Source organism: Ruminococcus sp. 8Y-12 (assembly GCF_058119865.1).
On sequence record NZ_CM176623.1, the window covers coordinates 4,562,672 to 4,620,342 of the forward strand.

A 57,671-nucleotide genomic window follows, 5' to 3' on the forward strand; every position below is an offset into this window, starting at 1 on the left:
CACTTCTGCTTCCCAGGTTTTTGCCACTTCATTATCACATTAAGATTCATCAGGCTTCCCGCTTACTAATCAGCACTTACTGTCTGCTTCAGAAAAGAATACTTGAAAAATACTGCCCCTTCCACTCTCGCTTGACACTTCGATCCGGCCGCCGTGCTTCTCAATAATCATTTTTACAACAGCCAGCCCCAAGCCAGAACCAGGAATGCGCTGGGACCGGGATTTATCCCCCCGATAAAAGGGTTCAAAGATATGACAGAGGTCCTCTTCGCCTATGCCTTTTCCAGTATCGGCTACTTGAATACTGACACCCTCCCCGCTCTTTACCACGGATACGGTAACCGTTCCACCCGAATGGTTATATTTTATAGCATTTTCGATCAGATTATAAAAAGCCCGGTACAAAAGGCTGGCGTTTCCGTATACAGAGGCATCTACCCTGTCCACGGCAGAAATCTCCACCCCTTTGCTCCCAGCTTGTCCCGCCAGCTCCTTCACTGCCTGGCTAAGCAGCGGAGCTATCTCAACCTGCTGGTCTGTTTGGATTTCCTCCAGATTGGCAAGCGCTAATAAGCCTTCCACAGTCTTAATAATGCGTTCCAGGGATTTATCTGTATCCTGCATAAACTCCCGGTAATCTGCCAACTCCGGGTGAGGAGTCATCTCCAGCACCTGCAGGGAGGATTTGATGACCGCAAGGGGTGTTTTCAGCTCATGGGCCGCATTGGAGGCAAAACTCTTCTGAACAAGAAAGGCCTGCTGAAGGCGTTCCAGCATCCCGTTAAACGCCTCGTTCAGAACCTGCACCTCTCCTTTGGCTGCAGTCAGCTCCACCCTCTTATCCAGGTTCTGGTCATCCACAGCCTGAACGGACTGTGTCAGATCTCTCAGCGGCCGCAGCATTCTTCCTGTTGCCAGGTAAGTCCCAGCCAATGCTGCCAATACAATCACAGCCATGGCCAGGATAGATTGGGAGGAAAATTTCTGTGAGGCCTCCTGATAAGTCATGTTGGGATCAAGCCTGGCCGGTATATCCCCCTCCGGAAGCGCAGGGTCATACTCAACCACTCCCTCCTCTATCAGAGAGGCATAATTTCCATAATAGCTGTGAGCCGAAAACAGGGAATTGACAGTCAAAAGCAGACAGGCAAGCACCAATATCGCCCCCACAATTCCTGTGATCTGTATCTGTAACGTGTGTCTTTTCATAGTCACTCCTCCCCGGGACACTGGAGACGGTATCCCTGTCCCCGCTGTGTAATGATATAAGCTTTTGCACCTGCTGCGTCCAGTTTTTTCCTCAGAGAATGCAAATGAAACCGAAATGAATTGGAAAACAGGTCTACTTCACTATCCCAGGCGTGCTCTATCAATTCCTCCGCACTGACCATCCGCTCAGAATGGACAAACAGGTACTCCAGCAATGCATATTCTTTTCGGGTCAGTTCCATCTCCTGCCCACTGCATCTGACCTGCCTTGCGGCGGTGTCCATCTGAAGGCAGCCGCAGCGAAGAACTGGATTTCTGGTGGAAAAGTTCCGGCGGAGCAGACTCCGGATACGCGCCTCCAGCTCTTTAAACTCAAAAGGCTTTGTCAGATAGTCATTGCTGCCCTCATCCAAACCACTGATTTTATCCTCCAGCGAATTTCTGGCGGAGAGTATCAGCACCCTGAAATCCTCATCCTGGCTGCGGATACGCCGCAACACTTCCATTCCATCTAATTTGGGGAGGTTTAGGTCTAGAATCATCAGATCATACTGGTTTAACTCATAAAAATACAATGCCTCCTCCCCATCATAGGCGCAATCCACTGAATATCCCAGTATTTTAAGCCCTTTTGCCACCGATTTAGAGAGCATTTCCTCGTCTTCTACCAATAACAACTTCATTTCCCTGCACCTTCTTCGTTTTTACTGTCAGTGTATCCAATACGAATACGGCTGTCAATAAATTCCTTTTTGATTTTTACCATATCTTAATCCTATCCTTGGGGGCCACATACATTCCATCCGTCTCTTTGATCTCATAGGTGTCATAAAATTCCTGGAAATTGGCAAGCACCAGGTTACAGCGAAGCTTATTGGGGGCATGCATATCCGTCTGTGCCAGTTCTGCCAGGGTATCGTAGTCGGCCACCCTGAGCCATTGGTTGGCATAGCTGCGGAAAAATGCGTCATAATCTGGGTTTTCCATCTTTGATAGTATCTCCAATCCACAGGCAATCCCTCCGATATCCGCAATGTTCTCACTCAAATTATCCTTTCCGTTCGCCTTTACGCCCGGGGCAGCCTCCCGCCCATCGTAAAATTCTACCACCTTTTTGCAGAGTCCCTGGAAATGCGCGTAATCTTCCTCTGCCCACCAATCGTTTAAATTGCCCTGGGCATCATACTGTGCGCCTCCGTCATCAAAGATATGGGTGATCTCATGGGCAATGGTACTTCCGATGGCACCCAGGTTTGTTTCAAAGGAAGCATTTTTGTCATAGAAGGGCGCTTGCAGTATACCGGCGGGGAAGATTATGGTATTGGTAGTCCTGTTGGCCGCTGCATTGACCGTATAGGCTGCCAGCGGGAACCTGTGAGGATCTACCGGTTGTTCCAGTTCCTCCAGCTGTCTCTTCCACTTCACAACTTCTGACGCTGTCACATTCTCAAAATAGCTGCCGCCTTCCTCGGGTCCCCTGATTTCTGCTTTATTTAGCATCCATTCATCCGGATAGCCGATGAGCACGGTAAGGGAATCCAGTTTTTTTAACGCTTCCCTTTTGGTGGCATCCTCCATCCATTCCAGTCTCTGAATGCGCTCTTTAAAAGTATCCATCAGCATGCTTACCATTTTCTCCATGTCCTTCTTGGATTCCTCTGGAAAATAGCGCTCTGTATAAAGCTGTCCAAGCTCGTCTGACAGATAATTCTGTATGGCTATATCCGCTGACGGTATACCTGCTGTCCCAAATTTTTCTGCCAGTCCGTCACTCAGAAATCCACTGTACCCTGTGAGCAGAGCCATTTTTTCGATTGCCTTAAACAGCTCTAAATTTTCCTCCGTAAACCATTTAGCATAAGCTGCGAACTGCTTGTCATCAAACACCAGCATCTTAACATCACTTTTTAAACCAATTGCAGTCATGAGCTGGGACAGTTTCGCCTGGGGCATCATCTCATCCAGCATTTCAAGGGTATAATGCTGCTGTATCTTGATTTTTCCGGAATCATCCTGCTCCTCTATATTCTCAGCCAGATTTTTTTCGATTGCCATAATTCCGTCTGCGTGGCGTTTCGCTTCCTCACTGCTCTCCCCCACTGCGATCAGCTGTTCCACAAGCCCATCCCGGTACTCTTTGTAAGCTGCCGAATCCGGATCTTCGTAATCACTTTTCATAAGTCCCGGTACCTGGGTCATCAGCTGCAAGACTTTCCGGCTGCTGTCCTGGGGATCAGTCACAGGTATTCCAGGAATCAGGCCATTGGCAGCATTCCCCAGTTCTAATACAGCCTGTGCAATCGCCGCGTTTAATTCAGAAAAATCATTCGCCCGTTCCACCGCATCCAGATATTTCTGCAGCGGCTCGATTCCCGCCTGATTCCGTGCCTCCATATTTTCAAAATTTTTGTAAAGGGCCTGTATTTTCTGTTCCGGACTGCCCTTTGGATAAGACTCCGTGCTGTTCACCACCTCAAGAATCAAATTTTTTAGCTGCTCATCTGTGTTGGCGGTAACTGTGCTGGAACCCCCTGCTGTTTCTGAGTCTTTCGGTATCTCAAGGGTACTTAACTGCTGCTGGTTCACTGCAGTATAAAAATCGTCTTTTAAGTTTGTTCCAAATGCACTATAAAAACGTTCTGCAAGAATCTGGGCATCTTTGATAGTTACAAAGTTGTCTGCCTCGTTCTCTAAATCAGAAGATGCCAGGATACCCCCATTGGATAAATTCTTTAGTTCCTCCTTCGCCCATGCAGGCACTTCTGTTAAGTCGAAAGAAGGAGGCGCGATTCTCTTTGCATTTCCTTTCGGTTCCGGCAGCTTTCCGAATGCCCGTCCGGCAATCACAAGCATTTGAAGCCGGTTCGCCCTTTCGGATTCTTTCAATCCCTCCAGCAGTTCTGTACGGTCAACCTGTGAAACATATCCCTCTGACGCACGTATAAAATAATCTGCCAGCTGTCCGGTTGTCACTCCTTCATTTTCGCTTTTCTCTGCATTTTTCTCTGTTTGATTCTGCGCCGGGGCTTTTCCGGAGGTTGTTGTACTGCACCCTGTGATGGTAACTGCAATCAGCATTACTGCCACGATTTTTCTCAATTTTTTATTTAACATGGTCTTTCCTTTCAACTGTTAATATGTGTTTTTGTTTGCTACTGACCATATCATACCATCTGTTTTGTTAGATTATTGTTAGGTTTGTCATGGGTTTCTTTCTGAATTTCATTTACAATGAAAAAGAATCCCGCCCGGAGGGCTTTTTATATCATAGGGAATTCCGAAGGACTTTCCTATGATACAAAAAATCGCCTCCCGCCATTATATCTTTGATATCCTGACGGGAAACGATTCTACCCTTTTATATTTAAATTTTCTTCCTGCCTGCTGCGGCAACCAGACCTATCATCCCAACCGCCACTGCCATGGCGGCCAGCCACCCTTTTATCGATTGTGTATCCCCAGTCTTCACACTTACGACGGTTTTTCCAGTCGATGGCGGGGGGTCTGTTTGATTCGTATTTTTCACTGGCTTTTTGGCCTTGTAGGAATTGTGAAAAACAATTTCTCCTTTTTTCTCTCCCTCTGTCTCATCCCCCTCACGATCCTGCTTTTCAATGGCTATAATCTCCGCGTCCGCTCCTTCACCCGGGCTGCCCAGCCGCACGATGATCTCATATACCGTCTCATCATAGGTGTATCCGGTCTTTTCTTTTTTGATTTTCTGTTTCAGCTCATAGCGATAGACCCCGCCGTGGGAAGAAGGAATACTTATCTTTGTACTCTCATTACCCTTTAGTGAAAATTCATAGCTGTTTCCTTCGCTTCCCTGTGGCATTGGAGATGTCTCATCGGTTGAGGTCAGCAGATACCGGAAGGTATCGCCAGGCTTTTCCTCTGTGCCTTTTGTGGTAAACTCCTGCTTTACAGGTATCACAGCCGTCACCTCAGCCCCTGCTTGTGCCCTCAAAGGCCTGATCATAGCCACAAGAAGAAAAATAGCGAACCAGCCTATCACTTTCCTTCTCTTTTCCATATGTCATCTGCTCCTTTATCACAGATTTTCCTAATTGTCTGCGTATATTTTATCCGTCAGCCTTCCTGCCAACAGCTGTCTCCCGTTGGTGGAATCAGAGGTACAGGTGCTCAGCAGCACAATATGATCCTTTTCTGTGATTCCGATATCCCGGATTCTTACTGCCTTGGACGCCAGATATTTCAGATAGCTCTGGCGCTCATTTCTGTTCTCTATTGCTGCCTCATACAGTTCGTGGTCATAGGCATCTGTCCTTAGAAAAGCAAAGAATTCAATTCCATGATCCTTTCCCCCATAATACAGATTTCCGTACTGATGTTCCTCAAAAAACGCCTCATCCTGAAAATTTTCCAGATCTCCAAACATGGCTCCCTTTTCCATATGATGCCCGTAAAGGATACTGTTGAAATCCGTAAATGCCTGACTGTTTTGATAGTCCAGAAAAATGCTTCCGGCCAGAGAGAATTCCCCATCCGCCCCTGTGTTGACATATTTTTCATTGTTGTCCGTTTGGGTAATGGGATAATCTATATGGGTGCCAAACACCGTAAGCCATCCAAAAACCTCGGGATTTATTTTCCTGAGCTCCTCAAAGGACAGCTCATCTTTACCGGGCTTGTATCTCGTGTATACAGAGGCATCTCCTTCCCGGTAAACCTGTTGGGAATCCCATATGGAATAGCCTCCCAGGGCCATTGCAGCCAAGAGTACTGTCATGACAATCAAGTTTACTCCTTCATCAAGAAGCCTGATTATCCCTCTCCCAATGGCTCTTCTCTTTTTCATCTTGTTTAATGTGACCTTCTGTATCTTCCAGCAACGATCATAAGTATGAATATGCCTGCGGCTGCCAGTATCAGGAGCATAAATGGCAGGTTGTTCATGATAATGCCTGTGATAGGTGTAATGTCGTTGGTATTATGGAAATCTGCCTGGTTATGTTTATAGCGGATCGTATGGCTGCTACCGGTGAGCTCTGTATCGTCGCCGTCCGGTTTGATTTCTTGGTTTCCCGTCAGTGAATTCTTCTGATCTTCTCTGTCGTTATAATAAATATCCAGAATTTTTGATGAATAAGGATCATTCGACTCCAGAGCAAGTGTCTCCACTGCTGTGTAAGTGATTCCTTCCGGAAGCTCCGGATCCATCTCAAAATAGTCGCCATCCGCCAGCTTTATGCCTGTGATGGTTTCCCCAGGTTTAATAGTCAGTGTCTCTGTCTCTGTGCCCCTCACAACCTTAACCGAGTAAGAGTCTTTTCCGCCAAAAGCTGGGTTTTGACCAAGTGTAAGGCTGTAGGAAAATTCCTTATCCTTGTTGGCATATTTGCCCACTGTAGTATTCGTCACCTTCAGGGAGGCTGTTCTGTAAAATGTATTTGTAAACTTCAGGTCATGCGCTTTATAATCTCCGATCTGATCTTTGTCAATAATACCGTCTGCATTATACTTAAACAGCTCAATGCTTGATATATAGATTCCCTTCTCCCGGTTTCCTTCTGTGGTCTCTACATTCATACCCGCCTCTATGTTCGCCACATAGACATACATTTTATACTTTTCATCGGAACATTTGAGGTTTTCAAAGTCTCCCAAAGTATAGGTCTGGTTCTTCTCTACCACATCGTATACATACAAACCTGCATGGGGGAACTGGACTCCCTCCAGCACATTTCCGGTTTCCAGGGTGAGTACCCATTTATCCGGCTGTCCCTGTGTTTCCACCTTTTTGCTTTCCTGGCTCGCTGAGGCCGGAACCGTAACAGATTTCTCCCCAATCGCAGGGATGTCATCCTTGCTGCTTGACTCTACCTGATCTGCCGTAAACTGAAATGCAAAGGTCAGTTCCGGAAAGGTATTCACAGCCCCTTCTCCCGCATAGTTTGTCTCAAAAGATTTGGTGACTTTTACCTGTGCATCTTTAAGCTGATTATCCGGCTCTGCTGCCGCTGCCGTCAGTGTTCCCAGACTCGATACCATTAACGCTGCTGCAGTAGCAGCTGTAATTACTCTTTTCCATCTTCTTTTTATACTGTTCCTTTTCATTAATTATTACTCTCCTTTCTCTGGCAGGTTCTTCTGCCCCCTGTTCTCTTGTTTCTTGTTAAATATTTTTCTGACGCAGCACCGCAATTATGATTCCGGATACATCCTCTATGCTGACCGGACCATAGATTCGGCTGTCCCCTGCATCTTCCCTCTGGTCACACAGCACAAATATTTCATCTTCTTTTACTGTCAGAGGAAAATCCACTCCTTTTTCAAACCGGATGGTCTGTCCACTGATTTCCGACTCCTGCTGAATGTAGCCATTTACTTTCAAGCCGTTCTCCGTAATGTCCACCTCATCACCGGCAATTGCCGCCACTCTTCGGATCTGTTTCTCACCTTCTACATTCACGATTACCACATCCGAAACCTTCAGGCTGCTCTCCAAACGATAGTACAAAACCAAATCCCCGGCCTTCACGGCAGGACTCATGGACAAATCCGGCGCTGCCATCAGACCAAACACAAATGTAAACAGCAGCACCGCTATCAGCGCAATAAGTCCTATTTTGGCTGAAATCCATATCAATTCCGTCAGGATTGAGGTCTGACGGCCCGCCGGCTTTATCTCTTCTTGGGATTTATCCCTGTCATATTTTTTTACGGATACCCCTCCTTTTCAAAAACCTGGCAAAGATAATGGAGGCGATACCCAGAAGTGCGATTGCCATCACTATAAAACCTCCTGCTCCCCCGCCCCATATTCCGGTCTGTGGAATCAGTTCTTTCTTGTTTTCCACTTCCGCGCTCTGCGCTCCCGGTTTTAAACTGGCGCTCAGCTTTTCTCCCTGTATGATTTCTGCATCGCTATCTGAGCAGGAGTAACTTACCGTATAGCCTTCTGCCGAATCCTTGCCCTCAGAGACTGTATATTGGTATCCCAGAGGCAAACGCCTCAGAGTAAAGGACTCCCCATGCTTCAGCAGGATCGCTCCATCCCGCAAAAGACTTTCATCCGCCGTTTCTATGGCGGTTATCTTCCCATTTTGGAAGGAAACTTTGGCATCCTGGATTTCCCTTGAACTAAACAGAGCTTCCCCGGTATATCCATCGATCTCCACACTGATCTCAAAATCTTTCGTTCTATCTCCAAAGGCTCCTGTGACTACCTTGGATACCGTCAGTTCCGGCAGGTACTTATTTACAAACGCTCCTGTCTCGGCGGTGATATCCGCATCCGCTTTTAGAGTGCCGTCCGAATTTGCCGTATCTGCACTGGTGACTGTGAGAAGTTCTTTGCCGTCGGCAGACACAACTGCCTTGAGCCCCTTCGTGTCTGCAGTCACATTCACGGTGATGGTTTTTTCTGATTTATCGTAGCTGATATCAGGATTATACTCAGGCTCTGACTCTTTCGGAATCACTTCCCTGATCTTATATATGTACTCTCCTGGCTGAGTGAATTTCAGCGCAGAAAATGAAAATTCTCCCTGTGCATTGTTCTTTGCCGTCTCCGGCAGCTGCTGGCCGCCTTCCCCGGCAGGACCGCTTTCCTTTGTAATCTGGAAAGAATATTCCCCAGCTTTTAATATTTCATCCTCACTCTTCGCACCCTGTACTTCCTTGCTCCCCGCAAGCTTTACATATACCGGAAGCGCTTCGTCGCTTCCAGTGTAAGCATTCTCATTTATGGTGGTGTCCACGGCTGTATAGGACGTATCCGTTTTGATTGTGTAATTGCCCTCCAGCTTTCCTTTTACAATCAAATCATTCATAAAGGCTTTCGCCTCCTTCAGGCTGGTCATTCCCTCCTTGACGGTGGATTCCTTTCCCTCCGGATCCGTCATAATGATTTTTATATTTGATTTCTCCTGGTATTTAGCGGATGCTGCAACGGTCAGTTCATTTTGCAGATGCCGTATACTGCGGTCATCCTGCCCATAGCCGTCCAGCTTGCTGTTGCTGGTATACATGACATCCTCTGTTTTTTCCAACGGTTTCCCCTGTGCCACCTGAAATGCTCCGCTATTGCGGTCATCACCAGCATCTATTGTGCCAAACTCCATATTACCCCAATCCGGCACCAATTTAGCATTGTCCGCTGTGGGGGTGATGGAATCATATCCTCCGTCTATAGCCGCATGGATTTCAGCAGGAGCAACCGTTATCTTATAGATCTTGGGGTTCAGCCCGAATCCCTCCGGAGCCTTAATTTCCTTCAGATAATAGGTTCCGGACGCGAGTCCGGAAGCCTGAAAGCTTCCACTCTCATTTGTTGTATACTCCAGCTCTTTGCCATCCCCGCCCTTCACAGGTTTTGTGGCCTCGGGGTCTGAGTATAGTTTATACACAGCGCCCTGCACTCTTACCTTGTCCCCCGCATCTTTGTGATATTTTGAAAACTGGAATCCTCCTGTGGTACTGACCCTTGCTTCACTTTTGATGCGGCTTATGTAGTTTATATTCAGAGTGTAGTAGTTGAGAAAACTGTAATGATTTGTAGCCAGGGAGGGACCTGATCCTGTTTTGAAATGCACAGAATAGTTATAACCGATTTGGACCGTCCCATCCTTGTTCCCACTGCAGGGGAGTGTCAAAGCCAGAGGAGCCTCCTCTTCCAGAATCGACTTTATCTTCTCTGCACTAATCCCCATAATTTCCAGAATCTTTTGCTCATTCCCCCCAGCACCTCTGCCGGTGACAGAAACGCCGCTGTATTTGACGGGGTTGCCAGCCTGGGGCTGATACAGCTCAAAATGCAGCTGCGGATTATGGGTGTTCCCATACAGATACAGGAGGGGAACCTCCCAATACGTTGTCGGCACACTATACAGCTGATAATGGGTATTTACTGTATTTTGCAGCCAAAGTGGAAATGTATGTAAGGGATTATATTGCAGATTTATACCGGAGCGTCGATCCTGAATTCCGTTCTCTCCGGTTGCATTCTTCCCCAAAATCTCAATACTCTCAATGGAGTTCCGGGACAGGTTAATAAACCCTGCAAAAGTCATACGTTCCACTCCGGAAGTGGACTTGATCCCCTTCTGGGAAGCGTTTATTCCACCGCAGTAATTCACAAGCACATCTTCTATGCTCTGGCATTCCTCCAGCCTTTTGGGTGTCCTTCGACTGTTGTCCAGAAGAATATAGGCTCCGTTCTCGGCCAGTGTGTTATACCCTGTTTTCAAAGCGTCCGGCTCCAAAACGGATGTCCATATCGTGTCCGCAACCACACTCCCCAGAACCGGGTCGTCAAAAAACTTTTTTATCTCTTCCTTAAAAGCCGATTCTGTATAATCGGTTCCCCCGATAGCAACCGCCTTCTCTCCATTTTTCACCCCTGCGCTGGTTTCCCCATTACCCTCATTCTTTGCAGCTGCACCGGTCCCCTCTTCCTTCTCCGTCTTTTTGTCTTTTTCGGATGCATCTTTTTTGGGTGGAGTCTCCTGTTCTGTATCATGGGAGCCTTTTTCCGTATTTTGAGTCCCTTCCCCTGTCTGCGATTCGTTTTGGGTTTCCTTACCACTTTGGGCTTCTTCCGTACTCTGTGATGCCGCGGCATCCTGCGTTTCCTCTTGGCTTCTGGCTTTTCCTGCAGACTGCGTCTCCTCCACGCCCTGTGATGCTTCGCCCCTCATGGTCTTGCTTTCGGACCGGTTTATCCCTGAGGCAGCATAAACTTGCGGCATGACTTCGCCCGAGGATGCAACCAGCAACAGGGCTGCTAACATAAATGCAACCAGCCGTTTCATCCGCTCTTTCATGTTATCACTCCCCTTTCTTTGTGCTGATCGGCTTGTCCTTCACAGTATGTAAAACTTAGGAGGCATATAGATGCCAATCTTTTCCCCTCATATCCGAACAGATGTAACCTATTGTCCTATATTATCATTTCATCCGTGATTAAACCGTGAATTTTCTGCTTGTTTATCTGTAAAAATTACATAAAAAAAGCCCGCAGCACTTTTTTAAATGCTTCGGACTCTATTGAGCTGATTCTATTTTCCCTGTAAAATCTTTAACCAGTTCTGGATGACTTTTTTCTTCCACATCCACATTAGGTACAAGATGACCACCGCCGCTGCACAGACAGACACAATAAGCGGATGTATCTTTGAAACTTCCAGAAATTGACTGACATCATCTGAAGGCGGCACATTTCCAAAAAGATAAAGAATAGGTACGAATCCCCACGAGGACAGGCTTCCCGCTGAGACAATGGTAATATAGAATACAATGATATGATAAAGTTTCTTTCCGCTGTCGTTCCTGTAAAAGAGCAGAAAACAGATAGAAACCATAAATGGCAGCAACGCACCCGCTATATGCAGCAACGAGTGGGTGAATATCGTATAGTTACCCCCTTCCGAGGAGGTATACGCCCCCACAATGCTGAACGCAGTCACCCGAGCCCCGCACAGAATGCTCACCAAAGCATGGCCGGCCTCATGCAAAAGGATGTAAACGGGCACTGCCACAAGCGCCACAGCCACGGAAAGCGCTATATATTTTATTTTCTGATCTGTTGTATTCATTGCAATCTCCTACTTTTAAACAAAAATTTACAATTAGACCTTTCATAATCTTATATCCTAAAGTATACTATAGCTGACAGACTTTGTAAAGAATAAGCATTCAGGAGGACCAGCTATGTATACTGCATCACCAACCCGCTACCAATCCATGAAATACTTCCGCTGCGGCGACAGCGGCCTTCGTCTCCCTGCGGTTTCGTTGGGTTTCTGGCACAATTTTGGAGACACCGCCTCTTATGAAAATATGAAGCAGCTCTGTTTCACAGCCTTTGACAACGGAATCACCCATTTTGACCTGGCAAATAACTACGGTCCCGCCCCGGGCAGCGCCGAAAAGAATCTGGGGCTTATCCTCAGAGAACATCTGCACGTCTACCGGGACGAACTGGTGATCAGCACAAAGGCGGGATATGATATGTGGGAGGGTCCCTACGGAAACTGGGGAAGCCGGAAGTATCTGCTGGCAAGCCTGGATCAGAGCCTGCAGCGGATGGGGCTTGAATATGTGGATATTTTCTACCACCACCGCATGGACCCGGAGACGCCTCTTTGGGAGACCATGGGGGCCTTATCCCAGGCTGTCGCCAGCGGAAAGGCGCTCTACGCGGGCCTCTCCAACTATGACGGGGAAACCTTAAATAAGGCTGCATCCATCCTGCAGGATCTGCACTGCCCATTCATTATCAATCAAAACCGTTACTCCATTTTTGACCGGACCATAGAGCAAAATGGTTTAAAGGATGCATCCGCGGCGCTCAGAAAGGGTATTATCGCCTTCAGTCCACTGGCCCAGGGGATGCTCACGGACCGCTACTTACACGGGATTCCACAGGACAGCCGTGTAAAAACAGACGGGCGGTTTTTAAAGGAGGCTGCCCTGACCGGGGAGCGCTTATCCCAGATTGCAAAGCTGAATGAACTTGCTGCCCGGCGGGGGCAGACCTTGGCTGAGATGGCCCTCAGTTGGGTTCTCAGGGATGGAATTGTGACAAGCGTGCTGATCGGCGCTTCCAAACCATCGCAGATTCTTGACAATATCGGCGCCATAGAGAACACCCGTTTTACGTCGGAAGAACTGAATTTGATCGATACTATATCACTGGCGCTGTGAGCTGTGAAACTGCCTGGACAGCAAAAAGCTTCCAAACATCCCCCCATTGATCACCAGGGAGATCAGAACATCCTGGATATGGATTATGTTATTCTGTACAACATCCGCTGAGTAGATGCCTGTGATTACAGGAATCAGATTATTATTCATAAAATGCAGAAATACCGGCACCCATATATTTTCAGTCTTCATATAAGCATATGCAAAGAAGATCCCAAGTGAAACGCAGGTAATCAACTGTGCCAGGATACTGAGTCCCCAGGTGTCGGGGCTATAATAAAAAAGGTTCAATGGGAGCTGCCAGTATCGCTGCGATCGCTCCCGCTGCTGGGTAGAACGTCTGCCCAGTGGCAAAAACGCTGACCTCCCCACCTACTCTGTAGACAGCGTACAGGAGAATACCCATTCCATAAGTTAGCGCAAAGGTAGTAATGAAAAACATTCCCAGTTTCCCGAATTTCTTTGTTTCACTCATTTCTTCTCCCCCTTTTGTCAAGGCAATTCTTCTATTCCAGTCATCTCCACCAGCCGCACATACCGGGCAAGTGCATAACATCCATCGTGTGTCTTTCTCAGTGCATGTTCCGACATCCGGGAAATCTCACAGATATTGGTCAGCCCTGCCCTGGCAAAAATGTGGGCCAGTTCCCTGCCAAAGGGATAGACACCCGCGGTCTGCAGGTGAAGCCGGTTCTCCCACAGATTCTCAACAATCTTTTCCTGTGGCAGTGGTTTTATCCACACATTTCCAAAGAGTCCGGACAGCTCCAGCTTCCCGTCCTTTTTGCAGCACACGCTGCTCCTTGTGTTCTGGCAGACCTCTTCCCGTCCGTCTCTGTTTTCCAGTTTTCTCGTCAACGCTTCTAAGGTCAGCTTGCCCTGCAGATAATCCGGCAATGGATACTCTGCCTCCATCTCCTCCAAAATCCCGGCAAATCTCCTGGCAAAGGCGGATACCTCTGTCTCATCCTCTGTGTCTAAATAAATTCCCTGACAGGAATTGCACAGAAGCTGATTGGTGGACAGTATATGGCGTGCAAGGGCCTGCAGGGGTTCGTCCGGAATATTCAGCTTTTGAATATAAGCAAAGCTGAGTTTGTGCCCCCACTCAATGATCTCAGTATTTACGGGTGCATATCTGCGTACCTGGCTTACCGCCTCGTCAGACCCCCAGAGTATGATGGCATTTGCCAGATCCATCAGTTTTCTCATTCCTTCTAAGTCCTGGGAGGGCAGGTCGAAAATGTAAATATAGTCCCTTAAAACAGGCTGATATTCCATCAGCTTTTCCAGAAGGAACCTGGATAAGCCATGATCTTCTGAGGGAAGCTTTAGAAGATTGATATTCCCGGTCAAAAGCCCTTCCAGGACGCTGTAGGCCGGAAGTGCATCCATGTTTCCCGCAGAAATATGAAACAGCACTCCCTTTGGGCAGACCAGCACATCCTTTTCCCCGTACAGGGGAGCAAGCTCCCGCTCCAGCCGCTTTTTCAGTTCCCAGGTTCCGAATTTTCCCAGGTAACCCCAGATGGTTTCCTGGTCCATATTTTTTAAAAGAGGGGCCAGCTCCCCAGCCAGCCCTCCTGTCAGAAATTCCGCAGCGATCTGTTCACAGGCAGCGAACACCATCTCAGGGGTAATGGGATTTTCAGACAGCGTTTTCGCAATTTTATTCTTGTCCGGTATCATAGTGGCCTCCATTCTGCATGTACTCCTGGGCGCCGCTTGAGCAGGTTTTTACATCCTGTACCCCCACCCGCCCCAGTATTTCCAGATAATCGCTCTTTAACCCGCATCCGCACTCTTCTGCCGGATGGATACACCCCAAATCATCGGTGAGAATACTCATGATAGGGATATTGAAATGAAGTGGAGTGATCAGGTTGATCAACCCTGTCTTCCCCCTTTCCAGGGGTTGTAAAGTCCTCACATCGCGAATCAGCACCTTTGCGTAATCCGGGATGTGGAAATGGTGATTTGGACAGGTACAGTAAAGGACCGGATGCTCCGCTGCCCCGAAAAATTCATGTACCTGATCTTTTTGTATTCCAAGAGTCCTTTCCGCCATAAGACAGAGACGCTCCTTGGAAATCTCCCGGGCCTGAAACTGTTTCCATCCTCCTCCCAGCAGGATCTTGGAGCCTCTGGGAAGCCTGCAGGAAATCCCTCTCTTCTGCATGATATCAAGCATGAAATACAGGTAGGACGGAAATCCAATGATCCGGACAGGACATCTCTGGTTTTGAAGCTTCTCCATTCTCTGAATCAGGGCGTCCAGGTCCAGGTGATAGCTCCCCTTGCGGTAACGCAGGGCATAGGTGTGGGATATGGGGAAGGCAAACAGCGAGGACAAATACGCCGTTTTTGATATTACCATCTTGTTGGCCCGCACCGGCTGATACCCCAGCATGATGTAATGGGTGGGCCTGGCTGAAACCAGCTTGTGCCGCAGTCCCATGTTGATGGACATGATCCCGCAGAGGAAGATTTCTGTAAAGGAATACCGGACCCTGCTGACTTTTCCACTTGTACCGGATGAGGTCACCTCAATCACCCTGGGATAGGGGACAGAGACAGTATCGCCATTTCGTTTCAGATAAGCGGTTGGAATGGCCGGTATCCTCTCCAGATCTTTGACGGAATGGATCTGTTCGGGGGAGAAGCCGTAAAGACGGCAGATTTCCCGGTACTCTCCGGAGTGTTCCACAAAATCGCTGCAGGTCTCTCTCATGGCCTTCCAAAAATACCCCTCATTTCTGTCTCCGCCCTGATATGGGGATTTGATGCAGAATAATTTTCTCAGATAGGTGTTATGTCCCATAGGAACCCTCCTGTTCTGTTGCATATTATTGTGTTTATCTGTAACGACACAATAGGTCTGTACATTAACTGCACAGACCTAAAAAATGTGTGAATTTTTGCACGTAAATCAGAAAATACTGAACAGTTACGTACATTTTGTCATACTATCCATCTTATTACTATTAAAAAACGCAGAAAACTAAATACAACAGAAAAAAATTAGTTAATGAATATATTCGTACACTTCTGCCGATATCTCCCGAATCCTCTCCCTGGCATCGCTGTTATTTCCCTTCAGATGGTCGGCCAGCACACAGAGAATATAGTCGTTTTTCTCACCAAACACAATAGCCACATCATTTTCTATACACCCCAGCCCATAACCTTCCGGCATCTCTCCTGTTTTATTTGCCCACCCTGCCTGCTTTGGCAGACCAGCCGGTATCTTTTCTGTCTTTGTCTGATCTCTCAGCATATTCAGCATTTTTTCAGAGGCGGATGGACTGACACAAGTCCCCTGGTACATGGAGGCCAGCAGATTCCCACAATCTAAAGCTGAGGTATAGTTCTCATCTTCCGGTGCCTCCTCCATAAATTTTCTTCCCAGATGGGTCTGGCTATATCCATTTCTTAGGCAGTATTCATTGATTTTTTCCGCCCCTGCTTCAAAGGAACCCTGCCCCAGCCTCTCTACGAGTATATTTGCCGCATCATTGTCGCTGACCGTAATCATTTGGTAAAGCAGCTCTTTTAGCTCCCCCTCGTACTGTTCTTCTATTTGGATGGCATAGTCAGCCTCCGGTTCGCAAACCAGTTCATAGATAGCGGACATAATAAATAGTTTAATCACACTGGCCGACTGCATTTTTCGGTCAGCGCTGATACTGCATACAGCGCCGGAGCTCAGCTCCTGAATATAGACAGACCACTCCTCTCCGTTGGCTGTGGGCAGTTCCAGATAGCGGCTGCTTATCCTATCTTGTAATTCTGACAGAGACACCTGTATCTGATCTTCCGGGATTTGAGATGGGGTATCCTCCTCTGCATAGGTATCAGGCGTTTTTTCAAAGCTGTTTATCTGTGTCTCAAACACATCTTCTGTCTGAATTTGTTCTGATTGTCTATCCTTGTCTCTTTCACTCTCATCCGGTAAGCCCTCTGTCTTTGGGGGTTGGAGTTTTCCCGTTTTCTGCAAAGTCTCCCACCTGGACTGCAGGGTTTCCTGGCGCTGCTGCAAATTCTGGAGCTTCGTCTCCGCACGCTCTGTCCAAAAGAGTATCAGGATGAACCCTGCCATCAGCACACAGCCAAGCAGCAGAAGAAGGATCGCTTCTGAGCTCAGAATCCTGGTTTTTCTGCTTTCCCGAACACTCTCTAATCTCTCACTCATCTTGACTGCCCTTCAAAATACCGGTCAATTCCATTCGCAATTCCCTCAACCATCCGGGGCTGAAAAGACGGGTCCGTCATTGCCAGATCGTCATCCTCGTTTGTCATATAGCCCATTTCCAGAATCATCACAGGTATCTTGCTCCAATTAATGCCGGTCATATCATCGTGTTCCTGATTCCCTTCATTGCCAAACCCCGTTGCCTCACAGTATGCATCCAGAATACACGTGGCGAGACGGCAGGATTCCCCATAGAGATGTCCCACGTTAGGATTATCCGGTGTGGATGTCATCGTCAGTGCTCCGCCGACACTGGAATCATCAGCCCCGTTGGCATGAATCCGGACGTAGATCTCTCCTCCTTCTTCATATGCTTTAATGGCCCGTTTTGCATTGCTGATAGCCGTTTCATTGTCTGTTCTGGTCATAATGACCCGATATCCTCGGTTCTCCAATTCTGCCTGAAGGGCCAGAGAGATATCCAGATTCAACTGATATTCCGGCACCCCGGAAAATATTCCCTGGGTGCCTGTCGCTGACTTTGTCTTCATGACAGAAGAGCCCGGAGCATTTGCTTCCTCTTCACTCATATCTACTTCCCTGCCCTGGTGCCCCGGGTCAATGGCCACCACATGTGTTTCTGTTCCTGCATTCTGACGCTTTGTATTCCATTCTGTTTCTCCCGTCTCCTCCGGTTCTGTGGATCTGCCTTCCTTTTTCCGTCTTTGATCCAGAGTGTTCTCAATTATGCCTGGTTTTCGGGATTCTTCTATCTCCTCTGTTTCCGGATTCCCTTGCTCTTTTACAGCGGATTCCTGTGACCGCGTCTGGTCTTCCTGGTCCTTTATCTCCTTCTCCAGACGATTTAACTCACTTTCCAGGGATGCGATATTTTGTACCAGTTTATCATTTGTGTCTTTGATTGTGAAAAAGACTCCGGCGCAGGCCACAAGGGCAGCCGCTATGCATAATATCCCTATAACAATAAACACTTTATTTTTGTCAGTTGGTTCTCTCATTCCATTCATTACTCCTATCGGAACTGTTTTACTTTCGAGTAGCTTCCGTACATCTTCTTTCCGGATACACTCCGGTATGCCCGGATTTTACAGTAACCCTTTTTCCCCTTTTTTATGGAGAAGGTTTTGACCGATGCTTTGGCCCCTTTGACACTGACTCTTTTTTTCGTCCCCCGGAATTTTTTGCTGGTGCTGTAAAGTATCTCATATCCGCTTGCCCCTTTGACTGGTTTCCACTTTATCCTGACTTTTGAAAGCCCTTTCTTTTTCAGTTTAATGCCAGTCGGTACCTTGGGTACAGGTGTGACGCCTGCTGTCTTGGAATAACCACTGTAATAAACTTTTCCTCCTGATTTCTTATAGGCACGTAAGCGGAAATAAAATTTTTTCCCCGGTGTAAGCTTCTCTGCCTTACAGGACGTTTTATCCCCTGTAAGTGTGTTAAGCAGAGCATAATCCTTTGTTTTAGACCTGCTGTACTCCAACTGATAACCGTCTGCACCGCTGACCCGGTTCCATTTTAATGAAACTTCATTATATCCCGCACTGACTGCTTTCAGCGCCGGTACCGCGAGGCTGGGGACAGGAGACGGGGCCGGCCTGGAAGGTTCGGACGGCTTACCTGGCTTCACTGGTTTGTCCGGCTGTGCCGGGGCCTTCTCAAATTCCGCATAAATTGTGTGGGGATAGCGGATATCTGTAAAGGAATACCTTCCCACTGCTCCAATGCTCTCCCCATCTACCAGCACGTCTTTAATCTGATATCCTTTATCAGGGGTCACAATATACTCCTGAAAGCTGCCATTCAGATAAGCTGCGGTTCCCTCCTGCGAGATACTCCCCCCATTTCCCGCCTTAGCCGTAATCTCCGCATAGTAATGCTGTTCACCGTCTACCTGAAGTGTGGATCGCTCTCCGCTCAACGCGATATCTCCCTGATTCAGACACAGGCTTACCTCCTCGCCCTGGCTCACGCCGTCCATTTCCAGAGAGCGGTTATCCTGATCTGAGGAGGAAGTCAGATTAATGATGTATCTCTCCCCCTGGTCCGCCTCCACACTGATATCTGCCAGCTCTGCATCGTCGTCCAGTTCAAAAGTAATTTCATCCGATGTCGTGCGGACCTCAGCCCCCAGATTCACATTGGCCACGTCCGCCTGAAATTCACTTACCGATTCATCTGTGTTCTTAACGGTGTATCTGGCCTTGGGAAGATATATGAGGCAATCCTCCTGGTCTAAGGAATCCTCCTCAAACGTCATTCCCACCGGCTCAACCAGTAAAATATCCTGGCTTTCTGTGATCAGTTCCCCATCCTCAAGGCTTGCCACCTTCTCCCCTTCTTCATCATAAATCTCTGCATTTTTCGTGTTCAGGTAGAGCATATTTATGTTTTCCAGTACGCCCCGGTTAGTCCACACACGGTAGTAAGTGTCATAGGTTACATAAGAGATTCTGTCGACTGGATATAGGTCATTGATTAAATATCCAGGGTCTGTGTACGATCCCGCCTGATTTTTGCGGACGGTTATATATCTGGTTTTTCCGGGACGGTTGCAGTCATACACATAGATGCGTCCTGTAACGCTGTCTATCTCCTCAAAATTATAGCCGAGAACCGCATGGCCCTTATCTTGGAAATATACACCTATGCTAACCGGCTTCTGTGTGATTCCCACCTTGCTGACCTCCCTGCATAGACTGTCCAGATTATTTAGAGAAGCGCTATCTTCCCTGGAGATCGCACCGGTATACTGAGAAATCTGCATGAGTTCAATCATTGACGTGACATCCATATTTAATGCAGGGCTTCTGTCCTTTACCTTTAGCTGCGACACCTTACGGGCGTTTCGAAACAGATCCGGTGAAAGGCCGTTGTTCGAAGTTGCCAGCATGGATGAAGTGGTACTCATCCCAAAGCAGCTTCCTCCCCATTTCCCATTTCTTTCGTAATATCGGGAAGCCAGGGAAGAGGTGCCGAACATCTGCTGATATCTGGCTAGGGGTATTCTGTAATAATCAGGATATTGAAATGCCCTCTGACTGTTTGAAAAAGAATAAGTCAGGGTATCCAGCTCATATACATCCTGCTGCTTCTGTATCCAGGAGGCGTAGAGGGTCTGATCCGCCAGCAGATCCACCCTGGAAGCGGAAGTGATTCTGTTGCCCCCTGATTTTGCGTCATACCAGCCTGCAAAATCATATCCCTCTCTCACCGGCTCGGGAAGCGACCCATAAGTATCTCCGTTCCTGACCTGTTTAGATGTGATCCCGGCTCTGCCTCCATTGGGATCAAATTTCACCTGATACGACAGCCCTTCCCAGCGGGCGTACAGCGTCTGCCCGGAAGCCGCCCCAACCAAGTGGCTTGAAAGCACTCTGGTCCCCCCTGTCCTTGAAGTATACCACCCGGCAAATCGGTAGCCCTCCCTCACGGCTGAGGGCAGTGTGCCATAGGGCTTTCCGTATACAACCTTCTTGCTCCCGGTCTCAGCCTTTCCCCCATTGGCGTCAAAAATGACTTCATAGATTTCTTTTGCTTCGGTCCAATGGGCATACAACCGTTCTGGCGCGTCTTCAATAGCCGGGGCAATGGTCTCCGCCGTGATCTCATTTCCCCCTTCCCTCTGGGTCCACCAGCCGTCAAAGATATAATAGTCCCTGACCGGAGTCGGCAAAGTGCCAAATGGCTCCCCCTCAAACCAGGATATGCCTTCCTCACTAGTCCACCCGCCGTTTGCACTCAGCCACGTCACATAGCTGTTTCTGTGAATCCAGTGCGCATACAGGACGTCTGTCTTTGCTGCCTCTCCTTCCTTCACCTGCTCTCCGTCTGTCTCCTGAGTAAACCAGCCCTTAAAGGTATAGCCGGTTCTGGACGGTACGGGCAAAAGCCCCAGGCCGCTTTCCTCCTGTACAAACAGATAATCCTTCTCCAACCCGCCGGGCAAAAGTCCGCCGGCTGCATCCAGGACAATCCGATTTCCCTGAGTATTCCACCTGCCATATACTGTGGTCGTCTCCAGGAAGATTGTTCTTTCCGTAATCCTGACTCCGCCGTCAGGCTGCGTATACCAGCCTGCAAAGCTCTCTGCGTTCTTAGTTGGCTCAGGCAGTCTGCCTATGCTGCTCCCCACTGTGAGTACCCGCTCTGCCTCCGGCATCGCGCTCTCACCGGCCTCAAAGTAAAGTGTTCCCTCCTGCGTATCCAGAAGCCGGAAAAGATGAGAACTTTTAGCGTATTCATGGGCCGGGCTGTCCTTATAACAGTTGATTAGGATCTGATCCCGGACCGCGCGGTCCTCAAAGACTTCTGCAGCTCCCGGAATCGTCAGCTCCTCCAGCAGGATACTGTCATCATTGAAGCAGTTGAGCCCGATTTTCTTTACCTGCTCCGGAACAACAAAGCTGGTCTCTCCGGATGCGTAGAATAAGTCTATGCACGTTCCACGCTCACTGTATATGGCAAAATCATCCGCCGAGTATTTGGGATTTCCGGAAGAAACCTCCACCTTGTTGAGGGAAGTGCATCCGTAAAACAGGGTTTTGGGGAAATTGTCTACTGTATCAGAAAGAACCACTCTCCTCAGCGACTCATCCCCCTTCAGCAGCCCTACTCTGGTCACTCCGGAGGGAATCTCTATCTCTTCCAGATATCTGCAGTCGGAAAATGCATCTCCGATTTCCCGCAAAGTGTCCGGAAGGCTGACATTCCGTATTCTGGTACCTGAAAAACCCACTTTGGGGTATGTATCCTGATTTGCGTCAAGCCCCCAGCCGTTGTCCAGGCTTGTGATTCCCTCCTCTGCGATCAGGCTTTTCGCCAGGCTGCCTGCATCCCCTAACGCAGGGGTAGATGTAACTCTTCCGGTTCCGGAAAGGCGCAGGACGCCCTCCCCGGAATCCAGCAGCCATTCTACGCCCGGACCGCAGGTTCCCTGGAATACTTCTCCCTGCGTCCACTTTGCAAAGAGCTGACAGTCTTCCTGCTTTACCATACTTCCCTGTGTAATGAGCGTTCCGTCTTCCTCATACCAGCCCGCAAACGTCCAGCCCTCCTTTTCAGGTTCCGGCAGTTCTCCATAAGGACCTCCCGGCCAGACTGTGATATCGGCCTGGGATACACTGCCCTCCCGGGCATCCAGGGAAACCGTGATGCCTCCCTCTTCCTCCAGAAGGCTGAATGGGATTCCCTTTTCCTCAGCGTACCGGTGCGCAGCACTTCCCTCAAAGCATTTGATCTTCGGTTTTTTCCTGCTTGAAAATGCAGTGTCCGATATCTGAAACACGCTTCTCGGTATGGTTACGCTTGTCAGATTCGTATGCGTAAATGCGTCATACTCGATTTCCAATACCCCGGATTCCAGCACCACCTCAAGCCCTGTCTCCGAAGAGGCTTTTCCGGAAAAACAATTAGAAGGGATCGTGGTCACACTCCCCGGTATAACCACTTTGCTTAAGCCGGAGGAATAAAAAGCCTCTCTTTCCAATGCCCTCACTTCAGGCCCAAGCCGGAATTCCCCTGTTCCTGACGGGAATGCGCAGATCAGTGTGCTTCCAGCCAGGTCTGTCTGATACAGTCCCTTTTTATCTGAGAACAGGCTCTCATTGTCTTCATGTACGGAAACTTGCTTTAGATTTAGACATTCATAGAATGTTCCGCTGCCTATCTTTTTAAGAGTAGAGGGCAGGAAAATGTTCTCAAGTCCGGTGCACCCGTAAAAGGTCTGCCCTATGTCTTCAATGCCTTCCGGAATCTCCATATTCTTCAGTGATGTGCAATTTCTAAATTCATTCCCTTTCATTTTCCTTAAACTGCCCGGCAGGCTCACCGTAGCCAGGGAACTGCAGTCTGAAAATGCACTGTACCCCAGAATTTCGACCCCTTCCGGAAGGGTAACGGCTTCCAGTGCCTCGCACTGGCTGAATGCAAAGTCCCCGATTTCAAAAACCGTATCGGAAATACGCACACTTTTCAGGTGATCCATGGCGTAAAACGCACATTTGCCAATGGCGGTAATTCCGGACTCAATCACAATCTCTGTCACTGTGCCGGAGAAGTCCTTCCATATGGACCCGTTTACCACATCCGAATCACTGATCTTTCCCTTGCCGCTGATGATCAGGACCTGGCCGCTGCCCGCATCCTCAATATTCCAAAACACATCCTCCCCGCAGGTTCCGGAGAATGCAGACCCCTTTGCATCCCTTTCTTCTTGCGTACTTTCTTTCGCCTGTACCGGCCCCAGATGTACCATACCACTCATACACAGGGCAAGCACTAACATCCATATGATTGCGTTTTTATCCCGCTTTTTTCTTGTCATAACCGTCCTCACTCCGCATTTGCTAAACAGCAGATACCTTTTTCTTCTTTATATTGCTCCATTTTCCATACACCCTTTTTCCGGAGTACGGATCTTTCTTGTAAGCACGCATCCTTATATAATAAGTTTTCCCGATCTTCATACGCATAAGTACAAAATCGTTGGCCCAGCTTGTTTTTGCTTTTGCTGTTTTCGCGTTTCTCATATTCCGTTTTGAACAGTAAGCAACCTGATAACCGTCTGCAAAACGCTGATTTTTTATTTTGGATATGACATTCAATACCCTGTGTCCTGATACTGTGACTTTTTTAATGCTTGGAACAGGAAGTTTCCTCCAATGGGCGTAATATGTTGCGTTTGAGACACACCGGGTCGATGCTGTGACTTCTGAACCTCCTTTCGGTGAGGTATACCAGCCGTCAAAGACATAATATGAACGCGTTGCTGCTGGCAGTGTGCCGATGGCGTTATTATGGGTGATTGTTTTGGCTGCGGTTGATACTTTGCCGCCATTTGCGTTAAAAGCCACTCTGTGTTGTACGCTGCTGCTTCCTCCGGGATTTGTCCCGGTTCCGCTTCCGCCAGGGTTTTCTCCGCCACTGCCAGGATCTGCAGGCTTTACAGGTTCGGAAGGCTTTACGGGATCTGGCGCTTTAACAACCTCTATGATCCAATATCGGTCAGCTACTTCAGGGGTATAATATCCCTCCATCCATGTCCCCAGATAATAATAGCCGGGATGATATATTTGATATATTATCTGGCAATGGATTGTGACTGTTCCAGGTTCCAAACCAGTAACATAACAATACCTTCCATTTCCCGTATAACTTATATACTTACTGGCTTCTGCTTTTGCATACCATAGCCTTGAGGTAGTATTCGAATAACTGCTTGAGTCATACAATTGAATCTGGCTTCCCACCTTCACCGTATAGTTTGCGGCATTAACCTGTTTTCCAAAAGAAAGCGCCAACAAAAATGTCAGTTGCAATGCAAATAAAAATAAATACTTTTTCCAGCTTCTCTTTTTTCTCATTATTTTCCCTCCATATCATACTGTTTCAGCATATGCGCTTTATATTTAACAATTTTATTGATCCAGCTTATAACCGCCGCTCTCCATGGAAAACTCCTTTTCCCTGAGCAATTCAGAATTCTTCTTCTCGTATTTGTTCAGCAGGCTGCCGCAATTGTTGTCAAACTCATCCGGATCAATGGTACCGAGATACCAGTCCTTGCTGTTGAAATACGTTTGAAGCTCCCTGGACTTGAATTTCCTCCCATGCCGGGCAAAGATTTCGTTTTTCGCATAATTGATTTCCTTGATGGAAAGCCCTTTTATATCACTTTTGTCCAAATATTCCGAATCACTGTTTGGCAGAATATAATCCTGGGAAAGCAAATCCTTTTCCGTCTCTTCCTCTTTTTTCTTCATCTCCTCCTTTTCATCTGTGACCAAGGTTCCCTCTGACCAAGTCTGTTTGGAACTTTCCCCATCTTTATCGTAGTAGATTCCGTCCCCGTCCTTTTCCCCGTTTTTCCAATATCCCTCGTAGCGCTCTCCTGTTACATAGTACATGGTTCCATCGCCGTCCAAATCTCCATTCCAACTTCCCTCAAAGCGGTTCCCATTTGAAAACTCAATTTTTGTCACCTCTGTAACCAAACCGTTTACAGAAATCCCAACTACTTTCGTTCCATCACTTCCCGTATATACTCCCTTTCCGTGTGGAAACCCATTAGAGAATTCACCTTCATAGGTACGCCCGTCTTTATATTTGCAAATCCCCTCACCCTGTATAGTTCCATTTTGACGAATGCCAGTATACTCATTCCCTTCCTCATCCGTCCAGCTTTCTACTTCCGGCTTTTTTTCGCCCTCCGTTTGCTGTATATATTCTGTCTCCGTCTGTTGCCTGTATTCTGTTTCTACAAAAGTCTCCAGGCCTCCTTTTGAATCTGCACCATCATGCAGCAAGCTGCCCCCATCCGCGAGAACATTCTCCGGCTCAATGCTCTCACTTTTGGATTTTCCGCCATTATAAGCTGCCACCCCAATGAACAGAACAAACACTGCGGCCGCTCCTGCCACTATCTTTTTATTTTTCAGAAGTTTCTGCAACAACGTTTGCTCACAAGGTGGAACGGGGCCGGGAATCGGCGTGGGTCCCGGGGCCGGTCCGGGAGGTGCCACATACATCTCCTTCTTGAGTTCTGTTACTGTCTGCTGGCGGTCTTTTTGATAGACCTCCAGGCCCTTCATCAAAGTGTCTTCTCTGGCCTTTCCCATATTTATGCCATATTCAGACGGCCGCTTGAGCTTTTCCCCGGCAACCCTGTCCAAAGATTCCGCAGGCACTTCCCCGGTTACCGCCCTGTAAATGGTGGCACACAATCCATAGATATCCGTCCATGGCCCCTGCTTTCCGTGGCTGCGGTACTGCTCCTCCGGCGCATACCCCGGCTTCAGCACCACGGAGAGGGAACGCTCCCCCTCTGCCAAAAAGTCTCTGGCGGCTCCAAAATCCAAAAGCTTTACCTTACCCCTATCGTCAATCATGATATTGTCCGGACTGATATCCCGGTGGATGAGTCCTTCTCTATGTACCACTTCAAGAGATTCCATAACCGGTTTCATCATAGCCAAAACCGTCTCCACGTCCATCCGGCCCCCGGACTCCGTCAAAACCTCTTTCAGAGTCTTTCCTTCAATAAACTCCATAACAATGTAGGCTGTCCTGTTCTCCTGAAAATAATCTTTCACAGAGACAATCCCCGGCAGTCCCCAGAACTTCCCCAAACGTTTGGCCTCGTCCACAAACTTATCCCGGCCCCGTTGGAAAAATTCCGGATTCTGTCCTGACAAGAGTGTTACGCTTCTGGACGCATCCCTGACCACAAACCCGTTGGGATAGTACTCCTTGATCGCAAGCTTGACCTCCAGATTTAGATCCCACCCCAGGTAGGTGATGCCGAATCCTCCCTCGCCCAGCACCTTACCTGCCAGGTATTTTCCGTTTAATATAGTTCTAAGGGGTAGGTGGTGGGGGGCCGGCTCATATTTATTTTCGTCAAATCCACAGTGCGGACACGGGCCGTTCCCCTTCTTCTCCTGCATGCAGCCCATACATAAGTTAATGTTCATCTTCTCCGTTCTCCTTCTTTCATGGGTATCTACCAGGTTATTTCACAGGTGGCTGATAAGATATGTGACCAAAGTCCCCAATGGCCAAGTCTCATTGAAGCTTTCTCCGTCTTCATCATAGTAGATTCTGTGCCTTTCCCCGTTTTTCCAATATCCCTCGTAGCGCTCTCCGCTGCGTAGTACATGATTCCATCGCCGCTCAAATCTTCATTTCAACTTTCCTCTAAGCAATTCTCATTAAAAAATCAATTTTCGTGACCTCTGTAACTCACTCTTTGATTTCCCGTTGTTATGAGCTTCCGCAACAATGAGCAGGACAATCACTACGGTCACTCCTGCCAATATCTTTTGTTTTTCAGAAGTTTATGCAACAAAGTTTGTTCGCAAGGTGAGGCCGGTTCCGGACTGGGCGGTGTATCCATATACATCTCCTTCATGAGTTCTGTTACTGTCTGTTGGCGGTTTTTTTGATAGACCTCCAGGCCCTTCATCAAAGTGTCTTCTCTGGCCTTTCCCATATTTATGCCATATTCAGACGGCCGCTTGAGCTTTTCCCCGGCAACCCTGTCCAAAGATTCCGCAGGCACTTCCCCGGTTACCGCCCTGTAAATGGTGGCACACAGTCCATAGATGTCCGTCCATGGCCCCTGCTTTCCGTGGCTGCGGTACTGCTCCTCCGGCGCATAAGGTTTGACCGCCACGGAATAGGGATGCTCCACATCCTTCCACAAGTCTCTGGCGGCTCCAAAATCCAAGAGCTTTGCCTTACCCTTATCGTCAACCATGATATTGTCCGGATTGATATCCCGGTGGATGAGTCCTTCTCTATGTACCACTTCAAGAGATTCCATAACCGGTTTCATCATAGCCAAAACCGTCTCCACGTCCATCCGGCCCCCGGACTCCGTCAAAACCTCTTTCAGAGTCTTTCTTTCAATAAACTCCATGACAATGTAGGCTGTCCTGTTCTCCTGAAAATAATCTTTCACAGAGACAATCCCCGGCAGTCCCCAGAACTTCCCCAAACGTTTGGCCTCGTCCACAAACTTATCCCGGCCCCGTTGGAAAAATTCCGGATTCTGTCCTGACAAGAGCGTTACGCTTCTGGACGCATTCCTGACCACAAACCCATTGGGATAGTACTCCTTGATCGCAAGCTTTACCTCCAGTTTTAGATCCCATCCCAGGTAGGTAATACCGAATCCTCCCTCGCCCAGCACCTTACCTGCCAGGTATTTTCCGTTTAATATAGTTCTGAGGGGTAGGTGGTGTGGGGCCGGCTCATATTTATTTTCGTCAAATCCACAGTGCGGACATGGACCATTCCCCTTTTTCTCCCGCATGCAGCCCATACATAAGTTAATGTTCATCTTCTCCGTTCTCCTTCTTTCATGGATATCTACCAGTATATACTGCAAGTAGCTGATAAGGTATCCAGGGGTGATTTATCGGTGATTTCATTATCAGCCAAAGTCAAATATGTTAAATTTTCCAGGTTAGATAATGCGCTTATATCATTTATTTTGTTTTCACTCAATTTCAGCTCTTTTAAATTTTCCAAGTTTGATAACACGCTTATATCATTTATTCCGTTTTCACTCAAATCTAATATTGTTAAATTTTCTAGGTTGGATAGCGCACTTACATCATTTATTTCGTTTTCACTCAATTCCAGCTCTATTAAGTTTTCCAAGTTTGATAGCACGCTTATATCATTTATTCCATTTTCACTCAAATACAGCTCAGTTAAATTTTCTAGGTTGGATAGCGCATTTATATCATTTATTCCGCTTTTTCTCAAATACAGCTCATTTAAATTTTCTAGGCTGGATAGCGCACTTATATCATCTATTTCGTTTAGATCCAAATTCAGCTTTTTTAAATTTTTTAAATTGGATAGCACACTTATATCATTTATTTCGTTTGCACCCAAATCTAATATTGTTAAATTTTTCAGATTGGAGAGCGCACTTATATCATTTATTTTATTCAGACTTAAATATAGTTCTGTTAAATTTTCTAGATTAGATAGGACGCTTATATCATCTATTTTTCCTACCAGCTCGCATTTCAGCGTTGTTAAATTTTCTAATTTGGATAGTGCACTTATATCAATTATTTTGCTTGTACCCCCACCCTGCAAACTTAAATATGTTAAATTTTCTAATTTGGATAGTGCACTTATATCATTTATTGTATGTGCATACAAAGACAGCTTTGTTAAATTTTCTAGATTGGATAACACACTCCAATTGCTAGGGAAGCTATCTATTTCTATACTCAGTTCCGTTAGATTTGTTAAGTTTGCAAGAATTTCAATATTATTAATACTATTACCAATCAACATAAGACTACTCAAATGTGGTAAATTTGCCAATACACTTATATCATTAATTTCATTATAAGATAAATCCAATTTAGTTAAATTAGGTATGTTTGACAGAAAGCTTATATCGCTAATCTTATTACCTCCCAAACCTAAAGCATCTATACTTGGTATATTTGACAATACTTTTATAAGTTCGCTTATATCAACAATTTCATTGCGCCCCAAATCCAGAGTAGCTAAATTTGATAGACTGGTTAGCGCACTTATGGTATCAATTTCGTTCCAGCACAAATTCAAATCTGTTAAACCTGTTAAACTTGCCAATGCACTTACATCGCTAATAGCATTGTTGCTTAAATTTAGATTTGTTACATTTGTCAAACTTGCCAACGCACTTACATCGCTAATATAATTATTGCTCAAATCCACTATTTTCGCATTCCTTAATTGGGGGAGCCATGGTGTAATATCAGTAATTCCACGATCACTTAATGAAATTACTGTTTCACCATCTTCATTCCTAGTTACCAATGGTTCCTCAATGTGATTCCCCTTATTTCCAAGACCTATTAACAGACAGAGCACTACTACCGCAACACCTGCCCCAATCCACCATTTTCGGTTCCCTCTTTTCTTTTTTTGAGCTGCCTTCTCTACCCCGGGCATATCTTCCACACCACAGGTTTTCCAATAAAAGGATCCTTCTCCCCGCTCTGGTTCTAACTTTTCTATCTCTTCCTTCTCTTCTTCCCCTATCTCCCCCCCATTCCTGTAAAACCCTTCCATCAACTCCTCTGTCGTCTGCACCCTGTCTCTCTGATACAGCGCCAGCCCTTTCATCAGTATATCCTCCCGCCTGCTGCCTATCTGTATGCCAAGTTCATAAGGCTTTTTCAGCTCCTCCCCCGCTGTCCGGTCCAGGGATTCGATCGGCACCTCCCCGGTGACTGCCCGATAGATCGTTGCACAAAGTCCATACACATCTGTCCACGGCCCCTGTTTTCCATGGCTGCGGTACTGTTCCTCCGGCGCATAGCCTGGTTTCAGCACTACGGAGAGGGAGCGCTCCCCCTCTGCTATATAATCCCTGGCTGCCCCGAAGTCCAGAAGCTTTACATTCCCCTCAGGAGTAACCATGATATTATCCGGGCTGATATCCCGGTGGATCAGTCCCGCCGCATGTACCTCCTGCAGGGATCTCATCATAGGCTCCATCATGGCAAATACTGTATCAGGCTCCATCCTCCCCGTATCCGCTTCCTTTAAAAGTTGTTTGAGCGTTTTTCCCTCCACGAACTCCATGACAATGTAGGCTGTCCTGTTCTCCTGAAAATAGTCTTTCACAGAGACGATCCCCGGCAGGCCCCAAAACTTTGCCAGGCGCTTGGCCTCGTCCACAAACTTATCCAGCCCTTTCCGGAAGAATTCCGTCCTCTGCCCGGACAGCAGCGTTACACTTCTCGCCTTATCTCTGCCCACAAAGCCGTTGGGAAAATACTCCTTGACCGCCAGCTTCATTTCCAGGTTTAGGTCCCACCCCAGATAGGTGATGCCGAATCCCCCCTCCCCCAGTACCTTGCCGATCAGATATTTCCCATTCAGCACGGTTCCGGGGGGAAGCTGATGGAGCGAAGCTTCGTAGACACTCTCGTCAAAGCCACAGTACTTACATGCTCCTTTTTCTGTTTTTTCACGCATGCAGCCCATGCAAAGATTGATGTTCATACCTTCTCCTCCCTCGTCCTCTCAACTTTTTCTACCAATGTACACGAAACTCCGATGAACCGATGTGTATGATGTCATCGCAATTCAAAATATAGGGTTTCGTGATTGGCACTCCGTTTACCTGGGTTCCATTGGTGGATCCCAGATCATAAATAAACAACTTCCCGTCAAAGCAGGTCAACGCGCAGTGGACTCCGGACATATGTCTGTCCTCAGGATATGCATAGTCCGCCTTTTCAGGAGATCTCCCCAATTTTGTCTCCCCTTTTACCATGATCTCATAGGTGGTATCCTCCCCCATGCTTACCTTTGTCAAAAAAACCAAAATTCCTGGCTCCCCCTGACCTGCTGCCTCACTCTCCTCCTGTCCGCCATCCCGTTTTCCTGCTGCGTCTGCGGCATCTGCCTCACTTTCGGTCTCCTCTTCCTGCTCCTCCTCTGTGAGTTCATTTTCTTCTTCCCGTCCAGCGTCCTCCCCAGTGTCAGAGAATGTCGCCTTCTCTTCCTTCTCCTGCACTTCCTCCGGGGGACAGACTGTGTGAGCCTTCTGTGACTCTCTCTGCGGATTTTCCGTAACCCTGTCCCCGGTATCCACTTCCAGATCGGATATTTTTGCGTCCGCCTCTCCCTGTGCAAAGTTTTCTCTCTTCCGCCTCTTGCTTTCTCGCATTCCCATTACAATTACCAAAATGACCGCCACAAGTGCACTTCCCGCTGCGACGGGCACCCAGAGGGGGAATAGCATAGCCCCTGCCTCTTCCTGTGATTCTGTCTGAACCTCTGTCTGTGTCTCACTCTGCTTAATTGTTTGGGGCGATGTCTCTGTTTCCGCCTCTTTGACGGCAAGTCTGTCTTCTGCTATCTGTCTGCCTGCCTCCGCCTGCCCGGTTTCCACATGCAGAGCCACTTTCAGATAGGCCTGACCGCTGCCCGGCTGATAGCCCGATGCGTCTGCCGTGATAATCAGGCTCTCCTGTATGCGCTTCATCATTCTTTTTACACTCTTCTTAGGGGTGATATCCTCGGCTCCAAGAGCAGTATGGATTCCTCCGGGCGATAGCCTTGCGAAGCTTCCCAACAGCTTTGCAAACTCCATTTTCGGATTAGAGGCCCCCTCCTCCAGAATGGCTGTGGTAAACACAGGTATCTCTCCTTCCCTGATCTGGACATCCACCTCCTCTTTGGTAATTCCCGTGGCCTGCTCATCCTCACCGTCTGACACTACAAGGAGTATTTTTTTACCGTCATAGGCTTCCCCGGTCTCCAACAGCTTCAAAGATTCCGATATTCCATAGTAGAGATTGGTATCCTCGGAAAGGCCCTGGATTTCTTCCACAGCAGCCAGAATATTTTCCTTTCCGGAGAGAAACCCACTGGAATGAAGCGTATTTCCGAGAGTCATCACGCAAACCCTGTCATTCTCCTGAAGTTCATTGCTCACCAGCTTTAAATATTCCTTCATCTGTGTGAGTTTCTGTTTCCCTATAGATCCAGAGACATCCGCCAAAAAGATATAGGAAGCTGCCTCTTTGCTGTCCTTAAACTTACGAATGTCTGTGACAGGAAGCTCCTGCGTTCCCAGCGTAACTGTATATTGTTCCCCATCTGCCTGCTGCTCTTTATCCCGTTTCAGATTGTCATTGACATAGATATGGAGCTTCTGCTCCTCCACACAGACACTTTCCAGATTTATATCCAATGCCTCCCGGGCAGAGGCTTGGATACCTCCTGCTAAAAGCCACAGACAAAAGAAAAGACTGCAGAGCCTCCATTCAATCCCTCTTTTCATATCACAGTTCTCCCTTCTGCATAAAACATAGCCGCAGCTGTGTAATTGTCGTGCTTTTCTCCGACTCTTTTTCGGAGTCTCTCACACATATACTGTATCCAGACGCCCGGAGAATCTGTCTTTTCCAGATCAATCTCCATCTCCCCCTCCAGCACGTATTCCCAAAAACCATCGCTGCACAGTAAAAATGCATGAAAATCTTTTCCCAGATCAGGAATCTCGGTAATGTCCGGCTTGACCTGATCCGTTATGCCAAAGGCTTTCAGCACACGGTTGCGGTCCTCATGAAAACGGATCTGATCCCTGGTGATTTCCCCTGACAAAACCGCCATCTGGGATACGCTGTGGTCACTGGTACAGAAATCCAGCTGGCCATTGACAAAATGGTACAGTCTGGAGTCTCCCAGATGCGCCCAGACCGCCCGGCTGCCCTCCACAAACAGACTGACACAGGTGGTCTTCATTTTGCAGTTCTCCGTCTGTCTTTTCATGACCTCTCGGTTGGCATCCGCAAACACGTTTTCCACCCAGTCCCTATCTGGAGAGGAGCACCTTGTAAACTCCCTCATGAGAATCTGAACCGCCTCTCTGGAAGCGATCTCACCTCCCCCATGGCCGCCAAGACCGTCTGCAACCACCAGACACTGTCTCTCTTTGCAGGCGGATACTTCCACACTGTCTTCATTGTGATCCCTTCCCCCCTGATTTGTGTAACTGGCTACTCTGAACATGTTGTTTCCTCCCAATATTAAGCTTCTGCAACTGTGTAGTAAGTGCACAGACCTATAAATAGTTAAAAACTTGGTATCGTTAATTACACGTACTTCTGTACTTCGAATAACTGATTTTCTCCAATTGTAAACTGATCCCCGTCTCTCAGTGGCATCAGCTCTCCCCGCAGCATCCGTCTTCCGTTGAGCCATGTTCCATAAGTAGAGCCCAGATCCTCCAGAAAAACACTGCTTCCCGTCTCATCTCCCGCAGTCACGATACGGCAGTGCATACTGCTCACTCCTCTGGCATACGATGGAAACACCAACTGGCATTCATAGGGATTCCGTCCGAGCGTAATCTCTCCCTCCGGACAGATCACACCACCTGAAAAATACCCATGTCTGCATATAATCCTGACTGTGGGAATGCAAAAGCTGCCTCTTCTGTTTTCCTGCCGTTCACTGTATCCCAGCAGCGCCTTGCGAAAGGACTCCACAGACGAATACCGGTCTTTTGCCTTTACCGCTAAGGCTTTCATAATGGCATATGCGCTGTGTTCCGGTATGCCTTTCTCCAGAATCCTTATGTCCTTTAATTGGTCATCCGCCATCCGTTCCGGCGCCTCCGGCACCATGATGCCCGTGAGGCTGTAATACATGGTCCCTGCCAAGGCATAGATATCTGTCCATGGACCCTGTTTCCCTTTTGAACGGTACTGTTCCTCAGGTGCAAATCCCTTTTTCAGAATGACAGACAGACTCTTGCTCTGTCCTGCCACCGCCATCCTGGCGGCGCCAAAATCAATCAGCTTGACTCCCTGCTCCCCATTGCCTATGTAAATATTGTCCGGACTGATATCCCGGTGAATCACATGATCACGGTGAATGTACTCCAATGCGTCCATTATAGGAAGCGTTACTTTCATTACCATCTCAAAGTCTGTCTTACCGCCGCTGCGCCTCAAAAACTGCTTAAAATCTTCTCCCTGAAGATACTCCATCACAAAGTAAGCGGTCTGATTTTCCTGGAACATTTTCATAACATGCACGATATGGGGATGCTCCCGATAACGGTATATGGTTCTGGCCTCATTGACAAACTGCTTCAGGCCATACTGGAAGGCCTCCTTTTGGCCCTTTGCGCAGATTTTCAGGCTTCCCGGATTTCTTCCTGCCAATCCGTGAGGCATAAATTCCTTAACTGCCACTTTACTGCCGCTTTTGAGATCCATTCCAATATAGGTAATACCAAATCCTCCGCATCCCAGCACAGCACCGATCAGATAGGAACCGTCCAGGATTGTCCCTGGCGGCAGCGCAAAGGCAGGTTTTTGTGCAAAACCCGCTGGTTTTTTACAGCAGCAGCAGACGCCTCTGACCATGGATGCGTTCATACAGTTTAAACATAAACAGTCAAAATCCGGAAACATATGCATCACCTACATATATTCCAATATAATGGCTGTATAGTTGTCCTGATTTGCCAGATTCTTGCTTCGGATCATGCGGTCCAGTATCTCACCGCTCATCTCGGCCGGAGCATGCATGGCCTCCGCAATCTCCCCATCTGATAGTGTGCCAAAAACCCCATCGCTCATCAAAAGAACCCTATCTCCCTCCAAAAGCTTCAGGGGTCTGATATTGCGGTCTATCTTTTTCAATTTTCCTATTCCAATAAAACTGGTCAATGCCTTTCTCTGCGGATCGGAAGCTGCCGCCGAAAATGAAATTTCCCCTCGGCCTGCCTGCTCGTCAAGTTCCACACCGTAGACATGTTCTCTGTTCACCTGCATCAGAGCTCCGTTCCGGTAGAGATAGATATGACTGTCTCCCACTGCAATCCAGTACAGCTCATCCTTCTGTACAAGAACAGCAACGACTGTGGAGCCGCTCTTTCCCTTTCCGGAAGTTCCCAGTACCTGATTTACCTCGTCATTGGCACTGTTTAACATCTGCAGAAGTTCCTGCTGCAAAGGCCCCTGCATAGTCTGACTGTCGAACCGGCTCATCATGGACAGGGTAACCATCGCGCTGATCTCTCCGCCGTTTGCCAAGCCTCCCATGCCGTCCGCAACAATTGCAAACACTCCTTTTTGGTCTATCTGGCTGCATTCGGAAATTCCAAAAGAGTCCTGCTGGCTGCTGCGTTTTCCTATGTCATGTACCTTTCCAACATAAATTCCATGCGGACGTTTCTCATCTCTCTCCGTCCTCGGTATTTCCTGAAGTCCATGAGTGTGGAAAGGCTCCATATCCTGCTCCTGCCATTCTATGGAATCCCTTTCATTTTTTTGCGCCTGTTCTTTTCTCACTTTCCACTCACGCCTTTTCCTTTTTCTTTTTTGATTCACGAGCAGATAAAATGCTGCACCCAGAAGGACGATTCCCATACCGGCAGCGACCCATAGAAATACATAGGGAGAGCTGTCCGCCCTCCCTTCTCCCCTATCTGTAACCCCAGTCTCCGTCTGCAGTTCACTCTCCAGCTTTGTTTCAGGCAGCCCCTTCTCCGTCTCTCGTTGGCCTGTCATCTCAGGCTGAGAATTTCTCTTTGTTTCGGATACCGGCTCTGTCTCAGCTTCAGACAGAACCTGGGTATCTCTATTCTCTTTTAAGCCCTGTTCGATATCACCAGAACTACTCGTCATCTTTCCACTCAAACCTTTCTCCGCACAGGGGTATAAAAATCAACTCCATTTTTCCGATTTCGATCACATCATAGGGCTGCAAAACGGCTGTCTCGAACATTGCCTTCCCATTCAGACGCACGATACTCCTGCCGTCTCCCCTCGAAAAATAAAAAATGCGCTCTCTTGTGTCATAGCTGATCACCGCATGGTTGATCCTGGAGATGGTGTCATCTCCCCGCAGGCAGATATCCATGGTCTCCCCCCTGCCGATAAAATTATTATCCGAGTGGATGCGATAGTCCCTTCCCTTTTCCACTCCGCTGATGCAGACCAGCCATCCCACAACGGGATCAATGCCCATTTCCTTTTGCACAAGCGCTATGGTCTGGCCGCTGTCCCTTACTCCTTCACTGCATCCGCTGCCGGTAAGAGGAGCTGTAAATCCGCTTCGAACAGGCGCCGTCTGACCTGCTCCAAACGGAGCGGTACGCCCTCCCTCCAGAGGAGCTGTCTGACCTCCTCCCATCGAAGCCGTCTGACCTGCGGCGGCTGCCGTGCCCAAGGGGATGGTATGGCTGGTTCCGCCGCTGTGAAGCGGCATTGTACCTCCATTGACATTTCCAGCCTTGGCTTCCCTGCATACGGGACATTCCTCATAAATAGATCCATCGTAGTAATGTCCTTCCTGACATTTCTTTAATTCCATCTTTTTCCTCCCATTATTTGATATGTATAGTAAACTCGTTTTCACTGCTGCCCAGATAGAACTTCACATGATCTCTCAGTTTATATGGAACATTTGGCTCCAGTTTCTGTCCATTGCCAAAATAAGTCCCATAGGTGGAATTCCTGTCAATCAATACCGGAAAGCCTTCCTTCCATTTAACTTCACAATGATTAAGGCTAATCCCCTTTGTTCCCTGAGGAAAACAAACCCCGGATGTTTCCGGATTTCTTCCAAATACAAGACTCCCCCCGTAACTGAGCGAATACTCTTTGCCCGCATGGATTCCGCTGCTCCCCTTCACAGTCAGCGCTGCCCCACCCGAAGGAGCTTTTACCTCCAATTCTTTTACGCGGGGTGTATTGGCAGGAAGCGCCCTTTTGTACTTGGTATCTACCACAACCATCTGTCGGATACATTTACGCATGATAAATAAAAGCAAAGTCCATCCTAAAATAATGAGAAGGATGATCTTCAGATACAGTCCCTCTATCCGGGCCAAAAACAGCACCCAGTCATCCGGAAGAATACCTATCAGATAGCCAGCTCTGAAATTCCATGTTGTGTGCAGCAGATATGCCCCTGTCCAGGCAATGATCACCAGCTTGTCTCCCAGGTGCTTAACACCCAACTCCCCTTTCCCTTTTGCCAGTGCCAGGGCTCCGCCGTACATGGCGGCCCATATCTCATGACCCCCTATTGTTGTCACGCCCCTCAGGATAAGATTATCTGTAAGGCTGCCAGAGACAATGCTCCAGATATCCAGGGAGGTATTGGAATTCAGAGCCTGCATCTGCTCGACCAGCTCTCCGGCCTTAGACAAGCCCTCCTGATATGCATTCCAGGCATATCCCGATGACTCTATGACGGAAAATCCAACTCCCACCGCAGCTCCCACCAAAAGACCCTGTACTCCGTAGGTAATCTTATATCTCTTTATCAAAATATACACAATTACAAGTTTTGCCGTCTCCTCCGCAAAGGGGCCTACCACAAAGGCAACTTTCTGTGCCACCATTTCAGAGAGAAAGAGCCTCTGGACCACTCCCGTCACCGCCATGCTTAATATTCCACCCAGAAGAGCCATAAACAGAGCCTGGTATATAGAAATATTGCCTGGTATATTCATCTCCCAGAAAAAAAGCATCACAGCCAGTGGAACCACCACCGCCGGAAGAACAAACATAAACACAGTAGCTCCGTCAAACGCAAAATTGTTCCAGAGCGCAAACAACAAAACAGACAGAAGCAGTCCCACTGCCCCCACCCTCACAAACAGCCATGGCTTTTGCCAACTCTCCATCATATGGCCCGGTTCCGGAATATTTTCTCCGATGCCTCTGGTCAGGAGACTGGCTCTCTCTTCTCTCGTATGAGGCTGAAACGCATCGGAAAAAATATCTTTCCACTTAAAATTTTTTTCTATTTCTGCAGCCTTTTCGAAAAACATGGTATTCATCTTCTCACCCTCCCCTAAAGTACCCTAAAAAGATTCATTGAATCCGCCAGGTAAAAGCTGTCCCCACAATTAAGGACTTGAGGTTTATTGGCTGTCAGTTTTCTTCCGTCTTTTAGATAGGTGCCATAGGTGGAACCTAAATCTTTCAGGATAACTTTTTCGCCCTCCAGCGCCACCTGGCAATGAAGACTGCTGATTCCTCTGGTGCTGCCGGGATAGACAACGGAACATCTGTCAGGATCTCTTCCGAATGTAATCCTCCCATTTATTGGAATCTCTTTTCCATCAAAGTATCCGCCAATGCCTCTCAGTTTGATAACCTCATCCTCTCCAAATCCCAGCACATTAGCAAATTCTATCTCTCCTCTGCCTCTTCTTTTGATCTCTTCGTTTTGGTAGGATATCAATGCCGCGACAAACACAACGCCTATGACAGGAATAAGCACATAAAAAAAACTGCTGCCTGAAGCATTCCCGCTGCTCATATCCACCTGTGTACTTTCCGTCCCGCCATCGGAAGGCTCACCGTTTCCCCCTGAGGAATCAGATTTTTCATTTCCTGCAATGTTTATCAAGTAATCCATCGGTAAAAAAAGTCCTTTCTGGTTCTCTTTTTTTACCAGAACACCAACCAGACTCCCCTCCTCAGTAAATACAGGACTCCCGGCAAATATGGCATCGAAATCTTCTTTCATCTTCACATATGTAAATTCATCTAACTCTCCGTAAGCATCGACTTCACTTTTTTGCATGACAATCATATCCTCCAGGGAAGATTCCTGGTTGCCATTTGGTACAAAACCTGCATAGTAGACTGTCTGCCCTGTTTCCAGCTGCTGAAAGCTGACGGCTTTTTCCCCGGGATACCCCTGTACATCGGGAATTTCCGCTGAAAATATAGAAACCCCCGCATTGGCATCATCCCCCAAAAAATTCACTGTTCCGTCCACTTGCGTTCCTAAGATCCCCACTGCGGTTGAAGATTTCCAGGTATCACTACTCTTGGCAATGATCAAGAGCTTCCCTTCACTGCTAATCATAATGCCGCTTGAGCTTTCCATTATCTGTCCCTGTTCGTCAATCCCCATTACCAGCACAATGCTGTCTGTCAATGAAGCAGCGGCATGTGCCGTATTTCCTCCAGCTACCAGCATCCATATACCCACTGCTGCCAGTAACCATCTCTTCCATATACTCCGCATACTGTCCTCCCAACTTCTTTCTCTTTGTCTGTTTAGTGCTGCTTAAACATAACGTCTCTCATAAACTTTCTTAAATTTTAGCACATTTAACCAGAATAAGCAACTTTTAAACGTCATATATATAACTTTTTTACGTTACGTTGTCATTTTTTCTTCAGACCATAAATCCTGGCTGTCACCTATATGAAAATGAAAGGCCTTCTCAAGATCATGTAATACTATTTTATCTGCCCGGATATAAAATTCTTCAACTTTTTTCTGTCTGTTGTAACTATTAAGCAAGTCTGCGCATTTACTGCGCAGACCGTGAGTAAATGATTCAGGAGTACAAAAAGCCCGTACAAGACATATTGTCTGTACGAGCTCATTGCTTAACTTGGCCCTACCTTTTTGATACGTGCCGCAGATTCGTTTAAATCTCTGTATGTAATACTTACCGAAAAGCACTGTATCTAAGCATGGTTTCGACAACTGCTGTTTTAGATACTGGTAATTTTTTTACAGTCCGCTCCATAAATCCCGAAAATTTTCGGTATAGTCTCACGAACAGATGGACAGCAAATGGGCAGACTTTTAAAAAATATAAAAATCTGCCCATTAAAATTTAATTTAAAGCAATTTTGTCAATTCCAATCAATCTCATCATTGGATACGGTGCCTTGTTCGGCAATACTCTTATTTGCCCGTTGATTTGCTTGGACTTCGTCGGGCATCGGCTTATCCTCCGGTACGAATCTTACCAGTACACGAAAAATCGTCTCCATATCTTCCTCATCTATTAAATCAATCAAGCCTTTTAGCATCTCTTTGCTCATAATTATTGTATCCACTTCAACGGAAAATAGTATCCTTAAATCCCCAACTCTCAAGCGATAGTCATGTACGAATCCCTGAAGCTTTTTCACATCTCCAGCTGGTAGTTTATCAATCGCCTGTTTGATTCTGGTTTTGGAAGGCTTATCCATTTTACTGATATGTTTTGCTGCATCCCTTTCAAATATGATTTTCAACATATCACCTCCATTTTGTCAGAAATTTCTTTAATTACATTATATCGTATTGCCGACTGAAATTCAATAAATAGGGGTTGTCTATTTCCTGACAACCCCTTCGTGCTGCGGGAGATGGGACTTAAACCCACACGAGCGCATTGCTCGCAAGCTCCTTAGACTGCTGCTTTTATTTGACCTTTACTTTTATCACTTTCTTGACGCCATTGCAGCTCACCGTGATTTTCGTCTGCCCTCTCCTTCTGCCCGTCACTACGCCTTTTGACGAAACTTTCGCAACTCTTAGGTTTGCACAGTGGTAAATTAATTTTCCTTTTGGGGATGCCTTTATACGAATTTTGTATTTCCGGCCCTTTTTAATTTCTATCCTAGACTGACTGACTGTTAGTTTCTGAGTCTTGACCTCCACTGTACATTTCGCCGTAACTCCATTTGCTTTAGCAGTGATGACGGCTTTCCCAACCTTTTTAGCCGTTACCTTTCCGTCCGCGCGAACAACGGCAACTTTCTTTTTACTGGTGCTGTAGCGCACTTTTTTTTCATATCCCGTGATCACCGGTTGCAATTTGATGCTATTCGTGCCATTCCTGTAGAGAACAATCTTCTTTTTTACAAAACGGATTTCTGGCTTCTTTACTGTAACCGTACAAACATCGCTTATCCCATTTGCCTTAGCCGCTATTCTTGCAACACCTGCCCTTTTCGCTGTGACTACCCCATCTTGAACCTCCGCTACAGAAGGGTTATCGGAACTCCACTGTATCTTCTTTTCTACACCTCTTATCTCCGCTGTCAGTGTCTCAGATGTTCCGCCACCCTTTGTGTACAAAATCATCCTGTCCTTCGAGAGTTTAATCATAGGTTCCTTTATCTGGAGTTGAGTACCAGTCTCTTCAGTCTCTTCAGTCTCTTCGGTCTCTTCAGCTTCTCCCTGTCTCTGAATGACAGTAATATTGCAGAAAGCCCTGACCCCATTCGCCTCAGCAGTAATCCGTGTCATACCAGGACCTCTTCCAATTACTACTCCTTCATTTACCGACGCCACCGATGAATCTTCACTTGACCAGACAACTTCCTGATCCTCTCCAGTGACGTAAGCCTTTAACACAGCAGCATTACCCGTGCCTTCTGTATACAGAGTCAACTCGGGAACATTCAGGGAAATAGCGGGAATCACCACCTTGTATTCATAGCTTGAAGGCTTGCTGTCCTGATATCCCTCTTTTACTGAATAGGCAATGATATGCGTATCTCTGTCCAAAATCACAGGGCCGGTATACAAAAGTCGTGATGCACTCCCGGCTACGCAGGGGCAGGATCCATCCAAGGTATAATATATTCTGGCTCCGGCTGTTGTGCAGAATAGCTCCACTGCCCTCCCCTTGTTCACGGTCCTGCCCGTCTCTATACTCGCTTTCACGCCATCACAGGCGGGCACTTCTCCTACAATTACTTCGACCTGTGCGGACAAATCTGCATGCTCCAGGGATGCGGCCAGGGATGTTACCCCGGGAAGTTCCCCCGTGATCTGAAATACCGCTTCTCCATTTTCATCCGCAGTGACCGTATTCTGCTTTACCTGTACCAGAGCCCCGGAGGCTGTCTCCAGCTTAATCGCCTTGCCGGCCCCTGCTTCCTGCGGCAGGACAGCTATGCGCACTTCAGCTGTTCCATGATGTTCTACCCGGACAGTCTCAGGCCCCTTCAGCTTGAAAGGGAGTACCTGCACCTGCCTTTCCTCCTGAAACGCTGCCTCCATCTTCTTCCCTGCATAATTGCTGACATCCTGTATTAAAATGGCGACCCGATCTCGGAGGGGTTCCTCAGTCTCAAAGAAGAAACTGCTGGCATATTCAGATCCGTCCTCTCCCTTTTCCAGATTATGCGGCCTCACCGTTCCTTGAATTGTCCTCCCATTTATCTGAACACGCAGTGTATCCTGCCCCAAGCTCTCCGGCTGCATATACTGGCTGAAGGTTATTTTAAGTCCCTCCTGGTATGCTTCTGCCTCCAAAACTTCGGGTGCCTTTTGCGAAACCATCCCCACATTGACATCTGTTCTTGGAGGGGGCACGGAAAGCCAATCGCTGTAGGCAGTCTTATACCCTTTCTTCTCATATTTTACCCTCCACCAGCCATTTGGAACAAACCACATATATTCCCCATCTTGGTTGGTTAACTGGGGGTTCTCCTGATTGTATTCCTCCGCATCCCATAAGATCCCCTCCTCATCGGATTCCTCTTCTTTGTAATAGACAGTGGTCTTTACCCCCTCCAGGCGGTTTGTGGAAACTGCTTCATAGACATATCCCGACGGGTCTATTCCATAATTAACCGGACTCCACGGAGTTTCCTGATCTTCCTGGTTTCCTCCCCCGCCTCCTCCACCTGGGTTTCCACTACAATCCTCCTCAGTTATGTAACCGTCATTAACGAGATACCCATATCCAACATTCAGCCATCCTACAGCCGCTGACCCAAGTCTGTTAAGTGCGTCACCCATACCGCTTTTAAGAGTGTCCGCCACATTATAATCATCTAGTAGAATATCAACCTTTGTTCTGGGACCCGACTTAGCCGTCATTACTACACTCACAGACCCGGCTGCCACAGCAGCCCCGCCAAGTACTTTTAAATGGCGCATCTTTTCAAGCGCATCACTATAAGACAATCCATCATTGGTACCTCTCAGTTCCTCTTCCGCCAGCTTCATCTTGGCTATTATCTGATCCGCCGTCAGATTCTTACAGTCATTTCGTATGGGGGGTACATTCTTCTGAGCTCTGGTAACTTTTCCTTTTAAATGTGTTTCGCCATGTCCTTTTTCTCTCATAGAAGGTTTATCCCCACCGGCTGTCTCCTCTGCGGATGCTGCCATTACAAGATATCTTCCATCCAGCAAAGGGCATGTGAAAAAAATACTGTTCAGCGCTGTGGATTCTTTAGGCATAAAAAGGATAGCGCCATCTTGCTCGTGTATAGCCTCATATCCCCTTTGCAGTAGTTTCTCTTCCGAATACGCCTCCGCTTCCGCCTCATTCAGCAGCTGATACAGGATATGGCTTGCTATTCCCTTTTTCTCCATCCATATCTCGAATACATCCTCAGTATTACGCAGTATCGTATAATCATAACTGTCAAAGTCCATATTGTCGGCACAGATACTCTCAAAATAATTTTTGGGGCTGCCAGCCACCGCTCTGACTTCCTTAGGTAGATGATTCACATCATACAGACGGGTGCCAACCCAGTTTCCTGTCAAAGTGTCATAGGATAAAGGAACCTTCGTCACACTCCCTGAACTGTCTTTCGTATAAATGGATACACTTTCTTCGCCGTTCACCTCCCCCTCCAGCTCTGTCACAAAGGTGAACGGAGTGTTTCCTGGGATATACGTATAGTATGGTACTTTTTGCGAAGAACTTTTAAAGTCGAACTGAAGTATATCCCTCCGATAAAAAGCTGTCACCTTCTTTACATTCACGATTCCAGAACTGTACAAGACACTTTTTCTTTCCGAATAAACTTCCTTTCTGTCAACCTTCACTCCTGCATACAGAGTATACTTTGCCGGCAGCTCCACATCGCAGGAAAAATTACCACAATAATTGGATGTCGTAACCCCCCTTACTGTTCCGTTCTCATATATTGCAACCTCAGAAAGGGGAACCGTGATTCCAGACACAGCAACCTTTCCATCTACCGTATAGGAAGGGGCTGAAAACTCCATAGGTAAAACATTCAGCGTCTCCGTCCCAAGAGGCTGTTTAATTTGTGTTTCCCGGTTTAAAAAAGACAGATAAGCTGTGATCTCCTTTTCCCCTGACTCCTGAGCCAACACACAGAGCCTTATAGTCCCCCCATTTTCCCGAACAGGAACTGTTACTGTGTGGCCCAAAGATGTATAGGGAATCTGTTCTCCATTCCATGTCACACTATTTCCCGCCACAGAGATTCCCTCAGGAAGTTCTAAAGACACAATCTGCTCGGAAACAGAATAAGCCGGAGCAATTTGAAAAGCAAGTTTTACGTATACCATTGTTCCTACCGTAATCTTTCGGCTATTGCAGGTAAGATAGGTCTCATCTTCTAAAGTATACTGTAAACGCTCATTTCTTAGTGATGAAATTTCCAATATCCCGGCATCAATCACTCTGCCGTCCTCTATTTCACAACTCCTCTCCAGATAGTCCTTCCCTTTTTCAAATCCTAACTCCTTTAGCTTCCCAATCTCGGAAACGGTATAGAATAGTGGACTTCTCTTCATAAAAACAAACCGATATTCTCCAGGCTGCAAACATTTACTGTAGTACTCACGACTGGCAGTCTCAGAAGCAGCCAGCTTTCCGGATTTGTCAAAAATAGATATTTGGCATTCCTCATCCCCCTCTAATTTTGCGTAGAGAGATCCACGCCGAATCAGGCTGAATATTGCTTTTCCGCCTCTCTCCCCTAAAGTAAATTCTGTTGCTGCATCTGCAAATTCTCCCAGGGAATCTACGACTGTCAGTTTAAGATGGTCCCCGAGTTCTGTGCCATTGTCCAGAAACCACAGATTACTATTTTGCGGAACACAGTCTGTAATCTCATGGTCATCTGTCACATTCACAAGTGTATACTTAAATCGCGCTATATCGCCCGAATATACTACGGATTCCTCTGCTCCTCCTTCCCCAGGGACAACCCGGTTCATTTCTACCGTGATTTTCCTATCCGGAAGCCTGTTCAGCAATATCTCCAACTCCTTCTGACCTCTTTTTTGCATAAGTTCCAGAATGCCAGATGTCCCATACTGCCTATATCCCTCTTGGAAAAATTCCGCCTTTACATTGCATTCTCTGACCTGTATCTGAAAATGCCCAGCTGTATCTGTCTGAATGACAGAGGTCTCCTCATATCTGTCATTCAGCCTCTGTGTAAAGGTACACTGTACTCCACTGAGAGCTTCTCCCCCGCTATCCCTAACTGTCCCCTGGATCTCTGTTAGTTCCATTTCCGTAAGCTGTATTGTTATTTTCTTCGTTACCTTGTCAAATTGTGCTATTTCCCTCTTTGGCTCCCAATAAATTTTTCCAAGAGTCTCACCCAGAACTATTTCAAATTGGTATTCCTGGTCTGGATCATACTGGTAAAGGGTTGTTCCTTCCGCAAATGGAGTTTGGCTGTCCCCCTCATACCATTTCACAGTAAAATCATCCCCCACCTCATTCCAAAATGAATCCCGGATTTGTATGTGAGCCTGGGATGTCTCTTGGCTCTCTACTTGAAATGGGATATCATGACTGGCCGCATACTCGCAGCAAAACTGATTTTTACACAAAATATTTAAACCTGGACAACCCAAAAATGCATCCCCTGCAATAACTTTCATGGATTCAGGTAACGCTACCAGATAAAGCTTTTCATTATACCAAAATGCTCCCTCTTCAATTTTTTGAATTCCTTCCCCCAGGATAAAACTAACTGCTTCCGAATTGGCAAAGGCTTCTTTTTTAATAATTCCCTCACTGTATCGGATTTCTATCTCTGCGGGATCAGCTGCAAAGCAAAGACTTCCCAGCTGTTCGATCGTATCATATAAAACAACCTTTTTTAGAGAGGTGCATCCTTGAAAAGCCTGATTTCCAACGTGTCTCAGAGTGTCTGGCATCTCCACACTCTCCAGGGAATCACAGTTTCCAAACGTATATGCTCCTATACTTTCCAGCCCTTCCTGCAGCTTGAGTTCCCTGAGATGTGAACAGCCCGCAAATGCCCAATCCCCAATTTTATTAAGTTTAGGCGGCAGCTTTAATGCTTTCAGATTCGTACAATTATAAAATGCTTTCTTGCCAATCTCCGTAATGGTGTCTGGCAGATCAATCTCTTCTAGGGATGAAAAATTTGAAAACATATTTTCCGGTACTGCCGTCATTGCTCCTGCAACAGTTATCCTTTTTAGATTTCCGGGAAATGCCGACATCATGCTTTTTCCAGCTTCATGTCCATAAACGGTTACGTTTTCAAGCCCTGTACAGTTATAAAAAGCATTCTGTTCCAGACATACCACTGGATACTGTATTTCAAGATTTTTCAAATTTTTGCAGTCTCCAAATGCAAAGCCATTAATCTTTACAATTGTAGAGGGAATTACCAGCGATTCCAATGCGGTACAGTTGCTGAACATATACATAGGCAGCTCCGTAATCTTACTGTTAAATTGGATTTTCTTAACATTACTGCAGTACGCAAATGCCCCTGTGCCTATATGGGTTAAAGTATCCGGTAATATAATTTTCTCTAGTCCTTCACATTCGTTGAACGCATACTCTCCAATATACTCAAGATTATCTGGAAATTCCGGAATTAGCAATGCCTTACAGCCCGCAAATGCCCAATCCCCAATTTTTTCAAGTTTAGGCGGAAGCTTTAATGTTTTCAGGTTCGTACAATTATTGAACGCTTTTTTCCCAATCTCCGTTATGGTGTCTGGCATATCAACCTCCTCTAGGGATGAAAAATTTGAAAACATATTTTCCGGTACTGTCGTCATTGCTCCTGCAACAGTTATCCTTTTTAGATTTCCGGGAAATGCCGACATCATGCTTTTTCCAGCTTCATGTCCATAAACGGTTACGTTTTCAAGCCCTGTACAGTTATAAAAAGCATTCTGTTCCAGACATACCACTGGATACTGTATTTCAAGATTTTTCAAATTTTTGCAGTCTCCAAATGCAAAGCCATTAATCTTTACAATTGTAGAGGGAATTACCAGCGATTCCAATGCGGTACAGTTGCTGAACATATACATAGGCAGCTCCGTAATCTTACTGTTAAATTGGATTTTCTTAACATTGCTGCAGTAAGCAAATGCTCCTACTCCTATATTTACCAAATTCGGCGGCAGTACAATTTCCGTTACCCCTGCACATCCGTTGAATGCATTGACTCCGATAGTTGTCACACTCTCCGGAAAAGATATAGATTTTATTCCTGAGCACATTTCGAAGGCAGACTCTCCAATCTCCGTTACCACATTGGGGATAATAACTGAGGTTAGCTCCTTCTCATTCGACAAAGCTTTTCTTCCAATTGAAACCACTGTACAAACATTTTTTCATAGGTCACTATCTCTGGAATTATCAAATCTGTACCTCTATATTCGGCTCCCAGTCCTTTGAACATTACTGTCCCCTCACCAACCGTCTCAAATTCCAGATTATCCACAGTAAAACTCTGCCCCGGCTTATCCAGCTTCTGATTCTCTTCTACCTGCTCAGGTATCTGCACTTCACCGGCAATACTTTTTAGTGGAAGCCCCTGGCTGAGAAGAATAATACTAATTGCCAATACCAAAAAATTAATTTTCTTCATCTCTTTCCTCCCTCATCCTCTAATAGACTATAAATATGTTCCCTCTTACGTCTGTAAATCCCCCTTTTCTTTTATCATATCAGAAAAAGGGGATTTAAGCTATTTCATATCCAATCGTATATCTTTTTACTTCATTCTAAGGATCTATACCTCAATATTTATTTCTCAATATTCGTATGCTCTCCTTTTTCCTTCAAAGATCCATCTTTTTTCATTTCTTTAAAAACTCCCTTTGCTTCTTTAAACACGTCCTTTGCATTAACATTGCCGGCAGCATTTGAAAAATAGGAGTTCATCTCTTCATCACCCATTTTGCGCGGATCCTTTCCATCTGCGAAAATTCCGGTCAGCGCTTTCAGGAAAATGACTCCTGCCGCATAGGTTACACCAAAATTTACAACCCCCGCTGCTAAAATGCTTGCTCCCGGAATAAATCCTACTGCTAGCTCAAGTGCCAAAATGCCTGCAAGCTGAGTGACAATATTGGTAAGAACTGCTGAGGCAATAGCTTTCCATGTACCTTTTCCCATGTGAAGATTCAAATATTTAGCGATTCTAAAATACATCGTCCAAATAGCCCCCACCGCAACTCCGGTTGCCAGAATTGCACCAACTCCCGGAAGAACTCCTGCTGCCATAGCAGATATACCAGCAGCAGCCGAATGGTTTACTACAATATCCGCAACTTCTTTTGATTCGAAATTTTTTGCATAATCACCACTAACATAATACCGACTAAGAGCATACACTGCTCCTTTCAACATACCTGTATTCATTTTCATTCCTCCTAACTTTATCACTTAGACCCAAAATCGAACTGCAAGTAACCTAATGAAAATACTTTTATTCTTCATTTCGTTTTCCCACTGAACTCTCTTATTGAGAATTTGCAGATGAGGATTCCTGTAAAGAGATGGTGATATCGTCCAGTTCCACGGAAAGTCCCTTTTGCTGAACTGTTTCTGTAAGGACACGGATGATATCCTCTTTATAGTAATTAATACATACTACTGCAAGCTCGTCTCTGGTTTCCTGCGGCAAAGCCCTCAAGGCTCCTTTCACTGCCACAACAGAAATCGACTTAGTTTTTGACAAAATACCAGTCAGAAATGTATTGTCGGATTTCTTTGATAAATGTTCCAACAACACTGGCAACAAAGTTTCCAAAGCAGCTTCATAATCAACTTTTTTTACAGAAATATTAATATTAATCATATACTTCAAGAACCTCCTTCTTATTCCCGTATAATATCTTCATTCCAAATCCTTCTTCTGATAAGTCATAGCTCTCCTCTCTATCAATCCTCTAACAGACTATAAATATGTTCCCATCCAATCCCTGAATTTTTCGAAGTTCTCATTATGAGGATGTTTTTCAGACAACCGTCTGAAAATTTGGTAAGCCTCTTCCGCATACTCCTTTTTCTTTCTTTCAGAGTCTTCTGTCTCTGCTGCCATAAGATAAGAATACCCCAGTCTGGCATTCGCCACATCTAGTAAATGTGAATTTTTTTCAGTATTTTCGATGCTTTTTACCAGTGCTTGTCTTATACTTACTGCTTTTTCATAACACCTAACAGCTTTTCCTACCTGTCCTGCTTTTTTATAATTTTCAGCGGCATTATGGTAATGTTCAATTCCTTCATCGATTACTTCGAAGTTCAAATTTTGTTTTAATGCAATGTAAATCTTAGAATCTGCAATCTTCTCACAACATTCAGCTGCTTTTGTATGGTTTGATTCTTTCTGAAACTGCTTTAACTCACTTTCTGAATTTTCCAACTTTGGTTTTATCTCATGTTCAATATAAAGATTTTCAGCATAATACAAACGTTCTATTATTTCCTCATTGTCCGGCAAATGCCTATGAATCTGCTCATAGATCTCCTTCATCTTCATAATATGCCATGTCTTCTCAGATCCGTTCTCATAAAGCTCAAGCAGTAAATCATAGGAATCTGCTAATTCCATATGATCCTCTAAAAGCTGTGTTCTGTCTGAAATTTTTTTGCATAAACTGTTGTGCTTCAATAGATATTCTTTCCCACGATCCCAGTCTACCTGAATATAGGCTGCACCTGCAAGCTCATATGCGAGACTAAGTTCTCTTTCTGCCCTGTCCTTATTATCTGAATTTATTATTACTTCCCTTAAGGCAATGCACCTTTCCAGACTCTGTGCTGCGGCAATGTAGTTTTCTTCTATCATATGGGCCCTTCCCACCCTTTCATAAAACATTGCCAAATACCATTTGTTTTCTTTAGAGTCCTTCTTTTCCCTTTGACTTTCCATCACTCTGATTCCTTGCACATATTGTTTTATCGCTTTATCACACTTACTCGCATTGAAAAATTCATTCCCCTTTCTCAAAAACTCTTCCGCCTTGTCCTTTTCTAATTTGTCATCCCTGAGGCCATCAAACAGTCCCATATCTACCTTTCTCCTTTCCTTATCTATTCTGTTCTTCGCCTGCCAGACTCTTTCAAACCACCTTTCCTTTCCACGCAGGTTAAAATCCGTTTACTCTTCACTCAATATCATCAAGTGCGTCAGCCAATGCATCCTCTCTGGAAGCCTGCGGGGCCTGCGGCATGCTGCGCATAGCCGTTGTCCCCCGGGTAATCGATGCAAACACCGATGACGCGCCAGCCTGCGATGCTGTGAATTTCTTTGACATCTTGCGGTCGATACCTAGATCGTCGCTTGTTTTCCCCACATCTATATTTGCGCCAATAAAAGAGAATACCCATGCGTACTTTTCCCTCTGCTCCCTGATCATCTGCCTGACAGACTCCCAGTTATACTCCTTACTGGCATTCTCATAACCGTCTGTGATGATGGTTACAGATACAAGCCCCGGTCTTTCTTCTTCCGGCATCGCCGCAAGGTTCTGCCCGACGCTCACCAGTGTCCTGCCAATGGCATCGAGCATGGCAGTCATTCCCCTTGGCTTATACTCCTTATCTGTGATGTCCGGCACGTTTCTGATGTCCGCCCGGTCATGCAGAAGAATATACCTGTCGTCAAACAACACCGTAGTGACATTTGCTTTCAACTCCGGATTTTCCTCTCCAAGTTTCTTCTGCTGGTTCAGCAGTGAATTGTATCCGCCGATAGTGTCCTGCACGAGATCGCTCATCGACCCGCTCATGTCGAGAATATAAACCAGTTCCGTAAGATTGTTGTTCATTGTGCTTCCATCCTTTCTACTGTTTTTTTATTTGGAAAATCCCCATAACGATGTCTGCCGCTTTTGTTTATCCGGCATGCTAAAGCTATTCGCAAACAATATTGTGTTGGTATGAATCCCCTTCACAATTACAGAAATTCTATTTTCACTTATATCAAGCAAGATTACGTTTCCTTGTTGAGTTTCTTTTTTTTCATCTTTTACTGTCGTCGGGCAAATACTGCCATCATTGATGTACAAATTGGAACGATCTTCGTCAAACTCAACAGTGGGAGAGAGATGAGTGTGCCCCGATAAAAAAATCACGTTTCTGTTTTCATCAACTATTCCTTGAAGTCGCTTGTCCTGCTCTGTGACGATGTATGATGTCATGTCCGCAGCTCGCTGGGGATTGTGTGCAATCAGGGGTGGATGACATATCACAATGTGGTATTTGGACAAATTTTTATTTAGTTTTTCCTGCAAAAAGGCTAGTTGCCGTCCTTTGGCGGAAAAGAAAAATTGCTTTTTATTATATAAGGGATTAAGCCCTATGAGATCAACATATCCGTTGATGCGTTTATAAAAAGCGCCGCACTCATCAACAATGGAAGGATACTCGTTGTTGATTTTCTTTTCAAACAGCCTGTAGTTTATATCGTCTCTTGCAGGATTGTCGTGGTTACCAGAAACGCAATATACAGGCACTCCTTGTAAATGCCCATCCATCAATTGGAGCAAAATATTGTATTGCTTCTCATCTGCACGGTCTGCAATATCGCCGACAATCAAGATCAACTGAACATCATGCAATTTTGAAAGTGCTCGTTCTATCTTTGCAGTTTTGTTAAACAAATGCAAATCACTCATAACGCCGATTTTTATATTTATCATGATGATTATACTTTTTTCTCCCGTTCCTACACTTGACTTTCCATCACTCTGATACCTTGTCATCTCTGAAGCCATCAAACAGTCCCATATCTACCTTATTCCTTTCCTTATCTGATTCTGTTCTTCGCCTGTTAGACTCTTTAGAACCACCTTTCCTGAACTAGAAAAAGCAAGCATCGCTCCAATCGGCACTCCAATAAGAAGAATATTATATTCCAAATAACCCCGTCCATAACCGGTAAATGGAGGCCCCCAATATGAAAACACCAGTCCTGCGCAGTTCAGAACAGGGAGCCATACATTTAGCAGCATAAGGAACCATGCGCTCAGGAAAAGACCTTTATTCCATACCCCTGTTATCGCCAATAGTAAGTAAAAACTTGATAGGGACCATATTATAGCTGCAAGAATATATAAGCAAAGCACCCATCTTCCAAACTGATAACTCAGCACATTCAGCATGGTATCCGAATAGAAAAACTGATACACATGCTCTGAACGTACTCTTTCATCAAGTGCTGACTTATAAGGCTCCTTGGATGCTTCCTCCTCGTTTTTTGCCGGTATTTTTACAACGGCATTGTCGTATTGATAATAAGGTTCACCCTTTCCAACCCATTTCGCCAGCGACCAAAGCCTCCGTTCATCCTCCAATTTATCAACATATGAAATCCACCAGCCCGTTCCATATATGTCACTGTAATCTCCTGTCGCTTTGAGTATCGAACCGGAAAAAATAACTATGAATATAATAAATAGACAGCCAAATATCCTTGATAGTACCTTTGCTATTTTGTTGTCTTTTTGAAGCAGGCATATTGAAAAGAATGTAATAGCAGCCGCTGCGCACGCTGCAAATATGGTAACGACTTCCTTTAAAAGTCCCTGCCCAAATTCTAGAGTATCACAAAGCAATTGCCCCACAACCGCTAACAGAATCAGTAATGCTGTCGAGAATATGAAAACCCCTTTTTTTCTATTCATCTCCGTGTTTCCTCCATTTGAAGTTCACTTCTGATCTTTATAAGAATCTTTCCAAGGTGATTTTCTCCCTCACCCGTATTAGCGTCAACTCCCCTGAATGAATCATGGTCTCCGAGTATAAATCCCCTTCTGAAATCTGACTTTATTCCTCGGAAAATGGATATGTGGCATCGTCTCCCTTTAGTTCTATACCATGGGCTGCTGCAAGCGTATCATTTACAGCACGAATATTGGCACGCATTATAAAAAAATAATCTGACATTTCCCGCCACTTTTCTTTTCCTACCTTCATAACTGGCAGCAGAAGCTCGTCCGTCTCTCTGATGTTTTTCACAATAGCCTCCTCACTCAGAATTCCTTCCATAGTAGAAAGGTTCATAAAACGATCCAGTCCTTTACACATAAGTGCTTCCCTGCTCTCTAAAAGTTCATTGAAATACCTCCTCTTAGCAATTTGCTTTTCTTCGTCATCATATTTGTGGAAAGTCATGTACTTCACTCCTTTCCGGATCGTATCATTAAAAGGAAGTTCTTCCACTTGGGTTGCCGTATCCTCACATACATCGTGCAAAAGGACTGTTGCGGCAATGTCATCGTCCTTTATCCCAAGTGCGATTATATAACTTGCCATCCAAAGCGGATGTACTATGTATAATTGTCCATTAGACCGACGCTGCTGACCATGCTTCTCTCTCATAAATCCAAGGGCACGAAGACTTGATTTCATTTCTGCCCCTTTGAAATATCCGCTAAGATGTGTATACAATTTGCTTTCATTATATCTGTGCATAGTCTTTCCTCCTCCCTAAAAAGTTATTTTATATGATAGTTATAACCTTGCCGTATTGGGTCATTTGTGATAACAGCAAAACTGCCTTTGGCATCGCTGTAACTGTGCAAGAATTTGTCCATTGGAACAAATGTCCTTCCGGATTCCGGAGTTTGGCCTGAACTGTCACAAAGGTAAAAACCAACTAAGTTACCGGAATCAGGATCTCTTACCGTACCAGTCAGACATACTGCATGGGTTGCGGCTATCTCGCCTTTATCATTAAATACTTTCCACTCCCGATCCTGGAGTACGCCTGAATTAAGGCCCAGCAGCACTCCATGTCCTCCTTCAATTGCCGAAGCCAGTCGTTCAGGTGTCGCTGTTTCATTGGCAAGCTCACAATGGGAAGGAAAACCAAAATGCTCCAGCAAGGCAATTTGCTGTCCAATTGTAGTCCCTCCCCCATGAAACTTCTCGTCATTTTTAACACACAAGTCATTTTCCATTGCGTACTCTACAACTTCCGGTTCCGTCACCTCCTTTCCGCCTATGATACATAGGTTGGCTATTGAGGTGGGGCCGCAGGTGCCAAAGCTTCCGTAAGGATTATCATATCCCTGTTGATGGTCAAGAATATCCCCTAAAGAAATAGGATCCCCGCATATAATTGCTTTTTCCATACCAGGCACAGCTGTTGTCAGTTCCATAGGAAGAATTTGTTTGATATTCTCAATCTCACTTTCATCCCAGATCTGGGACTCGTCTATTTCTTCCTCTCTCATCAATTCCATACGTTCCTGAACAAAATTTGCATCTCTTTCTTCTGCGTTATCAGTTGGTTTGCCGGATACCTCCAATGTTTTCCATTCCATATAGAATGTACCTCCTCCCTATCATGGGAAAATACTTTTGTCGATCCATTCAAAAAAATCCTTTTCTGTATCAACGCAAAAAGCCATCAACTCTGCTGGGATCGTATCATAAAGGCATTGCCTGTATTCCGCTAATGTTTTCCGTTCCTCATCAGAAATATCTTCTGAAAGAGCAAACTCGCGGACACTTTCATATAAAGAAAGTAATTTATTCAAAAGTTCCGCCTGCTCAGCGGCTGATTTTGCAATGGGTACCTTTGGACTCATCTTCCCATCCAGCGGAAATTTATCAGCATTTGCAAACTCACAATAGTGTGCATTTCGATACTCCAAAATTATACCTGTCCCATAATCCGTCACCAGCCGGATATATGGCCTTGTAATATCACCCTTCCCAGACAGATTATAAGCGAAATACACTTCGCATTTGTGGCCATTTTCCTCTTTCACAAAGGCAGGTGTCAGTGAATACCCATTCCCAGTTATTTCTGTCATCTGCCTTTTAACTTTTTTCAAAAGATCCTTGTACAATACTGTCATATCCCACCCTCCTAAGCCCGCAAATCAGATCGAATCGAACTTGTAGAAAATATTACATTAGCTCCAGGTACGCTTTCATAACACGACTGCAATCTCTCGAGAGACAGGACATCGCAGGCCTTGCCGTACCCACTGTCACAGATTGTCAGACCAAGCAGCTCACCTGTCTCCGAATCACGAACCGTACCGGTAAGCGTCACCTCATGATTAGAGAAACCGTCTCCCACATACGCTGGATCGTCCCAAAGATAACCTGCATTGACCCCCATAATTCCCACATAGCCTGCTTCCAGCCGGTTTGCAATATCTTCAATTCTCCCGCCCTGCTCAAATGGCTCGAACAATTGAGTGTCAATGCCAAAGTCCCGGATGATTCTTTGCATATTTTCTCTTTCCACACCGCCTCTTTCTGCCGATGGCACGAACCATCCATGATTGCATTCATCATTGTCAATGGCATATTTTGTTATCATATTTTCATCCGCTGCAGAAATTCCGCAAAGATTCAAGAAATTAGCTGTAGAAACAAGCCCGCAATTACCTTTTGCAAAGTAAGGATTATCCCCCTGCAAATGGTCAAGGCTTTCTCCCGTACTGATAGGATCTCCAAACACCACCACATCCTTTCCTTCGAACCCGGACATATCGTTTCTTATTTCAGCACCTGAAATCTTGATTTCATTGTTCCGATCCATATCAAAATATTCTGTTTCATGCATATTGATTTCATCGCCCGCATCCTGGAATTCCTTAAAAACATCAGGTATCCTATTCTCCACACCTGTCACCTCCTTCATTTCTTTTCTATACTATACATCCAACACGGCGTTGTCGTGCATAGACTCCATATTCATGGCTTAAAACTGCATAATTATCATAAATCTGTTTCTATCTCCGCTAATCTGTTTTTATTTGCTGTCTGTATCCTATATACCTTGCACACATTTTCCCAATTTCATATCTAGGAAGAAACCAGCTGATACCGCATTGTACAACGGCGGCAATTTCATCCGTAGTCAACTCGGCAGCTCTTTGAAGCTGTTCCTCCACTGAGAAGCACCAGGCATTCCTATCCTCCCGATTTCCCGTTTCCTTTATAATCTGCTTCAGCGGAATCAGTTCAGTGAGTAATTTTCTGCACTCAGCCATGTCACCGCGAAAACTTTTATATTTTTCATATTCTTTGATCACTCTGATTGCTTCATCTGCTTTTTCTCCAAAAAACGAGAAGTCCTGTCTATGAAGCTCCTGAATGGTTTCCGGAGAAACACTGCTTTTCTTGTTCTCCCCCATCATTTCACTTAATACGACAGCAACTGCCTGTCCAGCAAGTTTTCTGTACATAATCTGGTCGGGGACTGATCTGTATACAAAGGGGTCTGCTTTGTCCTCGGAGAAATAATTTATCTTGCAGAGTGCAGCGCTTGTCCATCCGTTCTGATAGACTGCTGCTACCCCTGGGGAAAGCCTTGCGATTTCCTGCTTCTGTTCATCATTCAGGGTTAAAGAATCCCCTGCCGCCTCTCTGTCATTCCTGTCGGGCAACATAAAAAACACCTTCGTATGTGTATTCCGGATGACGGATGCATCAAGAACAGACGGAGACTGGTCGGCAATAAGAAATCCCTCTCCGTATGTCCGCATTTCAGCTATTGCATTTGTAATCATTTCTACCGATGCCGCCCTCAGGTCAACACCTTGCGCGCTGCCGCCCGAGCTGTTTTTGCGGAGCAGATTGTGCGCTTCTTCCAAAAGTGTCACATGCCTCAGAGGACTGTTAATCCTTCCCTCACACATGCGGTGTTCCGAAAGCCTCATGGTAAGAACCCCCATGAGCAATGCCTTTGTCTCCGAAGATCCAATCCGGCTGATGTCCACAATAACGTTTTGATCAAATAATACATCATCTCCAATCTCATTCCTGCCAAAGATCATCCGGTATAATCCATTCGTGAGGGACTTAATCCGGGTAACCAGTGCCCCGGTATAATTCCCCTTGACCTCATTCGAATAAGCTGACTTTTGTATCACAGCCGGCAGTGCCTCAAGCAGGTCATCAAAAGATGGAAAATCCGTATTTTCCGGCTTTCTCCCAAGATACAGGTCAAAGCCCCTGTCAAGATATATTTTTTCTATTGCTTCCTTCAGAATAGCGGGCATTGCGTCATACATTGTCCATGCAGCATTGAATATATCCAGCAGTCTTTCAATATGCTGTACTGTAGAAATCCCGTTGGGAAAAGCAAAGGGATTTATACGAATTACAGGGGATCTCATGGCATCTGCCCCAAACACATGAAAGCCCTCCCTGCCTCCGAGTACACTTGCATATTCCCCCTTTGCCGGTTCGATAATCAGCATCTTTATTTCATGGCGCGACAACTGATCCAGAAGTTGGTAGCAAAAGTTTGATTTTCCTACCCCAGTTGCCCCTGCTACAAACAGATGCTTTGTCAAATCGTTAATGCGAAGGTGTATCGGTGTCTGAGTCTCCGTTTTTCCCAGATGGTATACATGCCCTATATGTACGTTTTTTTCATCAGACGTTTGTGCCGCGTCTCCATCCTGAAAGATAATATCCCGGGAAAATCCGGCATATTCGGAAACAACCATTCCCGGAATTGATTTTCGCGGGAATGAAAAATATACAGGAATATCATTTAATCCTATCATCTGGGCAGCTTCAACGCTGGGCTGATGTGGTTCGCTCTTTAATGCGAATACCGGATGAAAACCTTTCGACAGATACTCCACCAGCATATCGACATCAGACATGTTCCCCCAACGATATATTGGTGAACTTAACGCCGCTCCTTTTGAATTTGTCTCTGTCATAGTCCTGTAAATATTGGCGGCCGTCACGGCCGTCTCTGTGTCTCCGGCTATAAAATATGCCGCTCCGGTAAAAGCTCCTTCCTTTTTCAAACGCTGCAGCTGACTG

At 46.1% G+C, this 57,671-nt stretch carries 42 protein-coding genes (1 of these 42 cut by a window edge); 1 reads left to right on the forward strand and 41 read right to left on the reverse strand.

The genetic code is table 11. From position 1 onward, the window contains the following. Positions 1 to 69: 69 nt before the first annotated feature. The 9 genes from AC0THY_RS18585 to AC0THY_RS18625 all read right to left on the reverse strand — a co-directional run bounded on the left by AC0THY_RS18585 (position 70) and on the right by AC0THY_RS18625 (position 11,768). A complete protein-coding gene (locus tag AC0THY_RS18585) occupies positions 70 to 1,209 on the reverse strand; it encodes a sensor histidine kinase (protein WP_489992067.1) in 1,140 nt (379 codons plus the stop codon). A gap of 2 nt (positions 1,210 to 1,211) precedes the next feature. After that, a complete protein-coding gene (locus AC0THY_RS18590; RefSeq protein WP_489992068.1) occupies positions 1,212 to 1,892 on the reverse strand; it encodes a response regulator transcription factor in 681 nt (226 codons plus the stop codon). A 76-nt stretch (positions 1,893 to 1,968) separates the two neighbouring features. Next, complete coding sequence (locus AC0THY_RS18595) at positions 1,969 to 4,323, reverse strand: M13-type metalloendopeptidase (protein ID WP_489992069.1); 2,355 nt, start codon at positions 4,321 to 4,323, stop codon at positions 1,969 to 1,971. A 250-nt stretch (positions 4,324 to 4,573) separates the two neighbouring features. Then, positions 4,574 to 5,242 carry a Spy0128 family protein gene (locus AC0THY_RS18600; protein WP_489992070.1) on the reverse strand — a complete coding sequence of 223 codons (669 nt, stop codon included), beginning with the start codon at positions 5,240 to 5,242 and terminating at the stop codon, positions 4,574 to 4,576. Positions 5,243 to 5,272: 30 nt separating this feature from the next. After that, the gene (gene srtB / locus AC0THY_RS18605) at positions 5,273 to 6,028 is read right to left on the reverse strand and encodes a class B sortase (protein WP_489992071.1); all 756 of its coding nucleotides are present in this window, start codon (positions 6,026 to 6,028) and stop codon (positions 5,273 to 5,275) included. A gap of 5 nt (positions 6,029 to 6,033) precedes the next feature. Then, complete coding sequence (locus AC0THY_RS18610; protein ID WP_489992072.1) at positions 6,034 to 7,287, reverse strand: DUF7601 domain-containing protein; 1,254 nt, start codon at positions 7,285 to 7,287, stop codon at positions 6,034 to 6,036. Between the two features lie 58 nt (positions 7,288 to 7,345). Beyond that, positions 7,346 to 7,819: a signal peptidase I gene (gene lepB / locus AC0THY_RS18615; protein ID WP_489992073.1), complete on the reverse strand. Its 474-nt coding sequence runs from the start codon at positions 7,817 to 7,819 to the stop codon at positions 7,346 to 7,348. 61 nt (positions 7,820 to 7,880) lie between these two features. Continuing rightward, a complete protein-coding gene (locus AC0THY_RS18620; RefSeq protein ID WP_489992074.1) occupies positions 7,881 to 10,997 on the reverse strand; it encodes a DUF7601 domain-containing protein in 3,117 nt (1,038 codons plus the stop codon). Between the two features lie 234 nt (positions 10,998 to 11,231). Beyond that, positions 11,232 to 11,768 carry a hypothetical protein gene (locus tag AC0THY_RS18625; RefSeq protein ID WP_489992075.1) on the reverse strand — a complete coding sequence of 179 codons (537 nt, stop codon included), beginning with the start codon at positions 11,766 to 11,768 and terminating at the stop codon, positions 11,232 to 11,234. A 115-nt stretch (positions 11,769 to 11,883) separates the two neighbouring features. Between AC0THY_RS18625 and AC0THY_RS18630 the strand changes: the two genes are divergently transcribed. Continuing rightward, positions 11,884 to 12,879, forward strand: a complete 996-nt coding sequence (locus AC0THY_RS18630) for an aldo/keto reductase (RefSeq protein ID WP_489992076.1) — start codon at positions 11,884 to 11,886, stop codon at positions 12,877 to 12,879. Here the strand turns inward: AC0THY_RS18630 and AC0THY_RS18635 are convergent. From AC0THY_RS18635 to AC0THY_RS18790, 32 genes are all read right to left on the reverse strand, one after another. Beyond that, on the reverse strand, positions 12,865 to 13,233 hold the full coding sequence (locus AC0THY_RS18635; RefSeq protein WP_489992077.1) for a CPBP family intramembrane glutamic endopeptidase: 369 nt from the start codon (positions 13,231 to 13,233) through the stop codon (positions 12,865 to 12,867). The genes AC0THY_RS18630 and AC0THY_RS18635 overlap by 15 nt on opposite strands. Next, the gene (locus AC0THY_RS18640; RefSeq protein ID WP_489992078.1) at positions 13,151 to 13,354 is read right to left on the reverse strand and encodes a hypothetical protein; all 204 of its coding nucleotides are present in this window, start codon (positions 13,352 to 13,354) and stop codon (positions 13,151 to 13,153) included. Before AC0THY_RS18640 ends, AC0THY_RS18635 begins: the two co-directional genes overlap by 83 nt. A gap of 17 nt (positions 13,355 to 13,371) precedes the next feature. Then, a complete protein-coding gene (locus AC0THY_RS18645; protein ID WP_489992079.1) occupies positions 13,372 to 14,568 on the reverse strand; it encodes an acyl-CoA reductase in 1,197 nt (398 codons plus the stop codon). Continuing rightward, entirely contained in the window at positions 14,549 to 15,700 is a 1,152-nt protein-coding gene (locus AC0THY_RS18650) for a LuxE/PaaK family acyltransferase (RefSeq protein WP_489992080.1), read from the reverse strand. The genes AC0THY_RS18645 and AC0THY_RS18650 overlap by 20 nt, the downstream gene beginning before the upstream one ends. 204 nt (positions 15,701 to 15,904) lie before the next feature. Further along, positions 15,905 to 17,071 carry a serine hydrolase gene (locus tag AC0THY_RS18655; protein WP_489992081.1) on the reverse strand — a complete coding sequence of 389 codons (1,167 nt, stop codon included), beginning with the start codon at positions 17,069 to 17,071 and terminating at the stop codon, positions 15,905 to 15,907. After that, positions 17,068 to 18,090, reverse strand: coding sequence for an N-acetylmuramoyl-L-alanine amidase family protein (locus AC0THY_RS18660; RefSeq protein WP_489992082.1), 1,023 nt, complete (start codon positions 18,088 to 18,090; stop codon positions 17,068 to 17,070). Before AC0THY_RS18660 ends, AC0THY_RS18655 begins: the two co-directional genes overlap by 4 nt. Before the next feature lie 14 nt (positions 18,091 to 18,104). Then, a complete protein-coding gene (locus AC0THY_RS18665; protein ID WP_489992083.1) occupies positions 18,105 to 23,417 on the reverse strand; it encodes a leucine-rich repeat protein in 5,313 nt (1,770 codons plus the stop codon). Between the two features lie 22 nt (positions 23,418 to 23,439). After that, positions 23,440 to 24,456: an InlB B-repeat-containing protein gene (locus AC0THY_RS18670; RefSeq protein ID WP_489992084.1), complete on the reverse strand. Its 1,017-nt coding sequence runs from the start codon at positions 24,454 to 24,456 to the stop codon at positions 23,440 to 23,442. Between the two features lie 54 nt (positions 24,457 to 24,510). Next, positions 24,511 to 26,565 carry a protein kinase domain-containing protein gene (locus AC0THY_RS18675; protein WP_489992085.1) on the reverse strand — a complete coding sequence of 685 codons (2,055 nt, stop codon included), beginning with the start codon at positions 26,563 to 26,565 and terminating at the stop codon, positions 24,511 to 24,513. Positions 26,566 to 26,894: 329 nt separating this feature from the next. Further along, the gene (locus AC0THY_RS18680) at positions 26,895 to 27,935 is read right to left on the reverse strand and encodes a serine/threonine protein kinase (RefSeq protein WP_489992086.1); all 1,041 of its coding nucleotides are present in this window, start codon (positions 27,933 to 27,935) and stop codon (positions 26,895 to 26,897) included. A 29-nt stretch (positions 27,936 to 27,964) separates the two neighbouring features. Next, a complete protein-coding gene (locus AC0THY_RS18685; protein WP_489992087.1) occupies positions 27,965 to 30,619 on the reverse strand; it encodes a leucine-rich repeat domain-containing protein in 2,655 nt (884 codons plus the stop codon). 31 nt (positions 30,620 to 30,650) lie between these two features. Beyond that, positions 30,651 to 32,408 (reverse strand): FHA domain-containing protein, encoded by a 1,758-nt coding sequence (locus tag AC0THY_RS18690; RefSeq protein WP_489992088.1) that lies wholly within the window; start codon positions 32,406 to 32,408, stop codon positions 30,651 to 30,653. Continuing rightward, positions 32,405 to 33,139, reverse strand: a complete 735-nt coding sequence (locus AC0THY_RS18695; protein WP_489992089.1) for a PP2C family protein-serine/threonine phosphatase — start codon at positions 33,137 to 33,139, stop codon at positions 32,405 to 32,407. The genes AC0THY_RS18690 and AC0THY_RS18695 overlap by 4 nt, the downstream gene beginning before the upstream one ends. Positions 33,140 to 33,222: 83 nt before the next feature. Next, entirely contained in the window at positions 33,223 to 34,551 is a 1,329-nt protein-coding gene (locus AC0THY_RS18700) for a protein kinase domain-containing protein (RefSeq protein ID WP_489992090.1), read from the reverse strand. Positions 34,552 to 34,560: 9 nt separating this feature from the next. After that, entirely contained in the window at positions 34,561 to 35,781 is a 1,221-nt protein-coding gene (locus AC0THY_RS18705) for a PP2C family protein-serine/threonine phosphatase (RefSeq protein ID WP_489992091.1), read from the reverse strand. Then, positions 35,759 to 36,457 carry an FHA domain-containing protein gene (locus AC0THY_RS18710; RefSeq protein ID WP_489992092.1) on the reverse strand — a complete coding sequence of 233 codons (699 nt, stop codon included), beginning with the start codon at positions 36,455 to 36,457 and terminating at the stop codon, positions 35,759 to 35,761. The genes AC0THY_RS18705 and AC0THY_RS18710 overlap by 23 nt, the downstream gene beginning before the upstream one ends. A 13-nt stretch (positions 36,458 to 36,470) precedes the next feature. Beyond that, positions 36,471 to 37,934 (reverse strand): PrsW family glutamic-type intramembrane protease, encoded by a 1,464-nt coding sequence (locus AC0THY_RS18715; protein ID WP_489992093.1) that lies wholly within the window; start codon positions 37,932 to 37,934, stop codon positions 36,471 to 36,473. A 14-nt stretch (positions 37,935 to 37,948) separates the two neighbouring features. Then, positions 37,949 to 39,136 carry an FHA domain-containing protein gene (locus AC0THY_RS18720; RefSeq protein WP_489992094.1) on the reverse strand — a complete coding sequence of 396 codons (1,188 nt, stop codon included), beginning with the start codon at positions 39,134 to 39,136 and terminating at the stop codon, positions 37,949 to 37,951. A gap of 623 nt (positions 39,137 to 39,759) precedes the next feature. Further along, complete coding sequence (locus AC0THY_RS18725) at positions 39,760 to 40,149, reverse strand: type II toxin-antitoxin system RelE family toxin (RefSeq protein ID WP_489992095.1); 390 nt, start codon at positions 40,147 to 40,149, stop codon at positions 39,760 to 39,762. Between the two features lie 166 nt (positions 40,150 to 40,315). Next, the gene (locus tag AC0THY_RS18730; protein ID WP_489992096.1) at positions 40,316 to 47,203 is read right to left on the reverse strand and encodes a leucine-rich repeat protein; all 6,888 of its coding nucleotides are present in this window, start codon (positions 47,201 to 47,203) and stop codon (positions 40,316 to 40,318) included. Continuing rightward, positions 47,182 to 47,499, reverse strand: coding sequence for a hypothetical protein (locus AC0THY_RS18735; protein ID WP_489992097.1), 318 nt, complete (start codon positions 47,497 to 47,499; stop codon positions 47,182 to 47,184). Before AC0THY_RS18735 ends, AC0THY_RS18730 begins: the two co-directional genes overlap by 22 nt. Positions 47,500 to 47,657: 158 nt before the next feature. After that, positions 47,658 to 48,275 carry a hypothetical protein gene (locus tag AC0THY_RS18740; protein WP_489992098.1) on the reverse strand — a complete coding sequence of 206 codons (618 nt, stop codon included), beginning with the start codon at positions 48,273 to 48,275 and terminating at the stop codon, positions 47,658 to 47,660. Between the two features lie 100 nt (positions 48,276 to 48,375). Further along, complete coding sequence (locus AC0THY_RS18745; RefSeq protein WP_489992099.1) at positions 48,376 to 48,714, reverse strand: hypothetical protein; 339 nt, start codon at positions 48,712 to 48,714, stop codon at positions 48,376 to 48,378. Between the two features lie 99 nt (positions 48,715 to 48,813). Further along, positions 48,814 to 49,929, reverse strand: coding sequence for a hypothetical protein (locus AC0THY_RS18750; RefSeq protein WP_489992100.1), 1,116 nt, complete (start codon positions 49,927 to 49,929; stop codon positions 48,814 to 48,816). Positions 49,930 to 50,026: 97 nt separating this feature from the next. Then, on the reverse strand, positions 50,027 to 50,689 hold the full coding sequence (locus tag AC0THY_RS18755; RefSeq protein ID WP_489992101.1) for a vWA domain-containing protein: 663 nt from the start codon (positions 50,687 to 50,689) through the stop codon (positions 50,027 to 50,029). A 27-nt stretch (positions 50,690 to 50,716) separates the two neighbouring features. Further along, positions 50,717 to 51,637 carry a metallophosphoesterase family protein gene (locus AC0THY_RS18760; RefSeq protein ID WP_489992102.1) on the reverse strand — a complete coding sequence of 307 codons (921 nt, stop codon included), beginning with the start codon at positions 51,635 to 51,637 and terminating at the stop codon, positions 50,717 to 50,719. 15 nt (positions 51,638 to 51,652) lie between these two features. Next, on the reverse strand, positions 51,653 to 52,546 hold the full coding sequence (locus AC0THY_RS18765) for a hypothetical protein (RefSeq protein WP_489992103.1): 894 nt from the start codon (positions 52,544 to 52,546) through the stop codon (positions 51,653 to 51,655). A 142-nt stretch (positions 52,547 to 52,688) separates the two neighbouring features. Further along, on the reverse strand, positions 52,689 to 53,336 hold the full coding sequence (locus AC0THY_RS18770) for an HD domain-containing protein (RefSeq protein WP_489992104.1): 648 nt from the start codon (positions 53,334 to 53,336) through the stop codon (positions 52,689 to 52,691). Positions 53,337 to 53,359: 23 nt separating this feature from the next. Continuing rightward, on the reverse strand, positions 53,360 to 54,190 hold the full coding sequence (locus AC0THY_RS18775; RefSeq protein ID WP_489992105.1) for a hypothetical protein: 831 nt from the start codon (positions 54,188 to 54,190) through the stop codon (positions 53,360 to 53,362). A gap of 21 nt (positions 54,191 to 54,211) precedes the next feature. Then, positions 54,212 to 54,730, reverse strand: a complete 519-nt coding sequence (locus AC0THY_RS18780; protein WP_489992106.1) for a hypothetical protein — start codon at positions 54,728 to 54,730, stop codon at positions 54,212 to 54,214. Between the two features lie 11 nt (positions 54,731 to 54,741). Further along, positions 54,742 to 55,509 (reverse strand): hypothetical protein, encoded by a 768-nt coding sequence (locus AC0THY_RS18785; protein ID WP_489992107.1) that lies wholly within the window; start codon positions 55,507 to 55,509, stop codon positions 54,742 to 54,744. A gap of 118 nt (positions 55,510 to 55,627) precedes the next feature. Then, positions 55,628 to 57,671: the 3' portion of an ATP-binding protein gene (locus AC0THY_RS18790; RefSeq protein WP_489992108.1), read on the reverse strand. 1,328 nt of this gene lie beyond the right edge of the window; 2,044 of the gene's 3,372 nt are visible here — the last part of the coding sequence; the start codon falls outside the window, past its right edge — the gene reads right to left on this strand; the stop codon is at positions 55,628 to 55,630.

Excerpts from the sequence above, each read along its gene's own strand:
- AC0THY_RS18585 (WP_489992067.1), bottom strand. The coding sequence starts at position 1,209 with ATGAAAAGACACACGTTACAGATACAGATCACAGGAATTGTGGGGGCG.
- AC0THY_RS18590 (WP_489992068.1), bottom strand. The coding sequence starts at position 1,892 with ATGAAGTTGTTATTGGTAGAAGACGAGGAAATGCTCTCTAAATCGGTG.
- AC0THY_RS18595 (WP_489992069.1), bottom strand. The coding sequence starts at position 4,323 with ATGTTAAATAAAAAATTGAGAAAAATCGTGGCAGTAATGCTGATTGCA.
- AC0THY_RS18600 (WP_489992070.1), bottom strand. The coding sequence starts at position 5,242 with ATGGAAAAGAGAAGGAAAGTGATAGGCTGGTTCGCTATTTTTCTTCTT.
- srtB (WP_489992071.1), bottom strand. The coding sequence starts at position 6,028 with ATGAAAAAGAGAAGAGCCATTGGGAGAGGGATAATCAGGCTTCTTGAT.
- AC0THY_RS18610 (WP_489992072.1), bottom strand. The coding sequence starts at position 7,287 with ATGAAAAGGAACAGTATAAAAAGAAGATGGAAAAGAGTAATTACAGCT.
- AC0THY_RS18620 (WP_489992074.1), bottom strand. The coding sequence starts at position 10,997 with ATGAAAGAGCGGATGAAACGGCTGGTTGCATTTATGTTAGCAGCCCTG.
- AC0THY_RS18625 (WP_489992075.1), bottom strand. The coding sequence starts at position 11,768 with ATGAATACAACAGATCAGAAAATAAAATATATAGCGCTTTCCGTGGCT.
- AC0THY_RS18630 (WP_489992076.1), top strand. The coding sequence starts at position 11,884 with ATGTATACTGCATCACCAACCCGCTACCAATCCATGAAATACTTCCGC.
- AC0THY_RS18640 (WP_489992078.1), bottom strand. The coding sequence starts at position 13,354 with ATGAGTGAAACAAAGAAATTCGGGAAACTGGGAATGTTTTTCATTACT.
- AC0THY_RS18645 (WP_489992079.1), bottom strand. The coding sequence starts at position 14,568 with ATGATACCGGACAAGAATAAAATTGCGAAAACGCTGTCTGAAAATCCC.
- AC0THY_RS18650 (WP_489992080.1), bottom strand. The coding sequence starts at position 15,700 with ATGGGACATAACACCTATCTGAGAAAATTATTCTGCATCAAATCCCCA.
- AC0THY_RS18655 (WP_489992081.1), bottom strand. The coding sequence starts at position 17,071 with ATGAGTGAGAGATTAGAGAGTGTTCGGGAAAGCAGAAAAACCAGGATT.
- AC0THY_RS18660 (WP_489992082.1), bottom strand. The coding sequence starts at position 18,090 with ATGAGAGAACCAACTGACAAAAATAAAGTGTTTATTGTTATAGGGATA.
- AC0THY_RS18665 (WP_489992083.1), bottom strand. The coding sequence starts at position 23,417 with ATGACAAGAAAAAAGCGGGATAAAAACGCAATCATATGGATGTTAGTG.
- AC0THY_RS18670 (WP_489992084.1), bottom strand. The coding sequence starts at position 24,456 with ATGAGAAAAAAGAGAAGCTGGAAAAAGTATTTATTTTTATTTGCATTG.
- AC0THY_RS18675 (WP_489992085.1), bottom strand. The coding sequence starts at position 26,565 with ATGAACATTAACTTATGTATGGGCTGCATGCAGGAGAAGAAGGGGAAC.
- AC0THY_RS18680 (WP_489992086.1), bottom strand. The coding sequence starts at position 27,935 with ATGAACATTAACTTATGTATGGGCTGCATGCGGGAGAAAAAGGGGAAT.
- AC0THY_RS18685 (WP_489992087.1), bottom strand. The coding sequence starts at position 30,619 with ATGAACATCAATCTTTGCATGGGCTGCATGCGTGAAAAAACAGAAAAA.
- AC0THY_RS18690 (WP_489992088.1), bottom strand. The coding sequence starts at position 32,408 with ATGAAAAGAGGGATTGAATGGAGGCTCTGCAGTCTTTTCTTTTGTCTG.
- AC0THY_RS18695 (WP_489992089.1), bottom strand. The coding sequence starts at position 33,139 with ATGTTCAGAGTAGCCAGTTACACAAATCAGGGGGGAAGGGATCACAAT.
- AC0THY_RS18700 (WP_489992090.1), bottom strand. The coding sequence starts at position 34,551 with ATGTTTCCGGATTTTGACTGTTTATGTTTAAACTGTATGAACGCATCC.
- AC0THY_RS18710 (WP_489992092.1), bottom strand. The coding sequence starts at position 36,457 with ATGGAATTAAAGAAATGTCAGGAAGGACATTACTACGATGGATCTATT.
- AC0THY_RS18715 (WP_489992093.1), bottom strand. The coding sequence starts at position 37,934 with ATGAATACCATGTTTTTCGAAAAGGCTGCAGAAATAGAAAAAAATTTT.
- AC0THY_RS18720 (WP_489992094.1), bottom strand. The coding sequence starts at position 39,136 with ATGCGGAGTATATGGAAGAGATGGTTACTGGCAGCAGTGGGTATATGG.
- AC0THY_RS18725 (WP_489992095.1), bottom strand. The coding sequence starts at position 40,149 with ATGTTGAAAATCATATTTGAAAGGGATGCAGCAAAACATATCAGTAAA.
- AC0THY_RS18735 (WP_489992097.1), bottom strand. The coding sequence starts at position 47,499 with ATGAAGAAAATTAATTTTTTGGTATTGGCAATTAGTATTATTCTTCTC.
- AC0THY_RS18740 (WP_489992098.1), bottom strand. The coding sequence starts at position 48,275 with ATGAATACAGGTATGTTGAAAGGAGCAGTGTATGCTCTTAGTCGGTAT.
- AC0THY_RS18745 (WP_489992099.1), bottom strand. The coding sequence starts at position 48,714 with ATGATTAATATTAATATTTCTGTAAAAAAAGTTGATTATGAAGCTGCT.
- AC0THY_RS18750 (WP_489992100.1), bottom strand. The coding sequence starts at position 49,929 with ATGGGACTGTTTGATGGCCTCAGGGATGACAAATTAGAAAAGGACAAG.
- AC0THY_RS18755 (WP_489992101.1), bottom strand. The coding sequence starts at position 50,689 with ATGAACAACAATCTTACGGAACTGGTTTATATTCTCGACATGAGCGGG.
- AC0THY_RS18760 (WP_489992102.1), bottom strand. The coding sequence starts at position 51,637 with ATGGCTTCAGAGATGACAAGGTATCAGAGTGATGGAAAGTCAAGTGTA.
- AC0THY_RS18765 (WP_489992103.1), bottom strand. The coding sequence starts at position 52,546 with ATGAATAGAAAAAAAGGGGTTTTCATATTCTCGACAGCATTACTGATT.
- AC0THY_RS18770 (WP_489992104.1), bottom strand. The coding sequence starts at position 53,336 with ATGCACAGATATAATGAAAGCAAATTGTATACACATCTTAGCGGATAT.
- AC0THY_RS18775 (WP_489992105.1), bottom strand. The coding sequence starts at position 54,190 with ATGGAATGGAAAACATTGGAGGTATCCGGCAAACCAACTGATAACGCA.
- AC0THY_RS18780 (WP_489992106.1), bottom strand. The coding sequence starts at position 54,730 with ATGACAGTATTGTACAAGGATCTTTTGAAAAAAGTTAAAAGGCAGATG.